48 protein-coding genes and 1 pseudogene (1 of these 49 cut by a window edge) are annotated in these 56,455 nt (G+C 73.9%); 21 read left to right on the forward strand and 28 right to left on the reverse strand.

Features of this window, described 5'->3' with window-relative positions:
* Positions 1–789 precede the first annotated feature (789 nt).
* Positions 790–2,355 carry an alkaline phosphatase D family protein gene (locus ACFVFR_RS26465; protein ID WP_383706056.1) on the forward strand — a complete coding sequence of 522 codons (1,566 nt, stop codon included), beginning with the start codon at positions 790–792 and terminating at the stop codon, positions 2,353–2,355.
* 2 nt (positions 2,356–2,357) lie between these two features.
* A complete protein-coding gene (locus tag ACFVFR_RS26470) occupies positions 2,358–3,236 on the forward strand; it encodes a polysaccharide lyase family protein (RefSeq protein ID WP_383706058.1) in 879 nt (292 codons plus the stop codon).
* Between the two features lie 122 nt (positions 3,237–3,358).
* Here the strand turns inward: ACFVFR_RS26470 and ACFVFR_RS26475 are convergent, their stop codons facing one another.
* Entirely contained in the window at positions 3,359–3,946 is a 588-nt protein-coding gene (locus ACFVFR_RS26475; protein WP_383706060.1) for a dihydrofolate reductase family protein, read from the reverse strand.
* Between the two features lie 70 nt (positions 3,947–4,016).
* Between ACFVFR_RS26475 and ACFVFR_RS26480 the strand changes: the two genes are divergently transcribed.
* The gene (locus ACFVFR_RS26480) at positions 4,017–4,592 is read left to right on the forward strand and encodes a TetR/AcrR family transcriptional regulator (RefSeq protein ID WP_383706062.1); all 576 of its coding nucleotides are present in this window, start codon (positions 4,017–4,019) and stop codon (positions 4,590–4,592) included.
* A gap of 24 nt (positions 4,593–4,616) precedes the next feature.
* On the opposite strand, the gene ACFVFR_RS26485 is transcribed toward ACFVFR_RS26480, so the two are convergent.
* Entirely contained in the window at positions 4,617–5,699 is a 1,083-nt protein-coding gene (locus ACFVFR_RS26485; protein WP_383706064.1) for a sugar phosphate nucleotidyltransferase, read from the reverse strand.
* Between the two features lie 133 nt (positions 5,700–5,832).
* Positions 5,833–7,455: an N-acetylmuramoyl-L-alanine amidase gene (locus tag ACFVFR_RS26490; RefSeq protein ID WP_383706066.1), complete on the reverse strand. Its 1,623-nt coding sequence runs from the start codon at positions 7,453–7,455 to the stop codon at positions 5,833–5,835.
* A 136-nt stretch (positions 7,456–7,591) separates the two neighbouring features.
* Between ACFVFR_RS26490 and ACFVFR_RS26495 the strand changes: the two genes are divergently transcribed.
* The 4 genes from ACFVFR_RS26495 to ACFVFR_RS26510 all read left to right on the forward strand — a co-directional run bounded on the left by ACFVFR_RS26495 (position 7,592) and on the right by ACFVFR_RS26510 (position 13,760).
* Complete coding sequence (locus tag ACFVFR_RS26495; RefSeq protein WP_383706068.1) at positions 7,592–8,362, forward strand: TIGR03089 family protein; 771 nt, start codon at positions 7,592–7,594, stop codon at positions 8,360–8,362.
* Between the two features lie 258 nt (positions 8,363–8,620).
* Positions 8,621–9,835 carry an LCP family protein gene (locus tag ACFVFR_RS26500; protein ID WP_383706070.1) on the forward strand — a complete coding sequence of 405 codons (1,215 nt, stop codon included), beginning with the start codon at positions 8,621–8,623 and terminating at the stop codon, positions 9,833–9,835.
* Between the two features lie 219 nt (positions 9,836–10,054).
* Positions 10,055–11,797, forward strand: coding sequence for an LCP family protein (locus ACFVFR_RS26505; RefSeq protein WP_383706072.1), 1,743 nt, complete (start codon positions 10,055–10,057; stop codon positions 11,795–11,797).
* Between the two features lie 58 nt (positions 11,798–11,855).
* Complete coding sequence (locus ACFVFR_RS26510; protein ID WP_383706074.1) at positions 11,856–13,760, forward strand: LCP family protein; 1,905 nt, start codon at positions 11,856–11,858, stop codon at positions 13,758–13,760.
* 40 nt (positions 13,761–13,800) lie between these two features.
* Here the strand turns inward: ACFVFR_RS26510 and ACFVFR_RS26515 are convergent, their stop codons facing one another.
* From ACFVFR_RS26515 to ACFVFR_RS26525, 3 genes and pseudogenes are all read right to left on the reverse strand, one after another.
* Positions 13,801–14,172: a response regulator transcription factor gene (locus ACFVFR_RS26515; RefSeq protein ID WP_383706154.1), complete on the reverse strand. Its 372-nt coding sequence runs from the start codon at positions 14,170–14,172 to the stop codon at positions 13,801–13,803.
* A gap of 24 nt (positions 14,173–14,196) precedes the next feature.
* A pseudogene (locus ACFVFR_RS26520) lies at positions 14,197–14,550 on the reverse strand (response regulator transcription factor); the annotation flags it as partial.
* Positions 14,547–15,647, reverse strand: coding sequence for a sensor histidine kinase (locus ACFVFR_RS26525; protein WP_383706076.1), 1,101 nt, complete (start codon positions 15,645–15,647; stop codon positions 14,547–14,549). The gene ACFVFR_RS26525 and the pseudogene ACFVFR_RS26520, both read right to left, overlap by 4 nt.
* A gap of 177 nt (positions 15,648–15,824) precedes the next feature.
* Between ACFVFR_RS26525 and ACFVFR_RS26530 the strand changes: the two genes are divergently transcribed.
* Both ACFVFR_RS26530 and ACFVFR_RS26535 read left to right on the forward strand, forming a co-directional pair.
* Positions 15,825–16,493, forward strand: a complete 669-nt coding sequence (locus ACFVFR_RS26530; RefSeq protein ID WP_383706078.1) for a hypothetical protein — start codon at positions 15,825–15,827, stop codon at positions 16,491–16,493.
* The gene (locus ACFVFR_RS26535) at positions 16,486–17,028 is read left to right on the forward strand and encodes a hypothetical protein (protein WP_383706080.1); all 543 of its coding nucleotides are present in this window, start codon (positions 16,486–16,488) and stop codon (positions 17,026–17,028) included. Before ACFVFR_RS26530 ends, ACFVFR_RS26535 begins: the two co-directional genes overlap by 8 nt.
* Positions 17,029–17,235: 207 nt before the next feature.
* Here ACFVFR_RS26535 and ACFVFR_RS26540 read toward each other — a convergent pair whose 3' ends face one another.
* Positions 17,236–18,264, reverse strand: coding sequence for a glycosyltransferase family 2 protein (locus ACFVFR_RS26540; RefSeq protein WP_383706082.1), 1,029 nt, complete (start codon positions 18,262–18,264; stop codon positions 17,236–17,238).
* A 294-nt stretch (positions 18,265–18,558) separates the two neighbouring features.
* Here ACFVFR_RS26540 and ACFVFR_RS26545 point away from each other — a divergent pair, with 294 nt between their 5' ends.
* Together ACFVFR_RS26545 and ACFVFR_RS26550 are read left to right on the forward strand one after the other, a co-directional pair.
* A complete protein-coding gene (locus tag ACFVFR_RS26545) occupies positions 18,559–20,052 on the forward strand; it encodes an LCP family protein (RefSeq protein ID WP_383706084.1) in 1,494 nt (497 codons plus the stop codon).
* Between the two features lie 192 nt (positions 20,053–20,244).
* Complete coding sequence (locus ACFVFR_RS26550) at positions 20,245–20,487, forward strand: hypothetical protein (protein ID WP_383706086.1); 243 nt, start codon at positions 20,245–20,247, stop codon at positions 20,485–20,487.
* A 100-nt stretch (positions 20,488–20,587) separates the two neighbouring features.
* Here the strand turns inward: ACFVFR_RS26550 and ACFVFR_RS26555 are convergent, their stop codons facing one another.
* Positions 20,588–21,124, reverse strand: a complete 537-nt coding sequence (locus ACFVFR_RS26555; protein ID WP_383706088.1) for an acyl-CoA thioesterase — start codon at positions 21,122–21,124, stop codon at positions 20,588–20,590.
* A gap of 107 nt (positions 21,125–21,231) precedes the next feature.
* Between ACFVFR_RS26555 and ACFVFR_RS26560 the strand changes: the two genes are divergently transcribed.
* Both ACFVFR_RS26560 and ACFVFR_RS26565 read left to right on the forward strand, forming a co-directional pair.
* Positions 21,232–22,575: an LCP family protein gene (locus tag ACFVFR_RS26560; RefSeq protein ID WP_383706090.1), complete on the forward strand. Its 1,344-nt coding sequence runs from the start codon at positions 21,232–21,234 to the stop codon at positions 22,573–22,575.
* A gap of 357 nt (positions 22,576–22,932) precedes the next feature.
* The gene (locus ACFVFR_RS26565; RefSeq protein WP_383706092.1) at positions 22,933–23,121 is read left to right on the forward strand and encodes an antitoxin; all 189 of its coding nucleotides are present in this window, start codon (positions 22,933–22,935) and stop codon (positions 23,119–23,121) included.
* Positions 23,122–24,065: 944 nt separating this feature from the next.
* On the opposite strand, the gene ACFVFR_RS26570 is transcribed toward ACFVFR_RS26565, so the two are convergent.
* Entirely contained in the window at positions 24,066–25,187 is a 1,122-nt protein-coding gene (locus ACFVFR_RS26570) for an acyl-CoA dehydrogenase family protein (RefSeq protein WP_383706156.1), read from the reverse strand.
* A gap of 255 nt (positions 25,188–25,442) precedes the next feature.
* On the opposite strand from ACFVFR_RS26570, the gene ACFVFR_RS26575 reads away from it, so the two are divergent.
* Positions 25,443–26,783: a UDP-glucose dehydrogenase family protein gene (locus tag ACFVFR_RS26575; protein ID WP_383706094.1), complete on the forward strand. Its 1,341-nt coding sequence runs from the start codon at positions 25,443–25,445 to the stop codon at positions 26,781–26,783.
* Positions 26,784–27,352: 569 nt separating this feature from the next.
* Here the strand turns inward: ACFVFR_RS26575 and ACFVFR_RS26580 are convergent.
* The 7 genes from ACFVFR_RS26580 to ACFVFR_RS26610 form a co-directional block, all read right to left on the reverse strand.
* The gene (locus tag ACFVFR_RS26580; RefSeq protein ID WP_383706096.1) at positions 27,353–28,030 is read right to left on the reverse strand and encodes a response regulator; all 678 of its coding nucleotides are present in this window, start codon (positions 28,028–28,030) and stop codon (positions 27,353–27,355) included.
* The gene (locus ACFVFR_RS26585) at positions 28,027–29,874 is read right to left on the reverse strand and encodes a sensor histidine kinase (protein ID WP_383706098.1); all 1,848 of its coding nucleotides are present in this window, start codon (positions 29,872–29,874) and stop codon (positions 28,027–28,029) included. Before ACFVFR_RS26585 ends, ACFVFR_RS26580 begins: the two co-directional genes overlap by 4 nt.
* 250 nt (positions 29,875–30,124) lie before the next feature.
* Positions 30,125–30,964: an ABC transporter permease gene (locus ACFVFR_RS26590; RefSeq protein ID WP_383706100.1), complete on the reverse strand. Its 840-nt coding sequence runs from the start codon at positions 30,962–30,964 to the stop codon at positions 30,125–30,127.
* Positions 30,961–31,977 (reverse strand): ATP-binding cassette domain-containing protein, encoded by a 1,017-nt coding sequence (locus tag ACFVFR_RS26595; protein ID WP_383706102.1) that lies wholly within the window; start codon positions 31,975–31,977, stop codon positions 30,961–30,963. The genes ACFVFR_RS26590 and ACFVFR_RS26595 overlap by 4 nt, the downstream gene beginning before the upstream one ends.
* Before the next feature lie 312 nt (positions 31,978–32,289).
* Positions 32,290–32,823, reverse strand: coding sequence for a polyketide cyclase (locus ACFVFR_RS26600; protein ID WP_383706104.1), 534 nt, complete (start codon positions 32,821–32,823; stop codon positions 32,290–32,292).
* Between the two features lie 269 nt (positions 32,824–33,092).
* A complete protein-coding gene (locus tag ACFVFR_RS26605; RefSeq protein WP_383706106.1) occupies positions 33,093–33,614 on the reverse strand; it encodes a hypothetical protein in 522 nt (173 codons plus the stop codon).
* Positions 33,611–34,006: a hypothetical protein gene (locus ACFVFR_RS26610; RefSeq protein ID WP_383706108.1), complete on the reverse strand. Its 396-nt coding sequence runs from the start codon at positions 34,004–34,006 to the stop codon at positions 33,611–33,613. Before ACFVFR_RS26610 ends, ACFVFR_RS26605 begins: the two co-directional genes overlap by 4 nt.
* A gap of 317 nt (positions 34,007–34,323) precedes the next feature.
* Between ACFVFR_RS26610 and ACFVFR_RS26615 the strand changes: the two genes are divergently transcribed.
* Positions 34,324–35,058, forward strand: a complete 735-nt coding sequence (locus tag ACFVFR_RS26615; RefSeq protein ID WP_383706110.1) for an XRE family transcriptional regulator — start codon at positions 34,324–34,326, stop codon at positions 35,056–35,058.
* A gap of 90 nt (positions 35,059–35,148) precedes the next feature.
* Complete coding sequence (locus ACFVFR_RS26620; protein WP_383706112.1) at positions 35,149–36,351, forward strand: helix-turn-helix domain-containing protein; 1,203 nt, start codon at positions 35,149–35,151, stop codon at positions 36,349–36,351.
* Positions 36,352–36,481: 130 nt separating this feature from the next.
* Here the strand turns inward: ACFVFR_RS26620 and ACFVFR_RS26625 are convergent, their stop codons facing one another.
* The 3 genes from ACFVFR_RS26625 to ACFVFR_RS26635 form a co-directional block, all read right to left on the reverse strand.
* The gene (locus ACFVFR_RS26625) at positions 36,482–37,687 is read right to left on the reverse strand and encodes a dipeptidase (RefSeq protein ID WP_383706158.1); all 1,206 of its coding nucleotides are present in this window, start codon (positions 37,685–37,687) and stop codon (positions 36,482–36,484) included.
* A gap of 570 nt (positions 37,688–38,257) precedes the next feature.
* Entirely contained in the window at positions 38,258–38,782 is a 525-nt protein-coding gene (gene purE / locus ACFVFR_RS26630; protein ID WP_383706114.1) for a 5-(carboxyamino)imidazole ribonucleotide mutase, read from the reverse strand.
* On the reverse strand, positions 38,779–39,927 hold the full coding sequence (locus tag ACFVFR_RS26635) for a 5-(carboxyamino)imidazole ribonucleotide synthase (protein ID WP_383706116.1): 1,149 nt from the start codon (positions 39,925–39,927) through the stop codon (positions 38,779–38,781). Before ACFVFR_RS26635 ends, purE begins: the two co-directional genes overlap by 4 nt.
* A gap of 170 nt (positions 39,928–40,097) precedes the next feature.
* Between ACFVFR_RS26635 and ACFVFR_RS26640 the strand changes: the two genes are divergently transcribed.
* On the forward strand, positions 40,098–40,616 hold the full coding sequence (locus tag ACFVFR_RS26640; protein ID WP_383706118.1) for a GtrA family protein: 519 nt from the start codon (positions 40,098–40,100) through the stop codon (positions 40,614–40,616).
* An 86-nt stretch (positions 40,617–40,702) separates the two neighbouring features.
* Here the strand turns inward: ACFVFR_RS26640 and ACFVFR_RS26645 are convergent, their stop codons facing one another.
* On the reverse strand, positions 40,703–41,956 hold the full coding sequence (locus ACFVFR_RS26645) for an ATP-binding protein (RefSeq protein ID WP_383706120.1): 1,254 nt from the start codon (positions 41,954–41,956) through the stop codon (positions 40,703–40,705).
* A 71-nt stretch (positions 41,957–42,027) separates the two neighbouring features.
* Positions 42,028–42,708, reverse strand: coding sequence for a response regulator transcription factor (locus ACFVFR_RS26650; protein WP_383706122.1), 681 nt, complete (start codon positions 42,706–42,708; stop codon positions 42,028–42,030).
* A gap of 902 nt (positions 42,709–43,610) precedes the next feature.
* Between ACFVFR_RS26650 and ACFVFR_RS26655 the strand changes: the two genes are divergently transcribed.
* On the forward strand, positions 43,611–45,146 hold the full coding sequence (locus tag ACFVFR_RS26655) for a peptide MFS transporter (protein WP_383706124.1): 1,536 nt from the start codon (positions 43,611–43,613) through the stop codon (positions 45,144–45,146).
* 706 nt (positions 45,147–45,852) lie between these two features.
* On the opposite strand, the gene ACFVFR_RS26660 is transcribed toward ACFVFR_RS26655, so the two are convergent.
* Entirely contained in the window at positions 45,853–46,338 is a 486-nt protein-coding gene (locus ACFVFR_RS26660) for an ATP-binding protein (RefSeq protein ID WP_383706126.1), read from the reverse strand.
* A gap of 172 nt (positions 46,339–46,510) precedes the next feature.
* Positions 46,511–46,879, reverse strand: coding sequence for an STAS domain-containing protein (locus ACFVFR_RS26665; protein WP_383706128.1), 369 nt, complete (start codon positions 46,877–46,879; stop codon positions 46,511–46,513).
* Between the two features lie 252 nt (positions 46,880–47,131).
* Between ACFVFR_RS26665 and ACFVFR_RS26670 the strand changes: the two genes are divergently transcribed.
* Positions 47,132–48,079 (forward strand): RNA polymerase sigma factor SigF, encoded by a 948-nt coding sequence (locus ACFVFR_RS26670; protein WP_383706130.1) that lies wholly within the window; start codon positions 47,132–47,134, stop codon positions 48,077–48,079.
* 195 nt (positions 48,080–48,274) lie between these two features.
* Here ACFVFR_RS26670 and ACFVFR_RS26675 read toward each other — a convergent pair whose 3' ends face one another.
* Positions 48,275–48,967 carry a TetR/AcrR family transcriptional regulator gene (locus tag ACFVFR_RS26675; RefSeq protein ID WP_383706132.1) on the reverse strand — a complete coding sequence of 231 codons (693 nt, stop codon included), beginning with the start codon at positions 48,965–48,967 and terminating at the stop codon, positions 48,275–48,277.
* Positions 48,968–49,090: 123 nt separating this feature from the next.
* Here ACFVFR_RS26675 and ACFVFR_RS26680 point away from each other — a divergent pair, with 123 nt between their 5' ends.
* Positions 49,091–50,104, forward strand: a complete 1,014-nt coding sequence (locus tag ACFVFR_RS26680; RefSeq protein WP_383706134.1) for a zinc-binding dehydrogenase — start codon at positions 49,091–49,093, stop codon at positions 50,102–50,104.
* 720 nt (positions 50,105–50,824) lie between these two features.
* On the opposite strand, the gene ACFVFR_RS26685 is transcribed toward ACFVFR_RS26680, so the two are convergent.
* Entirely contained in the window at positions 50,825–51,445 is a 621-nt protein-coding gene (locus ACFVFR_RS26685; protein WP_383706136.1) for a TetR/AcrR family transcriptional regulator, read from the reverse strand.
* A 217-nt stretch (positions 51,446–51,662) separates the two neighbouring features.
* On the opposite strand from ACFVFR_RS26685, the gene ACFVFR_RS26690 reads away from it, so the two are divergent.
* Complete coding sequence (locus ACFVFR_RS26690) at positions 51,663–52,079, forward strand: DUF1348 family protein (RefSeq protein ID WP_383706138.1); 417 nt, start codon at positions 51,663–51,665, stop codon at positions 52,077–52,079.
* 120 nt (positions 52,080–52,199) lie between these two features.
* Here ACFVFR_RS26690 and ACFVFR_RS26695 read toward each other — a convergent pair whose 3' ends face one another.
* The 3 genes from ACFVFR_RS26695 to ACFVFR_RS26705 all read right to left on the reverse strand — a co-directional run.
* Positions 52,200–53,651, reverse strand: a complete 1,452-nt coding sequence (locus ACFVFR_RS26695; protein WP_383706140.1) for a methyltransferase — start codon at positions 53,649–53,651, stop codon at positions 52,200–52,202.
* Between the two features lie 315 nt (positions 53,652–53,966).
* On the reverse strand, positions 53,967–55,211 hold the full coding sequence (gene hutI / locus ACFVFR_RS26700; RefSeq protein WP_383706142.1) for an imidazolonepropionase: 1,245 nt from the start codon (positions 55,209–55,211) through the stop codon (positions 53,967–53,969).
* A gap of 17 nt (positions 55,212–55,228) precedes the next feature.
* Positions 55,229–56,455, reverse strand: partial view of a formimidoylglutamate deiminase gene (locus ACFVFR_RS26705; RefSeq protein WP_383706144.1) — the 3' portion only. It continues 288 nt past the right edge of the window; 1,227 of the gene's 1,515 nt are visible here — the last part of the coding sequence; its start codon lies off the right edge, out of view — the gene reads right to left on this strand; its stop codon occupies positions 55,229–55,231.

Consider the following 56,455-nt stretch of genomic DNA (forward strand, 5'->3'; position numbering starts at 1 on the left):
CGCCCTGCCGGCGAGGCAGCCCATGCCCACCTGGCCGCAACAAGCGACCCGCACCCACAGGACCACGCGAGGCGGCTCGCGCCCTGCGCGGTGAGACAGCCCATGCCCACCTGACCACAGCAAGCGACCCACACCCGCAGGACCACGTAAGGCACTCGCGCCCTACAGGGTGAGGCAGACCATGCCCACCTGGCCACAGCAAGCGACCCGCACCCACCAGGCCGGACGAGGCGACCCGCGCCCTGCCGGCGAGGCAGCCCATGCCCACCTGGCCGCAACAAGCGACCCGCACCCACAGGACCACGCGAGGCGGCTCGCGCCCTGCGCGGTGAGGCAGCCCGTGCCCACCTGACCACAGCAAGCGACCCACACCCGCAGGACCACGCGAGGCGGCTCGCGCCCTGCGCGGTGAGGCAGCCCGTGCCCACCTGACCACAGCAAGCGACCCGCACCCGCGGGGCCGCGTGAGGCACTCGCGCCCTGCGCAGTGAGGCAGCCCATGCCCACCTGGCCACAGCAAGCGGCTCGCGCCCACCAGGCCGGACGAGGTGACCCGCGCCCTGCCGGCGAGGTGTGCGCGCCCTTCCGATGGAGTGGGGCATTGGTAGCGGCCCGTGCCCGCCGGGCCGGGTGGGGTGGGCTCGCGCCCGCGTGGGGGGTGGTGCGCGGACGCGCCACCGCACGGGGGAACGTCCTGTTCCCGTTCGCGGGGCGTCGCCTGGGCGCCGCTCGCTGGCCACTCCCGGAGCTGAGGATCGGCCCGGTCTTCACAACGCCTGGGAGGGACACATGAGTTCTGCACCACCATCGTCCGTGGGTCTGGATCGGCGCTCGTTCCTCCAGGTGGCCGGTGTCAGCGTCGGCGCCCTGCTCGCCGGGGCCGGGCTGGCCGGGCAGGCGGAGGCGGCGGGTGGTGCCCCACGGCTGCGCGACGAGCCGTTCCGCCTCGGGGTGGCCAGCGGGGAGCCGGCCGCGGACGGCATCGTGCTGTGGACCCGGCTCGCGCCGGACCCGCTGGCCGACGACGGGCACGGCGGCATGCCCCGCGCGGGCTACGCCGTGCGCTGGCAGGTCGCCGAGGACGAGCGGTTCCGTCGCGTCGCCCGCTCGGGCACCGCGCTGGCCCTGCCGGAGCTGGGGCACTCCGTCCACCCGCAGGTGCGCGGGCTGCGGCCGGGGCGTCAGTACTACTACCGGTTCCAGGCCCAGGGCCACACCAGCCCCGTCGGCCGCTTCCGCACCGCGCCCCACGCCCGCTCGGGCGGCGCGTTCACCTTCGCCACCGCCTCCTGCCAGGCGTGGTACCACGGCCACTTCTCCGCGTACCGCGACCTGGTCGCCCAGGACCCCGACGTGGTGTTCTTCCTCGGCGACTACATCTACGAGTACGGCATCACCGCCGCCAACATGTGGCGCGCCGCCCCACTGCCCGGGTCCCGGCACGAGCAGGAGACCAGCACACTGGCCGACTACCGGGTGCGGTACGCCCTGTTCAAGAGCGATCCCGACCTCCAGGCGGCGCACGCGGCGGCGCCCTGGATTCTCACCCCGGACGACCACGAGGTGCAGAACGACTACTCCGACGCGACCTCCTACTACGGCCTGAGCAGGGAGGACTTCCTGCTGCGCCGGGCGGTGGCGTACCGCGCGTACTACGAGAACTGCCCGCTGCCGCCCCTCTCCCTGGCCCACGGCCCCAACGCCCAGCTCCACCGCCGGCTGCGCTACGGCAGCCTGGCCACCCTGCACGTGCTCGACGGCCGCCAGCACCGTGGCGACAAGCCGGCCAGTGTGAAGGAGCAGTACGCGCCGGAGCGTTCGATGCTGGGGGCCGCCCAGGAGCGGTGGCTCTACCGTGGTCTGCGCACCGCCGACACCCGCTGGAACCTGCTGCTCCAGCAGGTCGGCCTGGTCAAGGTGACGGAGAACCGCGTCGACCAGTGGGACGGGTTCCCGGCCGCGCGGCAGCGGCTGCTCGACGTGCTCGGCGAGCGGGGCGTGGCACCCTCCGTCGTCTTCACCGGTGACTGCCACCGCTCGATCGCGGGCGATCTGCTCGCCGACTTCGCCAACCCCGAGTCCGCCGTGGTCAGCAGCGAGTTCCTGGGCACCTCGATCGCCTCCGACGGGGACGGGGCGGCGAGCGACGACTACGCCAAGGACTGGCTGCAGCATCCGTGGATGTCGTTCTACGACGGCCGGCGCGGCTATGTCCTGGGCGAGGCCGCGCGGGACGCGGTGAGCGTCGAGTACCGCGCCGTCCCCTACGTCCGCGCCGACAACCAGGCCGGCGGCTTCGCGCTCGACCGGTTCCGGGTCGAGCACGGCCGTCCCGGCATGCGAAAGGTGAGCTGATCATGACCGACCCGACCACGACGACCGCGACCCTCGGTGCCGTGGGCCACGCCCCCGGCACCGTCTCGGGGCTGACCGCCACCGGCGGGCTCGCCACCGTCGAGTTGGCCTGGCGCCCCTACCGTGGCCAGCTCGTGGACCACTACGAGGTGTACGTCTCCGAGCGCGCCGGCCGGGGTGGGAACCTGCCCGGTTCGGCGACCCTGCTGGGGCGCACCGTCTACCCGCACCTCACCCACCGGGTCGGCCCCGAGCCGCTCACCCGGCACTACTCCGTGACCGCCGTCGTCGCCTCCGGCGCGCGGACGCGGCCCGCGCGCGCCGTGTCGGGCGTCAACGAGCGCTCCGTGGCGGCGGGCCGGGCGGTCGCCCGGGTGGGCGACTTCGACCACAAGGGGCTGGAGTTCGCGCTGTCGCCGGACCAGAGCGCGCGCTACCGGGCCACGTTCCCCACCGGCGTCGACTACCGGTACGGGACCTCCACGCCGGGCCGTGACTGGCCCTATCTGCACCCGGGTCCCAACGACTCCTGGGCCGGCCGCAAGGAGCACACCTTCGCGCTCCGCTTCGCGCTGGACGCGGCGCCACGGGAGGACCTGGGCTTCGCGCTGTGGCTGATCGACGCGCACGCCTCCAGCGCGGGCACCGCCGAACTGACCCTGAACGACCGCCCGGTGCGCACCCTGGAGTTCCGGGGCGGCGCCACCCGTGGCTCCCTGGAGGGCGACGCCACCCGTCCGGGCAGCGTGCTGAAGCCCTCGTACTACGAGTTCCCGCTGGCCGCCGGGCTGTTCACGGCCGGCGAGAACGTGCTGCGACTGCGCAAGACCAGCGGGTCCTGGATCGCGTACGACGCGCTGGGGGTCTTCGCCGCCACGTGAGTCCCCGACATCCCGGGCGCCCCGGCCCGTCACCGTACGCGGTGCCGGCCGGGGCGTTCGCGTGTGCCGGCCGGGGCGTTCGCGTGTGGCGGGCGGGCGGCGGGGCCCGGGGCCGGGCGGGTTCAGCGGCGGGTGAACCACGTGACCGTGACCTCGTTGGCGAACGACGTACGGTCGCTGACGCGGAAGGGGGTGGGGCCGAACTCCCCCGCGATCACCGGCACGCCCGCGCCGGCGACCACCGGGTAGCTCTTGAGGACCAGTTCGTCGATCTCGGGCAGCAGCGCGCCCGCGAGCCGGCCGCCGCCGCACAGCCAGATGTCGCCGCCCGCCGCCCGCTTGAGGTCGCGGACCAGGCCGAGCGGGTCGTCGGCGACGACGGTCACCCCGGGGGCGGGCGCGGCGGCGAGCGTGCTGGAGACGACGTACTGCCGCAGGTGCGCGTACGGGCTGGGGAACCCGGCGTCCAGGGCTGGGCGGTAGGTGCCGAGGCCCATCAGCACGGTGTCGAAGCGCGCGTTCGGGACGTCGGTGAGGCCGTGGTCGGCGCGTAGGAAGGTGGGGACGGTCTCCGGGTAGCGCGCGTTCATCCACGCGGTGTACTCGGCGGCCTGCGCCGCCTCGCCCCGTGGGTAGAAGTCGTACTCTCCGCCGGGGCCGGCGATGTAGCCGTCGAGGGTGACGGCGACGTAGTAGACGAGCTTTCGCATTCAGATAACTCCAGGCGTAGTACTCTGCTTGAGGTGGCGTGAACGTAGTACTACAAATGGAGTGGTGTCAATGGTGCGCAGGAACGACGAGCGGCGGGCGAGCCTGGTCGACGCGGCGATCGAGGTGCTGGCCGCCGAGGGCGCGCGGGGGCTGACCTTCCGGGCGGTGGACACCCGGGCGGCGGTCCCCGCCGGCACGGCCTCCAACTACTTCGCCCACCGCGACGACCTGCTCACCCAGGCCGGCGCCCGGGTCTACGAGCGGCTCCAGCCCGACGAGGCGACGATCGCCCGACAGCGCGCGAGCGGGCGCGGCCGGACGGCGTACGCGGAGCTGATGCGCGAACTGGTCGAGCGCGTCAGCGACTTCCGGCCCGGCTACCTGGCACTCCTCGAACTACGCCTGGAGGCCACCCGCCGGCCGGCGCTGCGCGCGGTGCTCACCGAACGGGTGCGGGCGGACCTGGCGGCCAACGTGGCCTACCACGAGGAGTCCGGGCTGCCGGGCGACGCGACCGCGGTGCGCCTGCTCTACCTGGCGCTCAACTGGCTCATCGTCGAGCAGCTCACCCTGCCGGACGTGCTCTCCCCCGCCGAGCGGGAGCGGCTCGTCACCGCCGCCGTCGAGCGCGTCGTGACGGAGTAGGGCGGCCGACGGGGAGCGCGGGCGCTACTGGTCGGAGGAGAAGCGCACCGCGCCCGCCGGGATGGCCGCGTCGCACCACACGCGCACGCCCGCGCGCAGTTCGTTGTCGGCGCCCACGCTCGCGCCGTCGCCGACGACCGCCTCGTCCAGGACCGTCCGGTCACCGATCCGGGCGCCCGCACCGATCAGCGAGTCCCGCACTCGCACGTCCTCGCCGACGACCGCGCCGGCCAGCACGGTGCTGCCCTCGATCCGCGCGCCGGGGCCGATCTCGGCCCCCGAACCGACCACGGTCCCGCCGGTGAGCTTCGCGTCGGCGGCCACCCGCGCCCCCGGCAGCACCAGCCGCTCCCCGCGCCGGCCGGGCAGGGCCGGCGAGGGGGCGCGGCCGAGCACGAGGTCGGCCGAGCCACGGACGAACGCCCGCGGGGTGCCCAGGTCCAGCCAGTACGTGGAGTCCACCAGGCCCTGCAGGTGCGCGCCGGCGGCGAGCAGCCCGGGGAAGGTCTCGCGCTCCACGGAGACCGGCCGCCCGGCCGGTATCGCGTCGATCACCGAGCGGTTGAAGACGTAGGCGCCCGCGTTGATCTGGTCGGTGACGATCTCCTCGGCGGTCTGCGGCTTCTCCAGGAAAGCCGTGACCCGCCCGGTCGCGTCGGTGGGCACCAGGCCGTACGCGCGCGGGTCGGCCACCCGGGTCAGGTGCAGCGAGACGTCGGCGCCGGTGTGCCGGTGGGTGGCGACCAGGGCGTTGATGTCGAGCCCGGTGAGGATGTCGCCGTTGAAGATCAGCACCGGGTCGTCCGGGCCCGAGCGCAGGTGGGAGGCGACGTTGCGGATGGCCCCGCCGGTGCCCAGCGGCTCGCGCTCGGTGACGTACTCCAGGTGCAGCCCCAGCGCGGAGCCGTCGCCGAAGTAGGGCTCGAAGACCTCGGCCAGGTAGGAGGTGGCGAGCACGACGTGTTCGACCCCCGCCGCGCGGGCGCGGGCGAGCTGGTGGGTGAGGAAGGGCACGCCCGCCGCCGGGACCATGGGCTTGGGCGTGTGGACCGTCAGCGGGCGCAGCCGGGTGCCCTTGCCACCGACCAGGAGGATCGCTTCTGTCACCTTGGCGTCTCTGCTTCCTGCGGGGCGTGGCTCACGGGCTGGCGCACCCCCCGGGCGCGTGGCCCGGAGGGTGGTCGGCCAGTGTATGCAGCCGGTGGGGGTCCGGTTCGCCCCGGTCAGCGTGGTCCAGCGGTCACCGCCCCTGGAGCTGGGCGGCGACGCTGCGGGCCGCGCCGAGCCTGCGGTAGAGCTGGGTGCCGGGGCAGTCGGTGGTGAAGCCGTCCCGGTGTCCGGAGATCACGTTGAGCCGCACCGTGACGCCCTTGCGGTACTTGTTGCTGCCGCCGGAGACCAGGTACGTGCTGGCGCTCGGGTCGCGGCCGTGTAGGCCCAGCTTCCACGCGGTGAGCCGGGCCACGGCGCGCACCGCCGCGCGCGGGGGCGTGGAGCGGGAGTAGGTGCCGAGGACCGCGATGCCGGTGCTGTTCGAGTTGAAGCCGAGGGTGTGGGCGCCGAGCACGGGCTTGCCGGGACCGCCGGCGCGGCCCTCGTAGATGTTGCCGCACTTGTCGACGAGGAAGTTGTAGCCCAGGTCCCGCCAGCCGCTGCTCTTCACGTGGTAGCGGTAGATGCCACGGATCACCGCGGGCGCCTGCGCGCAGCGGTAGTTGTTGCCGGTGGCGCTGTGGTGCACGAAGGCCGCCTTGACGGTCTTGGTGTAGCCGAGTCGGCGCTCGCGCAGCCGCTCGTCGGCGCTCCAGCCCTTGCGTAGGACGATGCGCGGCCGGGGCGCGAGGTAGCGGCGCTTCCAGGTGCGCCGCGCGTCCACCTCCGCCGCGCTCTCCTGGGGCAGGACGAGGTCGGCGGCGACGGCGCGGGTCTGGTCGAGCACCAGGTGATCGGTGCCCGTCTCGACCCAGGTCTGGCCGTCCACGGCCGCCTCGGCCCCGGACCCCTCGGCGTCCCCGGGCGCGCGCTCGGCCGGCGGCTCCCCGGCCTCGCGGTCGGCCTGGTCCGCCTGATCTGTCTGGTCGGTCTGATCCGGCTGGTCGGTCTGGTCCGAGCGGTCGGGATGGTCCGCGCGGCCGACCCCGGTGGCGGGCTCGGTCGGGCCCGCCGACTTGGCGGTGTCCGTCGTCGGCGGGTCGCCCGGGTCCACCAGTTCCAGGCGCAGCCCGGCGGGCAGGCGCCCGGCCGGCGCGGCGCCCTCGGCCCCGGGGTGGGCGTGCCGGTGGTCGGCGGCGGGGCGGCGCGCGGAGCGTGTCGTGTCCCCGGCCGGGTCCGCCGGGTCCCCGGTGGTGGCCGACGCGTCGTCGCCGGGGTGGCTCGCGGGGGCCTGGGGCTGGACGCGGACCCGCACCCCGTCCGAGTCGCCGACCCACAGCGGGGCGGTGGCGCCGCGCACCGTTCCCGCGCTCCGGTCGGCCCCGCCGAGGTCGGGGGCGTCGCCGCCGTGCGTCTCGACGTCCTGCCAGCCCGACCAACGGCCGGTGCCGGTGGCCCGGGTACGTACCTGGACGCGGCCGGACAACTCGGCCCGCGCGTCGTCCCAGACGACGCCGACCAGGGAGAAGGGCCGCACGTCGCGCGCCTGGACGCCGTACTCGGGCTCCGCGTTCGCGCGGCCCTGGCTCGCCGCGGGCCGGGCCAGCGGGGACAGCGGGAGCGACTGGGTACTGCCGGGCAGGGCCGCGCGCGGGGGCGCGGCGTGGGGGACGACTCGGGGGGCCGCTATGGCCCCCGGGCCGCCGGTGAGCGGGAGTGCCAGGGCGGCCGTGCACGCGACGCCGACCGCGGAAGCTAGGTATGCACGCATACCGAAATGCTGAACATCGCGGACATATCTGTCTATTCGGGCCATGCCGGACGGTTGACGAAGACGCTCGCCACCGTCCCCGGGGCCGCCCCGGGTTGACTGCCCGCCAGGGCGCCCGACGCGTACCCTTGCGCCGATGAACGCCACCGATCGCACCCCCGCCGACCTGCTGCGATCCGCGCTCGCCGCGGACCCGGCGCGTCCCCTTGTGACCTTCTACGACGACGCCACGGGCGAGCGCGTCGAACTCTCCGTGGCCACCTTCGCCAATTGGGTGGCGAAGACCGCCAACCTGCTCCAGGGCGACCTCGGCGCCGAACCCGGCGACCGCCTCGCGCTGCTGCTGCCCGCGCACTGGCAGAGCGCGGTGTGGCTGCTGGCCTGCTCCTCCACCGGCGTCGTCGCCGAACTCGGCGGCGACCCGGCCGCCGCCGACCTGGTGGTCAGCGGCCCGGAGACGCTGGACGCGGCACGCGCCTGCTCCGGGGAGCGCGTCGCGCTGAGCCTGCGCCCGCTGGGCGTGCGCTTCCCGCAGCCGCCGCCGGGGTTCATCGACTACGCGGTGGAAGTACCGGCGCAGGGCGACCGGTTCGCCCCCTTCGCGCCCGTGGACCCGACCGCGCCCGCGCTGGTGGTCGGCGCGGGCGGCCCGGGGCTCTCCGGGACCGAGGTCGTCGAGCGGGCGCGGGCCGACGCCGCGCGGCGCGAGCTCGCGCCCGGCGCGCGGCTGCTGTCCGGGCTCTCCTACGACACCTGGGAGGGCCTGTCAGCCGGGCTGCTGGCACCGCTGGCCGCCGGCGGCTCCGTCGTCCTGTGCCGCAACCTGGACCGGCTTTCCCCCGCCGAGGTGGACCAGCGCCGGGCGGCCGAGCGCGTGACGGCCCTGGTCACCGAGGAGACGGGCTGACCCGTCGCGGAGGCCGGTCCCGGCGCCAGCCATCCGCCGGCCCGGCGCCGGCCGCGCACCGCCGCTGACCTGGCCCGCCGCCCGCGCGGTACCCCGGACGGCGCACCCGGGGGCCGGACAGCGGGCCGGGGCGGGCCGGGCGGGCGATGATCGTCGTGACGCACCACGACGCGCGGGTCCGCCGCGTGCGCCCCGTGCGCGGCGGACCGCGCGCCGTGGGCTCCGCGGGGTCAAGGCCCGCGGGGGAAGGACCCCGACGTGACGGACAGCCTCACTGGTCCGGGCGCAGACCCGGACGCGGACCCGCCGCCGCCCGCACCGCGCCGGCGGCGCTGGTTGCGCTGGACGGCGGTGATCGCCGCCTGTCTGGTGCTGCTCGTGGCCGGTGCGGGCTGGGTGCTCTACGAGCGGCTGAACGGCAACATCACCACCGACGACGACACGGCCGAACTGCTGCGCAAGTACGAGGCGGAGCGGCCGACGGTGCTGGTCAAGGGCGCCCAGAACATCCTGCTCATCGGCAGCGACGACCGGCGCGGACGCAACGGCCGCTACGGCCGCGACCTGGGCACCCAGCGCTCGGACACCGCGATCGTGCTGCACCTGTCGCGCAAGCGGGACCGCGCCACGGCGGTCAGCATCCCGCGCGACCTGATGGTCCCCATCCCGCACTGCGAGCGGCCCGGCGGCAAGCGGCAGAAGGCGGTGTTCGGCCAGTTCAACTACGCCTTCGAGAAGGCGGGGGCCGCCTGCGCGATCCGTACCGTCGAGCGGCTCACCGGCGTGCGGATCGACCACCACATGATCGTGGACTTCGACGGCTTCAAGCGGCTGGTGAACGCGGTGGGCGGGGTCGAGGTGTGCCTGACCGCCCCGATGCGGGACGCGAAGGCGCGGGTGGACCTGCCCGCCGGGCGCCAGACGCTGGACGGCGAACGGGCGCTGGGCTTCGTCCGCGCCCGGTACGCCCTGGGCAACGGCAGCGACACCCAGCGCATCGCGCGACAGCAGGCGTTCCTGAGCTCCCTGGTGCGCAAGGTGCGGGGCAACGGGGTCCTGCTCAACCCGACCAAGCTCTACCCGGTGCTCGACGCGGCCACCTCGGCGCTGACCACGGACCCGGGGCTGAACTCGTTGCGAGATCTGTACAACCTGGTGCGTGGCGTACGGGACATTCCCTCGGACAAGGTCGATTTCCTCACCGTTCCGCGCCGCGCCTACCGACACAACGCGGCGCGCGACGAGCTCGTACAGCCCGCCGCCGACCTCCTCTTCGCCCGACTACGAGAGGACCGCCCGGTGACGTCCGGGCAAAGCACAGCCGAAGCGGCCGACGAGGTCGCCGACAACACTGGCGGAAAAAACGGCACAAAGGGCGATAAGGCGACCAGGAAGGCGGCCCGGGAGGCTCGCTCCGTCACCCTCCCCGGAGTCGCGCCGACCGCACGTGGGCTGTGTGAGAAGAGACGGTGAAAAACCCCGCCCGGTCCTGTCACGGCGCCGAAGGGATGGGGCAAATTGCCCAGTTGTAGGGACGGGCGAACGGGCACCGGCGTCGCTGCCGCATGAAGTGGGCGGATAGTGTGAGCGCTCCGGAGCGCTGGACCAGGCTTTTCCGCGCCCTGCACCAGACGAATGACCGCGCGCCGAGGGGGAGGCGCCGCGTGGCACCGATGGAGGACACAGGCGACCGTGGACGCGCAAGGCCGTGGGCAGGCGGGCGAATTCGATCCCGCTGATCAGTGGGTGTTCAATCCGGACACCGGCAGCTACGAGCTGCGACTGCACCCCGCCGAGGACAGCCAGGAGCCTCCCGCGCCCGCACCCGGCGGCAGAGCCGCGGCCCGGGAGGCCGCCCGCCGCCGTGCCGTCCCCGAGCAGCGCGGGCGCCGGGCCGCGCAGCGCGGCCGGGAGACGCGGGGGGCCCAGGAGGCCAAGGAGAAGCCGGGCGGCGCCACCGTGCCGCAGCAGTCCGGGCCCGTCAGCCGCCGCAAACCCAAACCGAAGAAGTCCAAGACCAAGAAGGTCCTCATCTGGGGCGGCGGGACGATGGCGTTCCTGCTGGTGGGCGGCTCGGTCGCGGCGTACCTCATCTACCAGCACCTCAACGGCAACATCAAGAAGGTCGACGTCGGCGAGAACAACCCCGCCGTCATCGACGGGCCCGTCAACATATTGGTGATCGGCACCGACACGCGTGCCGGCAAGGGCAACGGGAGCTACGGCGACAAGGACAGCGTGGGCCACGCGGACACCACGATCCTCTTCCACGTCTCCGAGGACCGCTCGAACGCCACCGCGCTGAGCATCCCGCGCGACCTGATCACCGACGTTCCCGACTGCACGGTCAAGCAGGACGACGGCACCCGCAAGGCCATTCCCGGCAAGAGCCAGGTGCGGTTCAACACCAGCCTCGGCCAGGACGGGCGCGACCCCGGCTGCACCTGGAACACCGTCGAGAAGCTGACCGGCCTTGAGGTGGACCACTTCATGATGGCCGACTTCAACGCGGTCAAGACGCTGTCCTCGGCCGTCGGCGGCGTCGAGGTGTGTCTGGCCCGCGACATCGACGACCCGAAGTCGAAGCTGAAGCTCGACGCGGGACGCCACACGATCCAGGGCGAGGAGGCGCTCGCCTTCGTCCGCACCCGCCACGGCGTGGGCTTCGAGAGCGACCTGGACCGCATCAAGCTCCAGCAGCAGTTCCTGAGTTCGATGATCCGCGAGATGAAGTCGGGCGGCACCTTCTCCAACCCGAAGAAGATGTGGAAGCTGAGCAACGCCGCCACCGACGCCCTCACGGTCGACACCGGCATCGGCAACGTGAAGAAGCTGATGGATCTCGGCAAGGACCTGAGCAAGGTCAACATCAAGAACATCACCTTCGTGACCGTTCCGGTCTTCGACAACACCGACCGGGTGACCGTGCTGCTGGACAAGCCCAAGGCGGAGCCGCTGTTCTCGATGATCCAGGAGGACGTGTCACTCACCGAGGTCAAGAAGAAGGAAAAGGCGGCCAAGGGCGAGGAAGCCGCGCGGCTGAAGGGAACCAAGGCCGATCCCGCGAACGTTCGGGTGAAGGTGCTGAACGGCAGCGGCAAGCTGGGGGCAGCGCAGGAGACGGTGACGTGGATGCAGAACGACGAGGGGATAATTCACAGCACCAACGGCCAGAACGCACCGTCCGACATCAAGAAGACCACCTTGGAGTACGCGCCCAACCAGGCCGACCAGGCCCGACGGCTCGCCGCCAGCATGGGTCTGCCGGGGTCCGCGCTCAAGCCGGGCACCGTGGAGGCCGACCCGATGGCGGAGATGACGTTGACCCTGGGCGCGGACTACAAGGGCAAGGGCGTTCCGATCACCGCCCCGCGCAAGGCACCGGAAGGTGTCCAGCGCATCGGGGCGGACGATAAGAACGTCTGCGCGAAGTAATCTGCGATTGCGCCCGCCCCATCAGGCCGGCACCACGACCGAGTAACGGGGAGGCCCCATGCGGCACGGCGGTACGCGAGGGGGGCGATCGAGACGACGCGTCCCAGAGGCCGGCGAACTCGGCTGGGACGACAGCCTGTACGAGGGCGGCGCCGCGCCGGCCGACCCCGAGGCCGGAGCCGGCCGCGCCGAGACGCCGGTGGTGCCCGGCGCGCGCTCGGCCCGTGGCGGCGGCGCTCGTGGCCAGGGAGGTTCCGGCACGCGACGCGGCGGGCGACGCGCGCGGGGCGCCGGCCCGGCGGCCACCGCCACCCCGGCCGTGGCCGGTGGCGGCGACGACACCGAGCGTGAGGGCGGCGGCTTCGAGGGCGGCGGCGTACCGGCGCCGCGATCCGGTGGCTCCCGCCGCGCGGGCAGCCGGCGGCGGGTGCGGGAGCGGGGCAAGGGCCGGCGGATACTGCTGTGGACCGCGGGCGGACTGGCGCTGGTCATCCTCGGCACGGCCGGCGCCGGCTACCTCTACTACCAGCACCTGAACGGCAACATAAGGAAGGACACCCTCAACCTCGGCGAGAACCGGCTGGACCGCAGCGCGCCCAACGCCGACGGCCAGACCCCGCTGAACATCCTGCTGCTGGGCTCCGACAGCCGGAACACCGAGGCCAACCTGAAGCTCGGCGGCTCGCGCGCGGACGCCGACCGCAAGCCGCTGGCCGACGTGCAGATGCTGGTCCACGTCTCCGCCGACCGCAGCAACATGTCGGTGGTCAGCGTGCCCCGCGACACCCGGGTGACCATCCCCAAGTGCATCGACGACGACGGCACGGTCTACCCGGAGTCGGACCGCAACATCATCAACTCCAGCCTCCAGAACGGCGGCCCCGGCTGCACCGTCGCCACCTGGGAGGCGCTGGCCGGAGTGCCGATCGACCACTTCATGATGATCGACTTCGCGGGCGTGGTGGACATGGCCGACGCGGTGGGCGGCGTGCCGGTCTGCGTGGACAACAACGTCAGGGACCCCGACTCCGGCCTGCGCCTGGAGAAGGGCGAACACGACATCAAGGGCAAGCAGGCCCTCCAGTGGCTGCGCACCCGGCACGGCTTCGAGGACGGCAGCGACATCGGCCGGGCCAAGGCCCAGCACATGTACATGAACGCGATGGTCCGCGAACTCCAGTCCGGCACCAAGCTGACCGACCCGGGCAAGCTGATGGACCTGGCCGAGTCCGCGACCAAGGCGCTCAAGGTGGACCCGGGCCTTGGGACCGTCAAGAAGCTGTACGACCTGGGCAACGACCTCAAGCGGGTGCCGACCAAGCGCATCACCATGACGACGATGCCGTGGGTTCCGGACCCGCGCAGCCAGGCGCACGTCGTCCCCAAGCCGGGCGACGCGGACAAGATCTTCGAGCTGATCCGCAACGACATCGCGCTGGACGGCAAGGACAAGAAGAAGCTGCCGAAGAAGACCACCGAGCCCACCGAGCCCGCCGCCCCCAAGGGTGAGATCGCCGTCGCCGTCCAGAACGGCACCGGCAGCCCCTCGCTGGCCCCCGTGCCGCAGCGCGCCTCGGTCATCGCGGACGCCCTGATCGCGAACGGCTTCCAGCAGGCCATCGCGGACGTGACGCCCAAGCCGCAGGCCACCACGACGGTGACGTACGCGACCGCCGAACAGCGGGCGAACGCGCTGGCCGTGGCCTCCTCGCTCGGCCTGCCCAAGAGCGCCGTCCAGCTCTCCGCCGGCCTGCCGCAGGTGACGGTGGTCGTCGGCGCGGACTGGCGGGAGGGGACGACGTACCCGAAGCCGGCCGGTGGCGGCGGTACGGACTCGGGCGCCGGCCAGGGCACCGACGGCGAGCGGCGCGACGAGGAGACCAAGGCGCCGGACAGCGCGAACCCGCTCAACGGTGACGACAAGAGCGCGTGTATGAAGGTCAACCCGGTCTACGCGTTCTGACCGACGCGGCCCCCGGACTCGGCCCCGACCCGTGCGAGCGTCAGGCGGGGTCGGGTCCGGGCGGGGCGGTGGAGCCGGCGCGTGGACCGGTGGCGGGGTCCGGCTGGACCTGGTCCTGTCGGGCGCCGCCGGCCAGACCGTGTTCCCAGGCCCAGGCGGCGATGCCGACCCGGTTGCGGGCCCCCAGCTTGGCCTGCGCGTTGGCGATGTGGGTCTTGGCGGTGCCCGCCGTGATGAAGAGCCGCGCGCCGATCTCGGCGTTGGTCAGTCCCTCCGCGACCAACCGGACGATCTCCCGTTCCCGGCCGGTCAGCGGCGAGGTCCCGGCGGTGACGGCCGGGGCGGGCGCCGGGGTCAGCGTACGGAGCAGCCGGACCGTGATCTGCGGGCTGATGAGGAGGTCGCCGGCCATCGCGGCCCGTACCCCCTCGATCAGCAGCCCGGGGCCCGAGCGCTTGAGCAGGAACCCACAGGCGCCGTCGCGCAGCGCCGTACGGACGTAGTCGTCGTGGTCGAAGGTGGTCACGACCAGGACGCGCAGCGGGTCGGGTACGCCGGGGCCGGCGAGGCGGCGGGTGACCTCCAGACCGTCCAGGCCCGGCATGCGGATGTCCGCGAGGACCAGGTCGGGCCGGAGGGCGCGGGCAAGTTCGACGGCGGTGAGTCCGTCCGCCGCCTCGCCGACCACGCTCATGTCGGGCTGGGAGTCCAGGATCAGGCGGAAGCCGCTACGGACGTCGTCCTGGTCGTCGGCGAGCAGGACGCGGGTCGGGGCGGGGGGCTGGGTCACGGGTTCTCCTGGGTGGGCGCGGCCGGCAGGACGGCGGTGAGCCGCCAGCCGCCGTCGCCGTGCGGGCCCGCGGCGAGCGTTCCACCGAGGGCCTGGGCGTGTTCGGTCAGGGCGGGGAGGCCGAGGCCGCCCCGGGTGGCGCGGCGGTGGGACGGGGCGGCGCGGGTGCCGCGCTCGTTGGTGACCTGGACCCGCACGCCGGCGGGCGTGGTCAGCAGCGCGACGGTGGCGCGCGGGGCGTCGGGCGCGTGCCGCCGGATGTTGGTCAGCGCCTCGACGACGATGCGGTACGCGGCGGCGCCGGCCTCGCGGGAGAGCTCGTCGACGACCCGCTCGGGCAGGTCCAGGCGCGCCTCGGTGGCCCCCGCCGCGCTGAAGTCGGCGACCAGGGTGGGCAGGTGGGACACCCCGGGCAGCGGCTCGGTGGCGGCCTCGGCGCCGTGCAGCATCCGTACCGTGCGGTCCATCGCGGCCAGAGCGCTCAGCCCCGCCTTCTCGATGCGCTCCAGGGCGAGCACCGCGTGGGCGGGGTCGGTGGCCGCGACGAACCGGGCCGCCTGGGCCTGGACGACGATGCCGCTGATGTCGTGGGCGACGAAGTCGTGCAGGTCGCGCGAGAGACACAGGCGCTGGGCCCGGCGGGCCTCGGCCACCGCGCGCCGACGCCGCGCCTCCTGACGTCGGGGGTAGCCGCCGCCGGCCACCGCGCCGGCCACCGGCAACAGCCAGAAGGCGGCGGCGCCGACGCCCTCCAGGAGGGAGGCGCCCGCGACCAGCGGCACGGGCCACAGCGCCACCGCGAGGGCGGTCGGTGGGAGGGCCAGGGCGAGTTCGCGCCGGGGCGACCAGCGGGTGAGCGCCGTCAGCAGGAGCAGCAGCACGCCGGCCTCCGCCAGCTTCACGTGGGCCTGGATGTCGCCGGCCGGCACGGCGAAGCTGGTGGCCAGCGAGAGGGCCGCGCAGGCCGTGGTGGGCCAGGCCAGTCGGGCCCGGTTCCGCCGCACCACGGCCAGGGGGCGGGCGAACGCCCAGGTCAGGGTGGACACGGCGGCGAGTGGCGGCAGCGCCGCGACGGCCAGGCCGATGGATTTCCACATGACGGAGAGCGTACGGGCGCCCGGTGCGGCCGGCCTCTGCCGATCGGCGGAGGCGGGCCGGGTGCCGGGGCGATCTCTGTGCCGATCGGCGGATGGGAACGAGGGGGCGCCCGGGGCGAGGCTTGAGCCGTTCGACCGAGACGGCGTCAAACGCCCCCGAAGTCTGGAGAGTTCCCCATGCGCAACGCAGCGATCGGCAGCGCGGCGGCCCTCGCCGTCCTGGCCGGCCTGGTGGCCGCCGGCCCGACCCCGGCCGTCGCCCGGTCGGCCACGGAGAAGGTGTCGGCGACGGCGGCCGGCGCCCCGAAGTCGGCGAGGACCGCGAGCGTTGACGGCTCGGCGCGCGTCTTCTACGTCGAGTCGCCCGACGACGACATCCGCTTCACCGTCCACGCCCGGCAGCGGCCGTTCACTCTCACGACGGCACCCCGCGACCCGCGCGGCATGGCGACCGACGCCGTGGGCACGCTGCGGATCAGGCACACGACGCGGGACGGGTCCGTCGGGTGGGCCACGGCGGAGGTGGACTGCCTGGTCACCAGCGGTCGGACGGCGACACTGACCGCGGTCGTGACGGAGTCCAACGCCGAGGAGGTCGGCGCCCGGCTCGGCGTCAGCGTCCAGCAGGGGACGGGGGGCGCGCCGGACCGACTCGGCTTCTCCTGGGGCGTGGTCAACGTCGACCCGGGCCACGTGGACGACCAGGGGCGGCTCCTCCAGCCACAGGCCGGTTCGTGCATGGCGCCCGCGCCGTTCACGACCGTGGTCAGGGGCGGCTTCACGGTGCGGCACGCCGAGATCCGGAAGAACCCCGGGCGCGTCCAGGGGGCGGACCGCCGTGGCTGACACGCTGACCGCGCCCGCGCCCGTACGGCTCGCGCCCCGGGTCCCCGGCTCCGTCCGGCTGGCGGCGCACGCCGCCGCCCTGACCCTGGTGCCCTCCGGGTTGTGGCGCGTGGGCGTCGCCCTCGGCATGGACTCCGGGTTCTCCGAGGGGCCCCTGGGCCCCGGGCGCTTCCCCAGCGGGGTCTCCCTGTACCTGATCGGCCTCAGCCTGTGCGCCGAGGTGCTCGGGCTGCTCACACTGGGCCTGGTGCACCGGTGGGGCGAGGAGGTGCCGCGCTGGGTGCCGCTGCTGGGTGGCCGGCGGATTCCCGTCCTGGTGGCGGTGGTTCCGGCCGCCACCGGCGCGGCGCTCGTCACCTACATCACCGTCGCGGGCGCCCTGGAGTGGAACGGCCCGCAGGCCATGGGCGCCCCCGAGTCGCCCGACGGCGGCCACTACTGGCTGATGACCCTGTGCTACCTGCCCCTGCTGGCCTGGGGGCCGCTGCTCGCCCTGGTCACGGTGGCCTACTACCGCCGCCGGCGCCGGGGGTGAGCGGGGCGCCGCTCGCGCCACGCTCCCGGGGCAGGTGGCCCGCGCGCACGGGTCCGCCCCGCCCCCGGCGAGCGCTTCGGGTGGGGTCGCACGGGCCACCGCGTACGCCGAAGGGCACGGTCGCGGCGGACGGGGTGCGCCGGTGCGCGCCGGTGGCCGGCTGGCTGTTACGCGCCGGTGGTGGCACGGCCGGGGGCGTACGGGCGCTCAGGCCCCCGGGCCGCTGGGGGCGACCGGGGAGCGGCGGCTGGCGATGACCTTGCGGGCCAGCGACGGGGGGCTGGTGAGGAAGCCCCAGCCCCAGGACATGTGCATGGTGACCAGCGCCAGCGGAACGCGCAGCCGGGCGCCGACCGGCAGCCCCCTGCCCGCCGGGACGGAGCCCACCACGATCGCCGCGAGGTAGCCGCCGGGGACGACCAGGCCCCACGGGGTGAGCGTGAGGCCGACGGCCAGGCCCGCGGCGATGGCCACCAGGGCGGCCGGTGGGGCGAGGTAGCGCGGGTTGATCGAGCCCCGGTGGTAGCGGGCGACCACGTGCCGCCAGCGGCCGTAGTCCCGGTACTGCCTGGCCAGCGCCCGCACGCTCGGCCGGGGCCGGTAGGAGACCTTCAGCTCGGGCGAGAACCAGATCAGCCCGCCGGCCGCGCGGATGCGGAAGTTCAGCTCCCAGTCCTGGGCGCGAACGAACTCCTCGTTGTACCCGCCCTGTCGCTCCAGCGCCGCGCGGCGGAAGACGCCCAGGTAGACGGTCTCGGCCGGGGCCGCGTCGCCGCCGGTGTGGAAGGCCGCGTCGCCGACGCCGATCCTGGCGGTCATGGCCGCGGCGACGGCGTGTTCCCAGTCGTTCTCGCCCTCGGCGTGCATGACGCCGCCCACGTTCTGCGCGCCGGTCTCCTCCAGCAGCCGCACCGCGGTGGCGATGTAGTGCGGCGAGAGCATGCCGTGCCCGTCGACGCGGACCACCACCGGGTGCCGGGACGCCTTGATCGCCGCGTTCAGCGCGGCGGGTGTGCGGCCGGTGGGGTTGGGCACCGTGCGCACCCGGGGGTCCGCGCGCACGAGCTCGGCGGCGATCTCCTCCGTACGGTCCGAGGACGGGCCGACGGCGATCACCACCTCCAGCTCGCCGGCGTACTCCTGCTCCAGGATGTGCCGGACGGAAGCGCGCAGATGACGCTCCTCGTTGAGCACCGGCATGATCACGGATACGGCCGGGGGCTGTGGCTCGGACATCCTGCCTCGTGGGTACGGGGGTCGCCGCTCAGGTGACTGCGGGTAGTGCGGGCCACGGTACCGCCAGCGGGGGACACGGCGGCGCACCGGGCGAGTGGCCGCCGGCGCGACGCCCGGCGTGGGGTCAGCGGTCGCTCATCGTATGGACTTACGATGTCCACTTCGCCACATTAGAGCCGCTTTGCTGGATTTACCGCCGTCCCGTTCGCCACTCCTCCCCCACACCACCCGGCTCCTCCTACGCGTCCACCCCGCGTGCCCGCCCACCCCAGCCCGTCGCGGAGGTCTCCCCCAGTGACCCAACCGGCCCGCTCTCCCCAGCCGCCCCGCCCGCGCCGACCGCGCGCGCCCCGTGGATCGGCCGCCCCGCCCCCGGCGGCTCCCCGCTCGACGTCGGCGGGCGGGGGGCGGCCCCGCTGGGGGCGGCGCGTGGCCGTCGGCGCCGCGGCGACGGTGCTGGTCACCGGCGGCGTCGGGCACGCGGTGGTGACCGGCCTGGAGAACGGCATCCAGCGGGTCGACCCCTTCGGGGCGCTCGACCAGCGCCCCTCCCCCGGCGACGGCACGAACTTCCTGATCGCCGGCACCGACCGCCGCGAGGCGCTCTCGGCCCAGGAGCGGGCCGCGTACCGGCTCGGCGGCGAGCCCTGCAACTGCACCGACACCCTGATGCTGGTCCACCTCTCGGACCGGCGGGACCGCGCCAGCGTCATCAGCCTGCCGCGCGACTCGTACGCCGAGATCCCCGCCTACCGCGATCCGGCGACCGGCACCCTCCGCCGCACCCACCCGCAGAAGATCAACGCGGCGTACGCGGAGGGCGGTCCGAGCCTGACCGTGCGCACCGTCGAGCACATGACCGGCGTCCACGTCGACCACTACCTGGAGGTCGACTTCGCCAGCTTCATGCGGACCGTGGACGTGCTGGGCGGCGTCGAGGTGTGCACCGTGCGACCGCTAAGGGACCGCTACACCGGGCTCGACCTGGCCGCCGGGCGGCACACGCTGAGCGGCGGCCAGGCGCTGCAGTACGTGCGCTCCCGGCACGTGGACGGCGCCGCCGACCTGGGCCGCATGCAGCGCCAGCAGCGGTTCCTGGCCGCCCTCGTCGACAAGGCCACCACCAGCGGCGTCCTGCTCAACCCGGTCAGGTTCACCAAGGTGGCCTCCTCGCTGCTCGGCTCGGTACGGGCCGACCGGCAGCTGAGCACCGCCACGCTGGTGGAGCTCGGCAAGGCCATGCGCGGCTTCTCGCCCGCCTCGTCCGAGTTCGCCTCGGTGCCCGTCGGCGACGTCAGCTACCCGGTGCCGGGCGTGGGCTCGACCGTGCGGTGGAACGAGGCGCGGGCCGACAAGCTCTTCGAGGCCGTCCGCGAGGACCGCCCGCTGACCCCGCACCGCCCACGGCGGACCCGGGCCACGGCGGTCGAGGTCGACCCGGCGCGGATCCGGGTCCAGGTCGTCAACGGCACCGACCGCACGGGCCTGGGCGCCCGGACCGACCGCGCGCTGCGCGCGACCGGCTTCGCCACCACCGGCGTGGCCAGCAACGCGCGCACCACCGACGCCACCCACACCGTGATCAGCCACGACCCCCGGTGGGACGACTCGGCCCGCTCCCTGGCCACGGCCCTGCCCGGCGCCACCCTGCGCGCCGTACGCGGCCAGGGCCCGGTCCTACGCGTCACGCTGGGCACCGAACACCGCGGCGTCCGTCCGGTACGCCCGGACCACCCGAGCACCGACGGCGGCACGGCGGTCAAGGGCGACGAGGTGAACTGCTCCTAGCGAGACCAGCGGGCGGCCGGACGAGCTGGCGGACTGGCCGGCTGGCGGACGGGCGAGCGGCCGGACGGGGGCGCGCTCTGACCGTTGGCCCGGCGCCCGACGGGCGGCAGTATGACGGGGAACGCCGGCGCGCGGGGGTGCGCCGCGACGACGGTCCGCCCCGTGGGGACGGGGCGGCGGGGGGAGGACGACGTGAGGGTACGAGGACTCGGCGCGGCGGCGACCGTGGCGGCCGTGGGCGCGTTGCTCGTGGGCTGCGCGCGGGCGGACCGCAGCGAACTGGTCACGTGGACCGACGAGCACGGTCGGGCCTGCACCGGCGTGGTCGTCATCGACGCGGAGGACAACGACCGCGAGATGACCAGCCTCGACTGCGACTACGCCCCGGCCGGCAGGGAGCCGGGACGCACCACGACGACGCCGGTGCCGCGCTGACGCCGACGCCGCCCGTGGCGGAGCGGGACGGGTGGGGTTGGGTGGAGCGGGGTGGAACAGGGCGGGGTGGGACGCCGGACAGGGGGCGAGGTGGGCGACGTCACTCGGCCGGGCGCTGCTCGCGCAGCTCCCGGATGGCGCGGCGACGGGCGAGTCGGTGGGTGCGCCGGATCTGCGCCTCCTGGAAGCGGCGCGCGTTGCGCTCCGAGTCCGGGATCACCGGCGGCACGCTCCGCGGCTTGCCCTCCTCGTCGACGGCGGCGAACACCAGATAGGCGCTGCCGACCTGGGTGGCGGGCGTGGACTCGTTCCAGCGCTCGGCCATCACGCGGACGCCGATCTCCATGGACGTACGGCCCGTCCAGTTGCACTGCGCGTGGACGTGGACGAGGTCACCCACCCGGACCGGTGAGAGGAACGCCATCTCGTCCATGGACGCCGTCACGGCGGGGCCGCCCGAGTGTCGGCCGGCCACCGCCCCGGCCGCGTCGTCGACGAGCTTCATGATCACGCCGCCGTGCACGGACCCGAGGAGATTGGTGTCCGCCGCCGTCATGATGTGCGACAGCGTGGTGCGCGAAGCCGCTGTCGGCTTGCCCGGTATCGCTGCCTCCGTGGCCTGGGCCTGAATGGTCATGTCCTCCACCTTATGCGCCCCCCGGAATGCATCAGCTCTGCAACAGCCACGCCCCAAGACCGCACCCGGACTGTGAGCTGGCTGGTATGAGCGGGCAAACTTCGGCTATGAGCAATTGGCCCGAGGGGTGGACCAGCGACGGCGATCGGGGGCGCAGCGGCGGCGCCGGCCGCGGCCCCGCACCCGATATCGCCCGTTCCATGCCGCATGTCCGCCGCGAGCCGGCCGGCAGCGGCCCACAGGGAGAGCCGCCGCTGCCGCCCGGAATGTCGCCGCGTGCCGCGGTTCCGCCGCAGCAGCAGCCCTCCGGCTACGACGGCGCGCACGCCGACGGCGGCCACGACGACGGATACAACACCGGCCAGGTCTACGGCGCCGGGCGCGGCCCGCTCCCCGGCGACCAGGGCCGTGGCGGCCAGCCGCCGCACGGCGCGCCCCCCGGGCCTCCCGGCCCGCCCCGGGCCCGCCCGAACTGGCGCAAGCGGATCACCATCGGCGTCATCAGCGTCCTGGCGTTCCTCCTCGTCGTCTCCGTCGGCACGTACTTCTGGGCCGACTCCAAGCTCAAGCGCGACGTCGACCTGGGCGCGGTGGAGGACCGGCCGGGCGGCGGCAGCGGCACCAACTACCTGATCGTGGGTTCCGACAGCCGCGAGGGCATGTCCGACCAGGAGAAGAAGGACCTGCACACCGGCTCCGCCGACGGCAAGCGCACGGACTCGATGATGATCCTGCACGTCGGCGACAACGGGAACACCATGGTCAGCCTGCCGCGCGACTCCTGGGTGACCATCCCGGCGTTCACCGGCTCCGAGTCCGGCAAGCGCATCCCGGAGCAGCAGCAGAAGCTGAACGCCGCGTTCTCCATCCAGGGCCCCGAGCTGCTGGTCCGCACGATCGAGTACAACACCGGCCTCAAGATCGACCACTACGCCGAGATCGGCTTCGGCGGCTTCGCGAAGATCGTGGACGCGGTCGGCGGCGTCGAGATGGACATCCCGCGCGACATCAAGGACAAGAAGTCCGGCTCCGACTTCAAGAAGGGCAAGCAGACGCTGGACGGCCAGCAGGCGCTGGCCTTCGTCCGCAACCGGTACGAGGCCGGCAGCGACCTGGAGCGCACCAAGAACCAGCAGAAGTTCCTCTCGACGCTGGCCTCACAGGCCGCCACGCCCAGCACCATCCTCAACCCGTTCCGTCTGTACCCGACGATGAGCGCCGGCCTCGACTCACTCATCGTCGACAAGGACATGAGCCTGTGGAAGCTGCGCTCCATGTTCTGGGCGATGAAGGGCGTGACCGGCGGCGACGGCAAGCAGATGAACATGCCCGTCGCCAACCCCGGCTACAGCACCTCCAAGGGCTCCGCCGTGCTGTGGGACATGCCGCAGGTCAAGAAGCTGATGGAGCAGTTGAGGAACGACGAGAAGGTCACCGTCACGACGAAGTGAGCACCCGGCCGGGCCCGGCCCGCCGATGACGGCGCGCGGGCCCCACCGACCGGCGGGACACCCGTGGTGACCCCGGCGGCCAGCGGTGCCAGGCGTGGGGCCCCCCCCCCGGGGGGGGGGGCCCCCCCCCGGCCCCCCGGGCGGGCGCCCCCCCCGGCGGGGGCCCCCCCGGCCTCTGTGTGCGCCCGGGGTGGCCCCCGACGTGGGGGGCCGGCCCCCACGCCCGTTCCCGCGAGCGGTACGCCCAGACGGGTGCGACCCCGCGACGGCGGGCGCGGCCTCGGGTGCGGATGCGGGCCCGGCCCGGCTCGGAGATGCTGGTGGCAGGAGCAGAGCCGGATCGGCAAGGAGGACGCCATGTCCATGCTCGACAAGCTGAAGAGCATGCTCAAGGGACACGAGGGCCAAGCCCGGAAGGGCGTCGACAAGGCCGGCGACGCCGTCAACCGCAAGACGGGCGGCAAGCACAGCGACCAGATCGACTCGGCCAAACAGCGCCTGGACGACCAACTGGGCGGCCGGGGCCCCAACGACTCCGACCGCTGACCGACCGCCCATCGAGCGGGGAGCGGCGTCCACCCAGGCATGACGGGTACGACGCCGTGGCTGGCCCAGGGCTGCCCCTGCGGGGCACGGCTTTCCTGGGGCCTTCCCCTACGCGGTCGCGGCTGGCCCGGCGCATTCCCACGCGGGTCGTGGCCGGCCGGGGGCCTTCCCTACGGGTCCCGGTCTGGTCGTCTTCCCGCGCGGGTCATGGCTGGACGGGGGCATTCCCCCGTAGGTCGTAGCTGGCCCGGGGCCTTCCCTGCGGGTCGTGACGCGACGGGCCGGGGGTTTTTCACGCGGGGCGCGACCGTCCTGGGGTCTCCCCCTGCGCGGTCGCGGCTGGCCCGGCGCGTTCCCGCGCGGGTCGTGGCCGGCCGGGGGCCTTCCCTACGGGTCGCGGTCTGGTCGTCTTCCCGCGCGGGTCACGGCTGGACGGGAGGCGTTTCCCCGTAGGTCGTAGCTGGCCCGGGGCCTTCCCTGCGGGTCGTGACGTGACAGGCCGGGGGTTTCCCACGCGGGGCGCGACCGTCCTGGGGCCTTCCCCTGCGCGGTCGCGGCTGGCCCGGCGCGTTCCCGCGCGGGTCGTAGCCGGCCGGGGGCCATTCCACGCCGTTCGGGCTGTCTGACCGGGGCCGCCTCGCCCGGGTGAGGTCGCCTGACCAGAGTCGCCCCGCCTCGTCGGTCCAGGTCGCCCGACCCTCGCGCCCCACCCCGCTCGGGACAGGACCACCTGGTCAGGGCCGCTACACGCGACACGGCCCCGGCCCGTAGCGGGGTCGGGAGCCGTGCGGGCGGCGACGGGGGCCCGACCCCGGCGGGGCCGGGACGGGCCGAGACCGGGCCGAGGTCAGAGGCGGGGCCGAGACCGGGCCGGGGCCGAGACGGGTTCAAGGCCAGCGGCGGGGGCGGCCCGGGTGGCGCGCCCCGCGCCAGCGGCGTTCGGGCTACGGCAGGTTCCTGGCCATGACGATCCGCTGGACCTGATTCGTGCCTTCGTAAATCTGCGTGATCTTCGCGTCACGCATCATGCGCTCCACCGGGTAGTCACGGGTGTACCCGTAGCCGCCGAGGAGCTGGACCGCGTCGGTGGTGATCTCCATGGCGGCGTCGGAGGCGTAGCACTTGGCGGCGGCGCCGTAGAAGGTCAGGTCCTCGTCGGGGCCGCCGGCGGAGACGCGCTCGGACTTGGCCGCCGCCGCGTACGTGAGCTGCCGCGCGGCCTCCAGCTTCATGGCCATGTCGGCCAGCATGAACTGCACGCCCTGGAAGTCGCCGATCGGCTTGCCGAACTGCTTGCGCTCCCTGACGTAGCCCTTGGCGTAGTCCAGGGCGCCCTGGGCGATACCGAGGGCCTGGGCGGCGATGGTGATGCGGGTGTGGTCCAGGGTCTTCATCGCGGTGGCGAAGCCCGTACCCTCCGCGCCGATCAGCCGGTCGGCGGGGATGCGGACGTTGTCGAAGTAGACCTCGCGGGTGGGCGAGCCCTTGATGCCGAGCTTCTTCTCCGGGGCGCCGAAGGAGACACCCTCGTCGCCCTTCTCGACGACGAACGCCGAGATGCCCTTGGAGCGCTTCTCCGGGTCGGTGACGGCCATGACCGTGTAGTAGTCGGAGACGCCGGCGTTGGTGATCCAGCGCTTCACGCCGTTCAGGACGTAGAAGTCGCCCTCGCGCACCGCCTTGGTCTTCATGCCCGCCGCGTCCGAGCCCGCGTCCGGCTCGGAGAGGCAGTACGAGAACATCGCGTCACCCTTGGCCAGCGGGCCCAGGTACTTCTTCTTCAGCTCCTCGGAGCCGGAGAGGATCACCGGGAGCGAGCCGAGCTTGTTCACGGCGGGGATCAGCGAGGAGGAGGCGCAGACGCGGGCCACCTCCTCGATGACGATCACGGTGGCGAGGGCGTCGGCCCCGGCGCCGCCGAAGGACTCGGGGACGTGCACGGCGTGCAGGTCGTTGGAGACCAGCGCGTCCAGTGCCTCCTGCGGGAAGCGGGCCTCTTCGTCGACCGCGGCCGCGAACGGCGCGATCTTGGCTTCGGCGAGGGCGCGCACCGACTCGCGGAGCATGTCGTGCTCCTCGGCCGGGCGGTAGAGGTCGAATCCGACAGTGTTCTTCTCCGCGGAGGCCACGGTGTCCTCACTCCCTGAGTGTGCGTACCCGAGCGTTAATAACCGTTAAGTAACCCAATCCTAGGGGTGCGGCCCAAGGCGGGGGTACGTGAGTTAGATGACAGCGGCTCACGTGCCCAGATGAGGCCCCGACTATGCTCGGCCCACGCGACCCGGCCCTTCCTCACCACCTTTCGCCTCATGGAGCACCGCATGGCCCCAAAGATCACTGTGATCGGCACCGGATACCTCGGTGCCACCCACGCCGCGGCCATGGCCGAGCTCGGGTTCGACGTCCTGGGGCTCGATATCGTCCCGGAGAAGGTCGAACTGCTCTCCTCCGGCCGGGTGCCGATGTACGAGCCGGGGCTTGAGGACCTGCTGCGGCGGCACGTCGCCGGGATCGACGGCTCGACCGGGCGGCTGCGCTTCACCACCTCCTACGAGGAGGTCGCCGACTTCGGTGACGTGCACTTCGTCTGCGTCAACACCCCGCAGAAGCAGGGCGAGTACGCGTGCGACATGCGGTACGTGGACAGCGCCTTCGAGTCGCTCGCGCCGCTGCTGCGCCGCCCGGCGCTGGTGGTCGGCAAGTCCACGGTGCCGGTGGGCAGCGCGAGCCGGCTGGCCGCGCGGCTGCGCGAGCTGGCGCCGGTGGGTGAGGACGCCGAGCTGGCGTGGAACCCGGAGTTCCTACGCGAGGGCTTCGCCGTCCAGGACACCCTGCACCCGGACCGGATCGTCGCCGGCATCACCAGCGAGCGGGCCGAGAAGGTGCTCCGCGAGGTGTACGCGACGCCGCTGGCCGACGGCACGCCGTTCGTGGTGACCGACTTCCCGACCGCCGAGCTCGTCAAGACCGCCGCGAACTCCTTCCTGGCCACCAAGATCTCCTTCATCAACGCCATGGCCGAGGTGTGCGAGGCCGCCGACGGCGACGTGGTGAAGCTGGCCGAGGCGATCGGCTACGACGAGCGGATCGGGAAGAAGTTCCTGCGCGCCGGCATCGGCTTCGGCGGCGGCTGTCTGCCCAAGGACATCCGGGCGTTCATGGCGCGCGCCGGCGAACTCGGCGCCGACCAGGCGCTGACGTTCCTCCGCGAGGTCGACTCGATCAACATGCGCCGCCGGGGCCACATGGTCGAACTGGCCCGCGAGGCGGTCGGCGGCTCCTTCCTCGGCAAGCGGGTCGCGGTGCTGGGCGCGGCCTTCAAGCCGGACTCCGACGACGTACGGGACTCCCCCGCGCTCAACGTGGCCGGCCAGATCCACCTCCAGGGCGCACAGGTCACCGTCTTCGACCCGAAGGCCATGGACAACGCGCGCGCCCTCTTCCCCACCCTGGGGTACGCGCCCAGCGCGCTGGAGGCGGTACGCGGGGCGCATGTGGTGCTGCATCTGACGGAGTGGCGCGAGTTCCGCGACCTGGACCCGGAGGAGCTGGGCGCCGTCGTCGACGACCGCCGCGTCCTGGACGGCCGCAACGCGCTCGACCCCGACGTCTGGCGCCAGGCCGACTGGACCTACCGCGCGCTGGGCCGCCCCCGACTCTGACCCCCACGCCTCCCGCCGGAGAGCCCTCGCCCTGCCCCCGGACTCTCGGACCCGGGCACTCCTCCGGCTGGGGACTCTCTGCTGACTCGGGGGCCCTCTTCTGTGTCGGAGGCCGGGGGCCATCGTGGTTCGGCGGCCCTTCCGGGCCCGGGAGCGGGGACTCTTCTGGCCTGAGCCCCTCCTGGCCTGCGGGTCGGCGAACCTCTCGGCCTGGGCGCGTGAGCTCCGGCTGGTCCGGGCCTGGTCCACCGGGGCCGGGGCTTGTCGGATCGCTGCCCGTCGGGCCACGGTCCGCCCGGGGCCGGGGCCGGGGCCGGGGGCCTGGGCCGGGGGCCTGGGCCGGGGCCCGGCTCTTCGGAGCGCGGTCGTCGGCTCCCGGACCCGGCTCTTCGGGACATGGCTGTCGGGGCCCAACTCCTCACAGCCGGCCGGGGGGCGCGCCTCCCTGTCCCCGAGTGACGTGCCGGGCCGCTGCTCCGACCAACCGGGGGTGCGGGGCGCACAGGGCGCGGGGTGCGGGTGCGCCGGTGAACCAGGGGGTCGCGGTGGTCACGGCGCGGGCCCGTCGTTCACGGCGCCGGGCGGACCAGGCGGGTGTCGTACGCCAGGATGACCGCCTGGACGCGGTCGCGGGCGCCGGTCTTGGCCAGGATGCGGTTGATGTGCGTCTTGACCGTGGACTCCGCGAGCCCCAGGCGGACGCTGATCTCGGCGTTGGACCAGCCCTTGCCGACCACCGTGAGAATCTCCCGCTCCCGTTCGGTGAGCGCGGCCAGTCGCGGGTCCAGTCCCACGGGCTCGCCGGTGTCCGCGCCCGGGGCCGGCAGTTGGTCCGCGTACGCGTCGAGCAGGCGACGGGTCACGCTCGGCGCGACCACGGCGTCACCGCTGGCCACCGCGCGAATGCCGGCCAACAGCTCCTCCGGCTGGGCGTCCTTGACCAGGAAGCCGCTGGCCCCCGCCCGCAGGCCGGCGTACGCGTACTCGTCGAGGTCGAACGTGGTCAGGATCAGCACCCGACTGCGGTCGCCGGAGGCGACGATGCGACGGGTGGCCTCCAGGCCGTCCAGGCCCGGCATCCGGACGTCCATCAGGACGACGTCGGGGCGCAGCTCGGCGGTCTTGCGGACGGCTGCGGTGCCGTTGTCCGCCTCGCCGAGCACGGACACGTCGTCCTGGCTCTCCAGCAACATGCGGAACCCGAGCCGCTGCAACGGCTGGTCGTCCACGATCAGGATGGTCGTCACGGCCCGCCCTCCACTCCACGCCCGCTCCCGCCGGCCTCGCCCCCCACACCTTCACCACGCGACACGGCCCCGCCCCGACCAGCGCCCCCACCCTCCGCGCCCTCACCGGCACCCCCGCCACGAGCGACACCCGCCTTCCGAGCGGCGTCCTCGCCGTAGCCGGTACGCCGGCCCCGCACGGCACCTCCGCCCTGGGCGACACCTCCGTCCTGGGCGGTGGGCCCGTCCCGGGCGTCGCCCTCATCCCGGGCGGTACGCCTGCCCCGGGCAGCGCCCTCGTTCTGGGCGTCGCCCTCGTCCCGGTCGGTGCGCCCGTCCTGCGCGGTACGCCCGCTCCGCACAGCGCCGGGGCCCGCCCCTCGCCCTCCGGGCTCCTCCCGCACGGTGGGCGCGGTCAGCGCGTTCCGCGTGGCCAGCGCGGTCGCTGGGGTCCGCGCGTCCGGCGCGGGCGGCGCGTCCCGCGCGGGCGGCCTGGTGAGCGCGTCGTCACGCGAGCTGGTCCCGGGGCCTCGGGGCGTGCTGCCGGGGGTGGGGAGTTCCAGGCGTACGCCCCAGCCGCCGCCCGGGCGGGGGCCTGTCGCGACGGTGCCGTCGTAGAGCGCGGCTCGCTCGCGCATGCCGCGCAGGCCCCGACCGTGACGGTCGGCGGGGTGCTGGTCGCCGGGGTCGCCGGCGGTGTGCGGGAACGGGAACGGTGTCGGGTCCGGGTGGCCGCGCCGCGCGGCGCCCCGTATCGCGCCCGTGTCGGTGACGGCGACGGACAGCGCGTGCGGCGCGTGGGTCACCTCCACGGTGGCCGTGGCTCGTGGGCCGGCGTGCTTGAGGGTGTTGGTCAGGGCCTCCTGCACGACGCGGTACACGGTCAGTTCGCGGCCGGGTGAGCCCGCCGTGGGCGTACCGCACTCGGTCAGGCGTACCGTCAGGCCCGCCGCCCGCACCCGTTCGACGAGGCCGCCGAGGTCGGCGAGCGTGGGCTGCGGGCCCAGCTCGGGGTCGACCCGCGCGTCCGGACGGTCGTCGCGCAGCACGCCCAGCAGTCTGCGGAGCTCGTCCAGCGCCTGCCGGCTGGTGGTGCCGATCGCCTCCAGCGCCTGGGCCGCGCGCTCGGGGCTCTTGCGCGCGGCGTACGAGCCGCCGTCGGCGAGGCTGGTGATGACCGAGAGGTTGTGGCCGATGATGTCGTGCATCTCGCGGGCGATACGGGTGCGTTCGGCGGCGGTGGCGAGCTGGGCCTGCTGGTCGCGTTCGACCTCAAGCTGTCGGGCCCGCTCCACGAGCGAGGCCGTGTACGCGCGGCGGCTGCGGACCACGATGCCGAGCAGGGCCGCCACCAGGCTGGCCGTGACGGTGGAGAGGAACGCCTGTGTCCAGTCGCCGCTGGGCCAGCGCGTCGCGCTCAGCGCGGCCTGGGCGACGGTCAGCGCGCCGGCGATCGTCAGGGCTCGGCTCGGCAGCCGCAGCGCGATGTGGAACAGCACCATCAACTGCCCCAGCTGGCCGACCTGGAGCCGCGTACCCACCCACGCGTCCACCAGGCCGATCGCCGTCATGGCGTAGAACGCGGCCAGCGGGCGTCTGCGGTGCCACAGCAGCGACAGGACGAAGCCCGCCGCCATGACCGCCACCAGCGCGACCGGCACCGTGCCCGAGTGGGCGATCCGCCGCCAGTTGCCGCCGCCCACGTCCACGCAGGCCCCGAGGGCGAAGATCGACGTCAGAAACAGGTCCCAGGCCACCGGGTAGCGCGCGTCGAGATCGCGCGCCCGCCGCGCGACCCCGTGCGCCAGTCGGATCGGATACGGGCCGCTCGGCGTCCACGCCGGAGCCTCTCCCCCCGCACTCATCCCCGCGTCCCCCTTCTCGTCGTTCGCTCCTCGTCGGTCGCCTCCGCACCGGTCCGCCGGCGGCCCACGCCGCCCCGCCGGGCCCCACCGGGCCGCCCGGCGCTGGTGGTCTGGGCGTCACTCGTACGGGCCCATCCTCTCTTCCGCGCGTCGCCCGCCCGCCGCCTTGGGACGACGCGCGGCGGCGCCCACCGCACGGGGTCGGCCGGTGCCCGGGGCCGGCGAGTGTACGGGCATCCGGACGCCCGGCTCATACGTCCCGGCGCCGCAACAGCAGGGCCGCCGCCGCCAGCGTGGCCGCCACCCAGCAGCACAGGGCGAGCAGGGCGGCGCCCGGGGCCAGCAGGTCCGGGTTGTGGTGCACGGTCGTCAGGGCCTGCGCGGCCTGGCTCGGCATGCAGGCGACGATGTCGCCCACCGCACCGTACGGCAACAGTCCGACCACCTCGGGCAGGACGAGCACCGCGCCGATGTACGCGCCGATCGCTCCCGGGATGCTGCGCAGCAGCGCGCCCAGGCCCAGGCACAACAGGCCCTGGAGCGCGATGCCCACAGCCGCGCCGGCTATCGCGCGGGCCACGCCCGGGTCGCCGATACCGGCTTCCATGTCCGTTCCCGACAGGAAGACCTGGGCGAGGGGGAAGGTCGCGAAGACGGTCACCAGCGTGATCACGAGGGCCACGCCACCGAAGACGGCCGTCTTGGCCCACAGCACGGGCAGTCGGCGTGGCACGGCGGTCAGGGTGGCCCGGATCATCCCCGACGCGTACTCCCCGGCGGTGACCAGCACGCCGAGCACGGCGATGGTGAGCTGCCCGAACTGTGTGCCGAGCAGGGTGAACTCGACGGGTTCGATGTCGTCGTCGCCGCTGCCCGTCTCGTACGTACCGGCGACGATCGCGCCGAGGGCGACGGTGACCAGCAGGGTGGCGGCGAGCGCGATCCAGGTCGAGCGCAGCGACCACAGCTTGGACCACTCCGAGCGGAGCACGCGTGGCCAGGTGACGCGGTAGTCGGGGCTGGGGTCCGCGCTGTCGTGCGGGGCGGCGGGCCGGGGCGGGGCGACGAGGTCGCCGGAGGAGGCGCTCACGCGGCGGCTCCCCGCGAGGCGTCGGTTCCGTGCGGGCCGGTGGCGCCCGGTGGGGCCGTGGCACCCGGCGGGGCCGTGGCGGGTGGAATCCCCTGACGGTCGGTGGACTCGGCGTGCGCGGCGTACTCCACCGCGTCCCGCGTCAGCTCCATGAACGCCTCCTCCAACGACGCGCGTCGCGGGGTGAGTTCGAAGACGGGGATGGCGTGCGTCGCCGCGACGCGTCCGATGCGCTCCCCGTCGGCTCCGGTGACGCGCAGCGTGTCCGGGCCGTGGTCGGCGATGTGCACGCCGGGACCCGCGAGAAGCGCGCGCAGGCGGTCCGTCTCCGGCGAGACGACCGTGACCTCCCCGACCCCCGCGTCCTGGACGAACTGTCGCATCGTGGTGTCGGCCAGCAACCGACCCCGACCGATGATGATCAGGTGCTCCGCCGTGAGGGCCATCTCGCTCATCAGGTGTGACGAGACGAAGACCGTACGGCCCTCGGCCGCGAGGGACTTGAGCAGGTTACGTATCCACAGCACGCCTTCCGGGTCGAGTCCGTTGACCGGCTCGTCGAGGATGACCGTGGCCGGGTCGGCCAGCAGCGCGGCGGCGATGCCCAGCCGCTGCCCCATGCCCAGGCTGAAGCCCTTGACCCGCCGGTCGGCCACCTCACCGAGCCCCACCCGGTCGATGACGGCGGTCACCTGGCGGCGCGGGATGCCGTGGGTGTGCGCGAGTGCCGTGAGGTGTCCGCGAGCCGAGCGCCCGGGGTGGATCGAGCGGGCCTCCAGGAGCGCGCCGGCCGCCCGCAGGGGCGCGCGGTGGCCGACGTAGGCGCACTCGCCGATGGTGGCCCGGCCGCTGGTGGGGGCGTCCAGGCCGAGCAGCATCCGCATCGTGGTGGACTTGCCGGCGCCGTTGGGGCCGAGGAACCCGGTCACCGTGCCCGGCCGCACGGTGAAGGTCAGATCTCGCACGACGGTCTTCTCGCCGTACCGTTTGGTGAGCCCGTAAGCCCTGATCATCGCCGCACTTCCGATCGTCCTGTCCACCTCGCCCGCTGGCCTCGCCGTGAGCGTCGGTGGTGTCCTGACACGCGCACGGGGCTCCGCCCTGCCGCGCGGGCCCGCACCTCCTGCGGCCCACATCTGACGGTAGGCATCGGGCGCCTCGCGACCGTCAGCCCACGGTTGGCCGCCGATGGAAGTGGCGTAGTACCGGGGTACGACGGGACCCTGAGAAGCGACAGGGCGGCAGGGCCAGGCGCCGGCACGGAGTGCCGGAACAGGCGCTGGCCGGAGCGGGCGCCGACCGGGCAGCCGCTCAACCCGGCGATGTCACTCGCTGACGGCGATCGCGGCCAGGTGCTGGAGCGAGTGGGACAGGTGGTCCAGGCCGAACAGGGGGAACGCGAGGTACTCCCGGATGGACGGCGGCACCGCCGTCCAGTCGTAGGTGAGCGTCACCTCCGTCCCGGAGGGGCCGAGGGGCACAAGGTCGTACCGCCAGAACCAGCCCCCGAACGTCACCTGGCCGTCCTCCCCCTCCTCTCCCGTCAACCAGCCGATGGCGCGCGGCGCTTCGTGGACGTGGACCTTGTTGGCCACCTGGTAGTCCCCGTCAGGGTGGTTGGCGTGGTACATGCCCATCCGGAAGATCTGTCCGACCTCGGTCAGCGGTGCCGGGTCGACGGGTTTCCGCACCCAGCCGGTGCCGTCGATCGCGGCGTGCGTCGCCGGGTCCGCCAGCACGGCGAACACCCGCTCGGCGGGCGCGGCGACCCTCAGGCTGACGCTCACGTACTCCCGGTCTTCCGGCCGGCTCGTCTCCCGCTCCTTCTCCTGGTCCACGGCGTACACGCTCCTTGTCATCCCGCCCGCTCCCGGTCTCGCGCGGCTACGGAACCCGCCGCGCCACCTGTCAACGAGGGACCCCGCGCCCACGCGTCGCGCGGGCGCGGCCCGACACCGGGGCGCGTGTGGGCGCGCCGCGGGCGGCGGGCGCGGGCGGGGAAACCCCGCGAGCCGGGAGCACTCCTGGCGGTACGCGATGGGTTCGCACGCGATGTGGCTCGCCGTGAGCGTAGGGGGCGGCTCTGACGCCGGCCGGCGCCAGCCGCCGAGGCGAGCCCGGCACCAGGTCACCAGACGGGGCCCCCACCAGGCACGTCCCCGCCCCGCCGCACGATGAACGCCGGGATCGCCGCGACCGCGGCCCCGAGCGCGGCGGCCAACGCCACCTCACCGACGACCGCGGCGGTACCGGCCCAACGCCGGCGATGGACACCGTGTCGGTGTGCGTGCCGGCAGGCATGGTCGCGGGGGCAGCGGGTCGCGGGGGCCACGGACACGTCGTCGTCGGTGACCCAGCCGCCGTCGGCGATGATCGTCAGTTCCTCCGGCTCGCTCCCCACCAGTGGTTGTTGGTCGACGGCCAGGACGCGGTGCGCGTTCGGCGGTGTCAGGCCGAGCGCGTCGGAGACGCGGCCCGCGGCGGCGGTGACGTGCTCGCCGGGCCGTAGCAGCACGCTCGGTACCTGCCAGGGCCCGCCACCGTCACGCACCTGCAGCACGTGCGGCCAGCCCGCCGCCAGGTCGCCTGGGCGCGCGGGATCGCGTGGTCGCCACACCAGCAGGGTCACCCGCACCTGTCGCCCGGTCACGAGACACCGCCCGCGCTCCGGCGCAGCGCCGCCAGGTCCAGGCCGCACTCCTCGGGGGCCCTGCCGTCGGTGGTCATGACGCCGGCCGTGTCCGCCCCGTCCGACCAGAAGAACGCGCCCGCTCCCGCCAGCGCGTCCAGCGCGAGCCGCGCGCGGCGGGCGTTGGGCCGCAGGTCACCACGGTCCAGCCCACCCGGATCGAACAGGCTCAGCTCGTACGCGTACTGAAAGTCCCGGTCCGTCACGGGCACCCAGCCCGCGTCCGGGCCAGCCGCCCCCGGACCAGCGAGGAAGAACCGCAACACACAGCCCCGCACGGTCCGTACGGCGTGCTCCCCGGTCAACACGGCCTCTCGCGGGCCGAGGCCGGGCGGGATGGCAGGGCTCGACACGGCGGGCGCACGCCCCCCGACGCGAGCGCGGGGCGGCTGTTCACCCGACGCCCGTCGACGGACTTTCGTGGTCCTGGTGTGCTTCACCGTGAGGCTCGTTTCTGGCAGATACTTCCGGCGCTGGCGAACAGCGCGCGCGTGCGGCACTCCACGACCACTCCGGCGCGATCACTATCCGCCATCGGACGATCACCAGAATTGCTCACTCCTCGGACGTCGCGCCCCCGATAGCGAGACGTCCGCGACAGCCCCAACTACCGTACGAGAAAGCCCAGAAGTCCATGGGGGATCTATTGAATACTGCCTTGCAGGGCGCTGTGGACCGCAAGAACCTGTCAGCTCGCCAACTGGCCACGCGGATCGGTGTCACCCCGAAGACCGTGGAACGATGGATCGCGAACGACGCCCTCGTTCCTCATGCGAGAAACGCCACCGATACCTGCCGTGTGCTGGGGGTTGAACGAAGCATGTTGTGGCCCACCGCCGTGCGGAGCGCCGTGAAAACGGGTTCTGACCGAGAAGTCGTCGCCGTCTACCCGTACCGTTCCGCGTGCCCTTCCACCACCTGGGCAGAGTTGATTTCCCGAGCGCGCGAGGAAATCACGTTCGCCGGGTTCACGAACTACTTCCTCTGGACCCAGCAGCCCCAGTTCGCGCGCACCATCACGGAGAAGGCGCGTTCCGGCTGCCGTGTGCGCTTCCTGCTGGGAGACCCGGACAGCGTCACGACCCGGCAGCGGGAGGCGGTGGAGAACAACGCGCTCAGTGTCTCGGCGCGTATCGGAGTCACGCTCGCCGAGCTGGCAAAACTGGCGGACAGTGGCGTCGAGGCGCGCTTCAGCAGCGCGGCCGACGCCCCGTCACACATCGCCCTGAGCGTCTTCCGTTTCGACGACGAGGCACTCGTCACGCCCCACCTCGCCACGGGGGCCGGCCACGACTCTCCCCTTCTTCATCTACGCCGCCACGCGACAGAGGGCATGTTCGACCGCTTCTGCCAGCACCACGTGGAACAGGTCTGGGAGCGCGGCCGGGTGACACCGGGCGACTGAACGCGTTCTGGTGGTCGCGGAAAGCGCCGCCCCGCATTCGCCGGGCGGGGGCCGGGTCTGGCACCGCCCGGGCACGGGGACACTCTCCCCATGACCCGCACCACGGCGGAGAACCCGCCGACGCCCGGAGAGAACATCGCCGTACTCCGCAAGGCGCGAGGCATAGGGCAGGCCAAGCTCGCGAAGCACAGCGGGTTTACGGTGAGCTATCTCAGCAAGGTCGAAACCGGCCTGCGCCCCGCGACTCCCCAGTTCGTGACGGCCGTCGCGGCTGCGCTCCGCGTGACGACGGCCCGGGTGTACGGACAGCCGTTCGCGGACACGTCGCAGCAGGCCGAGGGGCTCGACGCACTGCGCGCGGCCGTTCGCCGTCACACGCTGCCCCGGGAGGACGCGCTGCCGCCCGGAGCCCTGCTCAGCGCCGTGCGCGAGGCGGTCGATCTGCGGGCCCAGGCGCGCTACCTGGACCTGCTGGCGTTGCTGCCCACGCTGCTGGGCAAGGTCACTGCCAGCGCGTTCGAGGCGCCCGGCGACGCGACGGCCTGGGCTCAGGTGGCGGACCTGTACGGATGCGCCTACGGCGTTGCCCACCGGCTCGGGCAGGCCGACCTCGCCGACATGATCGTCTCCCGGCAGATGTGGGCCGCCCGCCAGACGTGGGCACCGGATGCCGAGGCCGCCGCGGCGTGGAACGAGGCCGGGACGTACCAGAGCGCCGGACAGTACGACGACGGTCTGGCGATCATCGAGCGGGCCATCAGCGGCTACGAACGGGCGACGCGCACCCTGGGGACCACGCCCGAGCGGCTGGTCTCCCTCGGCTCGTTGCACCTGCGGGGCGTCGTGCTGGCGTCGCGGTACCGGGACCTCGCGGCCACCCGGGTGCACGTCACCAAGGCCAAGGCGCTGGCCGAACAACTACCCAGGGACGTACTGGCACACAACCTGACATTCGGGCCGGGCAACGTCGCCCTCTACGAGTTGGCCGCGCAGATCGAACTGGACAGACCGGCCGACGCCGTGCGGATGGCGACGCCCCTGCTGAGGACACCGCCGGCTGGCCTGCGCCCCACGCGGGTGGGGCGGCTGGCCATCGACGCCGCCCGCGCCCACCTGGCGGTACGCGAATACGAGGAGGCCGAGCGGGCGCTGGCGCAGGCGTTCACCGTGGCCCCGGAAATGGCGTCGGTCCATCCGATGAGCCGTGAGGTGATCCGCGTCCTCTTCGTCCTCAACCAGCGGGCGCGGCCGGGCCTGTTGAGGATGGCACGCGAGGTCGGTCTGACGGCCTGATCGTCGCGCGACCTCCCCGGGTGACCACCGACCGGGAAGACCGACGGCCGCGGGCTCTGCTCCCGGCCACTCCAACGCCCCGCACGACTGGCCGCCCCCGCCAGGTGCGCCGGTCCTCAGGCCGGGTCGGTCACCCCGTCGCCCCGTCGAGCGCCGCGAACGTCGCGATGGAAGGGCCCCTGCGGGTGCGGATGTCGCGGGCGGTCTCCTCGGCTGCGCGGAGCACGCGGACCGCGTTCTGCCAGGTCAGCTTGGCGAGGTCGGCCTCCGACCAGCCGCGGTCGAGGAGTTCGGCTATGAGGGTGGGGTAGCCGGAGACGTCGGCCAGGTCGGCGGGGGTGAAGGCGACGCCGTCGTAGTCGCCGCCGATGCCCAGGTGGTCGATGCCGGCGACCTCGCGCATGTGGTCCAGGTGGTCGGCGACCGTCTTGGCGGTGGCCAGCGGGCGCGGGTTCGCCGCCTCGAACGCGCGCTGGACGCGCAGGCCCTCGGCCGAGGTGTCCAGCGGGTGGAGGCCGTTGGCGCGCATGTTGGCGTCGGCGGCCAGGGTCCACTCGATGGCCTCGGGCAGGATGAACTTCGGTACGAACGTCACCATCGCGACGCCGCCGTTGGCGGGCAGGCGCTCCAGTACGTCGTCGGGGATGTTGCGGACGTGGTCGCAGACGGCCCGTGCCGAGGAGTGCGAGAAGAGGACCGGGGCCTCACTGGTACGCAGTGCGTCCCGCATGGTGGTGGGTGCCACGTGGGAGAGGTCGACGAGCATGCCCAGGCGGTTCATCTCGCGCACGACCTCGTGGCCGAAGGGGCTGAGCCCGCCCACGCCGGGGTCGTCGGTGGCCGAGTCGGCCCAGGGCACGTTGTCGTTGTGCGTCAGGGTCATGTACCGCACACCCAGTTCGTACAGCGCGCGCAGCGTGCCCAGCGAACAGTCGATGGAGTGGCCGCCCTCGGCGCCCATCAGGGAGGCGATGCGGCCCTCGGCGCGGGCGGTCTCCATGTCGTCGGCGGTGAGCGCGAGGCGCAGATCGTCGGGGTAGCGGTCGACGAAGCGGCGTACCACGTCGATCTGCTCCAGGGTCGCGCTGACCGCCGTGTCCCCGGCGTAGTCGGAGCGTACGAACACCGACCAGAACTGGGCGCCGAGACCGCCGGCCCGCATCCGGGGTATGTCGGTGTGCTGGTGGGCGCTCAGGTCACTGGCGAGGTCGCGCTCGTCGAGGTCGTAGCCGACCTGGCGCAACGCCCAGGGCAGGTCGTTGTGACCGTCGACCACCGGGTGCGCGGCGAGCAGTTCGTGGGCGCGGGCCAGCAGGTCCGGGGCGGGGGCGACCACGGCCGGCCCCGAGTCCGACTGCCGCCCGTCGTTGACGCCTTCACGTGACACGGCCACTCACATCCCCATCGTCGCTGTAGCTGGCGTTGACATCGTTTCCGCGGGTGCTGGGTACCCCGCCGTAGTCGCACGTTAAACGAAGGGTCGCACCCCGGCCAACGCGGAGCTCGGCGTTCCGCAGCGGGCCCGGAGGCGGCGTTCGGGGGCGGATCGTCGGCCGGACCGGGGGCGGTGTCGCGCGGCTGGTGGGACGGGAACGGCGACGCGGGGCCGGTGGTGCGGAGGGGATCACGCGCGGGCAGTGGCGCGAAGGCCGGCGGCGCGCGGACGGGCCCCCGCCCCCGTCGGCCGCCTTGTGCGGTCGGGCGGCCCTGCCGCCACGGCAGCCCGCCGGCCACCCGGTGCCGCCGCCCCACGTCGGCTGGCGGCGACGCGGCCGCCGAGGGCGACGGTGCCCGGCACAGCGGCACCCGAGGGCCCCGTACGCGACAGCGAGGACCCGCGGGGCCCGGCGCTGGCGGCGCCACGCCCGCGCGTGGCGGCACGACCACCCGGCGGCGGAGACCGCCGCTACTTGCCGAAGCCGAAGCCGCCGGAGCCCTCGACGCGGGCGCGCAGGCGCTTGCCCTTGTCGGTGGCCTGCTCGTTCAGCTCTTCCTGGAACTGCCGCATGCGCGCGAGCAGGTCCGGGTCGTGCGCGGCGAGCACGCGGGCCGCGAGCAGGCCCGCGTTGCGCGCGCCGCCGACGGAGACCGTGGCCACCGGGACGCCGGCCGGCATCTGCACGATGGACAGCAGCGAGTCCATGCCGTCCAGGTACTTCAGCGGCACCGGTACGCCGATGACCGGCAGCGGCGTGACGGAGGCCAGCATGCCCGGCAGGTGGGCCGCGCCGCCCGCGCCGGCGATGATCGCCTTCAGGCCACGGTCGGCCGCTCGCTCCCCGTACGCGATCATCTCGCGCGGCATGCGGTGCGCGGAGACGACGTCGACCTCGTATCCGATCTCGAACTCGTCCAGGGCCTTGGCCGCGGCTTCCATGACGGGCCAGTCGGAGTCGGACCCCATGACGATCCCAATGAGCGGCGAAGTCATTCTGTGATCGTTCCTCGCAGGTAACCGGCGGCATGGCTCGCGCGCTCGCGCACGTCGGCCAGGTCGTCGCCGTAGGTATTGACGTGACCGACCTTGCGGCCGGGCTTCACATCCTTACCGTACATATGGATCTTCAGACCAGGGTCGCGCGCCATGCAGTGCAGATACGCCCCGTACATGTCGGGGTAGTCGCCGCCGAGGACGTTGGCCATCACGGTCCACCGGGCGCGCGGGCGCGGGTCGCCCAGCGGCAGGTCGAGCACGGCGCGCACGTGGTTGGCGAACTGCGAGGTGACGGCACCGTCCTGGGTCCAGTGGCCGGAGTTGTGCGGGCGCATCGCCAGCTCGTTGACCAGCACCGCCGGGCCGTCGGGGCCGGTCACCTCGAAGAGTTCGACGGCCAGGTGGCCGGTGACGTCCAGCTCCTCGGCGATCCTCAGGGCGAGCTGCTGGGCGTGGGTGGAGAGCGCCGGGTCCAGCTCCGGGGCGGGGGCGATCACCGTGTCGCAGACGCCGTCCACCTGGATCGACTCGACCACCGGGTAGGCCACGGCCTGGCCGTGCGGGGAGCGCACCACGTTGGCCGCCAGCTCGCGCACGAAGGGGACCTTCTCCTCGGCCAGCACCGGCACGCCCGCGCGGAACGGCTCGGCCGCCTCGGCCTCGCTCCGGGCGATCCACACGCCCTTGCCGTCGTAGCCGCCGCGCACCGTCTTCAGGACGACGGGGAAGCCCTCGCCCTCGGCGGCGAAGCGGGCGACGTCGGCGGGGTCGGCGACGATCCGGTGCCGTGGGCACGGGACGCCGATGGCCTCCAGCCGGGCGCGCATCACCCCCTTGTCCTGGGCGTGCACCAGCGCCTCCGGGCCGGGCCGCACCGGGATGCCATCGGCTTCCAGGGCGCGCAGGTGCTCGGTCGGCACGTGCTCGTGATCGAAGGTGATCACATCGCACCCTTGTGCGAAGCTACGAAGGGTGTCGAGATCGCGGTAGTCACCGACGACCACCTCGCCGACGACCTGCGCCGCGGAGTCCGTCGGGGTGTCGCTGAGGAGCTTGAACCTGACGCCGAGGGGGATGCCCGCCTCGTGCGTCATACGTGCGAGCTGGCCGCCGCCGACCATGCCAATTACGGGGAACGTCACCCACCCAGGGTAGCCGTACCAGGCGGAGACCCCCGTTGACGCTGGTAGGAACCTCCAAGGCCGGCCCGGTCGGTGATCCGCGATATCTGGACGCGGCCCCGGCGACGGCTGGTTAGCATGAAGCAGATGGAGTAATGCCGGCAACCGCGATACGGAGTATGACGATCACTATGAGTGAACGGCGCGTGCTGCGTACGCGGCTGGAACTGCTGACGCGCGAGGTCGCCAAGTTCGGGGCGGTGGGCGGTGCGGGCCTGCTCGTCAATCTCGCGGTGTTCAACCTGGTCCGGCACCTGACCGAGCTGCCCGTGGTGCGCGCGAGCGTCCTGGCGACCGTGGTCGCCATCGCCTTCAACTACGTGGGCTTCCGGTACTTCACCTACCGGGACCGCGACAAGAGCGGCCGGGGCAAGGAGATGACCCTCTTCCTGCTCTTCAGCGCCATCGGCCTGGTCATCGAGAACGGCGTGCTCTACACGGCGACGTACGGCTTCGACTGGGACACCCCGCTCCAGAGCAACGTCTTCAAGTTCCTCGGCATCGGCATCGCGACCCTCTTCCGCTTCTGGTCGTACCGCACCTGGGTCTTCCGCGCGCTGCCCGCCCGCGAGGCGGTGCAGACGGCCGAGTCGTTCCTCACCACCACGCCGGAGCAGCGCGAGCGCGCCCAGACCGCCCGCGCCAAGTAACACCCCCCGCCCCGGCATCCGCGCACCTCCCGTACGCACCGGCCCCGACGCCCGTCGCACGCGTCGGTGGTCGCCGCCGCCCCCGCTCACCCCTCGTGCGCGGCCTCGGCCTCGCGGCTGAGGAACAGGGCGAAGATCGGCGGCTGCTGCTGGAGGAGTTCCAGCCGGCCGCCGTCCGCCTCGGCCAGGTCGCGGGCGACGGCGAGGCCCAGTCCGGTGGAGTTGCGCCCGCTGACGGTGCGCTCGAAGACGCGGGCACCCAGGTCGGCGGGGACGCCCGGCCCCTCGTCGGAGACCTCGACCACCGCCTGGTTGCCGGTGACGCGGATGCGCAGGGCGACCGTGCCGCCGCCGTGCATCAACGAGTTCTCGATGAGCGTGGCCAGCACCTGGGCCACCGCGCCCGGCGTGCCGACCGCCCGCAGCCCCTTCTTGCCGGAGCGGACGATGGCCCGGCCCTCGCTGCGGTAGGCCGGACGCCACTCCTCGATCTGCTGCTTGACGACCTCGTCCAGGTCGAAGGCGACGGCGGAGCCCGAGCGCGGGTCGCGCGAGTTGGTCAGCAGCCGCTGCACGACGTCGGTCAGCCGCTCCACCTGCGTCAGCGCGATCGTCGCCTCCTCCTTGACCGTCTCCGGCTCGTCGGTGAGCGTGATCTCCTCCAGCCGCATGGACAGCGCGGTCAGCGGCGTCCGCAACTGGTGCGAGGCGTCGGCGGCCAGGCGCCGCTCGGCGGTCAGCATCCGCGCGATGCGCTCCGCGCTGCCGTCCAGCACGTCGGCGACCCGGTCCAGCTCGGGCACCCCGTACCGGCGGTGCCGGGGGCGCGGATCGCCCGAGCCCAGCCGCTCGGCGGTCTCGGCCAGGTCGGTCAGGGGCGCCACCAGCCGGTGCGCCTGCCGGACGGCCAGGATCACGGCCGCCGCGATGGCCAGCAGCGCCACCGCCAGGATGATCAGCAGGGTGCGGCCGATCTCGCGGCCCACGGTGCCGTGCGACTCCTCGACCCGGACGGTCACGCCCTGCGCGCCGTGCTCCTCGGCCGCGATGACGCCGCCCGAGGGGCGGTCGCCGATCTCCAGCGGGGCGGCCCGGCGGGGCAGGGTGATCCGGGCGTAGCGGTCGGTGGTGATCTGTTCGCTGAGCACCTTGGGGGTGACGGCCTCGCCGCCGATGAGCCGCCCGTCGACGATGCTGAGCAGCCGCAGGGCCTCGGACTCGACGCTCTCCTGCGCGCTGTTCTCGATGGTGCGGGTCTCCACGATGACCAGGGAGACGCCGAAGACGGCGATGACGACGAGCACCACCGCGAGCGTGGAGTTGATCAGACGGCGACGCATGGGCCCACGACCGTGTTCGGATCGGTGTTCGGTTCAGTTCTCTTCGGTCTTCGACAGGCTCGTCACGGCCGCTAGTTCTTCTCGAAGCGGAAGCCCACGCCGCGCACCGTGGCGATGTAGCGCGGGTTGGCGGCGTCGTCGCCCAGCTTCTTGCGCAGCCACGAGATGTGCATGTCGAGCGTCTTGGTCGAGGACCACCAGGTGGTGTCCCAGACCTCGCGCATGAGCTGGTCGCGCGTGACGACGCGGCCCGCGTCGCGGACCAGGACCCGCAGCAGGTCGAACTCCTTGGCGGTGAGCTGGAGCTCCTCGTCGCCCATCCAGGCCCGGTGCGACTCGACGTCGATCCGCACCCCGTGGGTGGCCGGCTGGGGCTGCTGGGCCTCGACGGCGCCCCGACGCAGCAGGGCCCGCACGCGGGCCAGCAGTTCGGCGAGACGAAAGGGCTTGGTGACGTAGTCGTCGGCGCCGGCGTCCAGGCCGACAACGGTGTCCACCTCGTCGGCGCGGGCGGTGAGCACCAGTACGGGGAAGCCATGGCCCTCGTTACGCAGCCGCCGACAGACCTCCAGGCCGTCCATGCCCGGCAGGCCGAGGTCGAGGACGAGCAGATCGACGCCGCCTTGCAGCCCCGCGTCCAGCGCGGTGGGTCCGTCCTGGCGCACCTCGACCTCGTACCCCTCGCGGCGCAGAGCGCGGGCGAGCGGCTCCGAGATGGACGCGTCATCCTCGGCGAGCAGTACTCGGGTCATGCGGGAATGGTAGTCCGCGACCGGCCAGGAGGGGGCCGGGCCTGCGACTTCATCTCGCCGGATGCCTCGGCGCGCACCGGCCGCGACGCCGCGACGCCCGGGGCGCGAGCGCGTGCCGCGCCGGGTGGGGCACGGCGGTCACGGGGCCGGGCCCGTCGACCGGGGGCGCCGTTCCCCGGGGGCGCGGACCCCGCGCGAGGGTCACGCCCTCCCGCCCGGTCACGCTCGGTGGCGCCGGCGGCTGAGGGGCGCGCGCCCGTATCGCTCACATCACGTTCACAGCACGTTCGCACCTCGTTCGCGATCACTCGACACCCCGGGACCGCGGGGGCGCGCGGCCGACCGCGCCTTTCGCGCCGATTCCTCCACGCGGCGGCGGCCCTTCCGAGGCCTCAACCACCCGTCGGTCGGAGCCCGTTGTCCCGCTGACCTGACACGGGGCATTCAGGGCGGAGTACACCGCTATCAGGCCACCGTGAGCGGGTGCCGAGATCTCCTCGAACGGAAGGCGAAAAGTTGCGACTATGTGTCGTGAGTTACGTCTCATCGCCTTCCATTCGTGCCCCGCGTCTGGCGTATGGTGACGGAACGTCTGTAGCACTGCCCCGAGACCTTTGGATCGCAAGACGCGCCAAGGGTTTCTGGTGTGTGCGGGACTGGAGCCACCAGCCCTGTTCGAGCACAGTGAATGACCTGCCGGCCGGGTCCGCCGCGCGCCTCACGCGTGGAGGGCGCGGAGCCCGGCGGTGTCGCCGTCCTCTCGGTTCCCCCCCATGGGTACCGCCGCCGCGCCACGCGGTGGTGGGCGACGCGTCGTCGATGCCGGCTACCCGACCGGGCGCGTGATCTTGATTCCGGCTAGCCGTCTTGGCCTCGCGTCCCGAGCCCCCCAAGGAACATCCATGGCGTCCAGCCTGACGAAGGGCGCGGCCAAGCAGGGAAACCCTGCGGACGGCGGCAAGTCCTTCTTCGGCCACCCTCGCGGCCTGGCCACTCTCTTCATGACCGAGATGTGGGAGCGCTTCAGCTTCTACGGCATGCGGGCCCTGCTCGTCCTGTACTTGATCTCCGGTGGGCCGGACTCGAAGGACGGCAGCCAAGGCGGCGGCCTGGAGATGACGCAGACCAACGCGGTCGCGATCTACTCCGTGTACCTCGCCATGGTCTACCTGCTGGCGATGCCCGGTGGCTGGTTCGGTGACCGCGTGTGGGGGCCGCGCAAGACCGTGGCCATCGCCGCCAGCATCATCATGGCGGGCCACCTGCTGCTGGCCGTGCCCGGCCAGCTCCCGTTCTTCGGCGGCCTGGCGCTCGTCGCGTTCGGCTCCGGCCTGCTCAAGGCCAACATCTCCACGATGGTCGGCCACCTCTACGACGGGCCGGAGGACCCGCGGCGTGACGGTGGCTTCACGATCTTCTACATCGGCATCAACATCGGCGGCTTCGCGGCGCCGCTGATCATCGGCACGGTGGGCCAGGAGGTCAACTGGCACCTCGGCTTCGCCATCGCCGCGCTCGGCATGGGGCTGGGCCTGGCCCAGTTCCTGATCGGCACCCGCCACCTGAGCCCGCTCTCCAGCCAGGTGCCGACCCCGCTGAACATCGAGGAGCGCAAGAGCTGGCTCCGCAAGGGCCTGATCTGGACGGCGGTCACCGCCGCGTTCTACGCCGTGGTCACCCTGACCGGGCACTTCACGCTCAACTGGGCGCTGGTCCCGATCACCGTCGCGGGCCTGGTCATCCCGATCGCGGTACTGACGCGCATCAAGCGTGACAAGGAGCTGACCGACACCGAGCAGACCAAGGTCAGCGGCTACATCTGGTTCTTCGTCGCGGCGGCCGTCTTCTGGATGATCTTCGACCAGGGCGGTTCGACGCTGTCGGCCTTCGCCGAGACGAAGACGGCGGACAACGTCTTCGGCATCCGCTTCCCCTCGTCCTGGTTCCAGTCGGTCAACTCGGCCTGGGTCATGGCCCTCGCCCCGGTGTTCGCGTGGATGTGGCTGGCGCTGGCCCGCCGCAACAAGGAACCCAACACCACGGTGAAGTTCGCCATGGCGCTGGTCCTGACCGGTGCGTCGTTCTTCGTCTTCGTGGTCCCGATGAGCATGGCCAGCGGCGACGGTGGCACGACGGTCAGCCCCGGCTGGCTGCTGTCGATCTACATGCTCCAGACCATGGCCGAGCTGTGCCTGTCCCCGGTGGGCCTGTCGGTCACCACCAAGATGGCGCCGGAGAAGTACGCCAGCCAGATGCTCGGCGTCTGGTTCCTCGCGGTCACCGCGGGCGACTGCACCACGGGTCTGCTCTCCATCGCCGGCGTGGACCTCAGCGGCGTGGGAGTGATCACCGCGGAGGCCACCCTGGCGGTGCTCGCCGGTATCGCCATCTGGATGTACCGCAAGAAGGTCGTCCAGATGATGGGTGACGTCCGCTGACATCCACCCCGCTCGGCCCGCCCCCGGCCGACCGAGCACCCTGACGCACCACCTCACCGAGGGCCCCGACGCACCCGCGCCGGGGCCCTCGGCCGTTCCCGCCACCCGAGCGCCGGGGGGTGCGCCGGGCGGTACGCGGGGCGGTGCGCGGCGCCCCTGTCCACGGCAGGTCGTGGGGGCGCGGGGCGGGGCGGGGGGTGGCGTACGCGGCGTCGGCCCGGCGGAGGTGGGGCGGGGCGGGCGACGCGGAAGCCGGCGGGGGCGACGACGCGTACAGGGGGTTCGGGCCGCTCCGGGGCCGGGAACGCGGGCGGGGCCCCAGACACGCAGCGCGGAGGCCCCGGAGGCCCCGGGGGGCGCGGCGGACGCGGAAGCCGGGCGTACGGCGCGTCGGGCCAGCGGACGCGCCGGCGGGGCGGTTCAGCGCGTCAGGGCCGGGACGTCGCGTAGGGGGCCATGGGAGGCGGCTCGGGGCGCGCGGGGCGGGGCGGCGAGCCCCCGGGGGGCCGAGGGGGCGCGCACGGGGGGAGTGGCGCGCACGGGGCGGTGTGGCCGGCCCGGTGGGGCGGGTCGGGGCGCGGGCGGCGTTGGGCCGCGCGCCGGAGCGGGGCCGGCGTGCGGGGTGGGACACGGGGGCGGTCGGCGGCGGGCGGAGGCCCGGTGGACGTGGGGGGCGCGCTGCGGCGGAGTGGGCGAAACGGGCGGGTCAGCCTGGCGCGGCGAGTTCCGCCCAGACCGTTTTTCCGGCACCGTCAGCGTTCCGTATGACACCCCAGTCGAGGCAGAGGCGCTGCACGATGAACATGCCATGGCCACCAGGACGGCCGGCGCGGTGCGGGGTGCGCGGGGCGGGTGTGCCCGCGCCCCGGTCCCGCACCTCGAGCCGCAGCGACTTGGCGTCGCAGCTCACCCGGAGTTCCTCCGGCCCCTCGGCGTGCAGGCACGCGTTGGTGACCAGCTCCGAGACGACCAGCAACACGTCCTCGGCGGCGGCCCGCTGGTCGGCGGTCGCGGCGGGCAGCCAGCCCCAGTCGCGCAGCGCCTCCCGCGCGAAGTCGCGGGCCCGCGGCACGGCACCACTGGCGTCTATCAGGGCGAGTCGGCGGATCTGTCCGTTCAACGGGCGGGCCGGAGCAGTGGCACCAGCCTCCGGGCCGCGGTCGCCCGGCGAGTACGGCCGCGCGGTGCTCATCAGCGCTTCACCTCACCGATTCACCGAATCAAGGACAGGGACTACCTGTCACATCGAGCAGATTTAGCTGTCTCCTGCCCGGGTGCGGCGTGAGAACACCCACTTATTCGCCCCGGGCTTGTGTGACTCAGGTAACGCACGCATGAAGCGCACGCAACACACCGGTCCCGCCTCACTCGACGAGCGCGGCATCCAGCGTGTCGTGCACCGTGAAGACGGCCTCGGCACCCGTGATCTCGAAGACCCGGGCAACCACGGGGAGCATGCCCGCCAGGTGGACCCCACCCCCGGCCGCCTCGGCCTTGAGCCGCGCCCCGAGGAGCACGTTCAGGCCGGTGGAGTCGCAGAACTCCAACCGCGAGCAGTCCACGACCAGTCGCGACCGCCCGTCGGTGACGCACTGTTCCAGTGGCTCGCGGAGCAGCTCGGCGGTGTGGTGATCGAGCTCACCCGCCGGTGTCACTACCGCGCTCGCCCCCTGGTGTCGTACCTCGACTCGCAGTCGGCCTCTGCTCGTGCTGCCGACCATCCCGCGGTCCATGCACGCACCTCTTCTGGCGTCTCGTGGCTTTCGATTACGCGCCTCGAACCCTACGCCTTCGATACGGCGTGCGGTAGCCGAACAACTGGCATATATCACCAAATACGGACAACACGCACTTGCCACTTCCGGGTCAATGCGGGTAGGCGTAGTAGGACACACCCGAACACGGCCCGGCTTTGGAGGCGCCGCTCACCGCAGCACGACGATATGGCTTCGGCAGCCACATGCCGAGAATGATGGAGGACTCCCATGTCACCCCGGCTCGACGAACCGCGCACCGAACACCATCGGGCCCCCGCCTCGTCGACACCCTCGCCCCAGCGGGCCGAGCTCGCTCCGGCCACGGACGAACCGTCAGGCACGGCGCCGGAAGACCCGGCGTTCGCCGGTCACTTCGACGGCCTGCCCGAGATTCCGCCCTTCGACGAGGTCGGACCGGTCGACGCGAGGGCCCTGTCCAAGACCCTCTTCGAGCGCCTCGAGTCGCTTGAGGAAGGCACGCACGAGTACGCGTACGTACGCAACACCCTGGTCGAACTGAATCTGGCGCTCGTCAAGTTCGCCGCCTCCCGGTTCCGCTCCCGCAGCGAGCCGATGGAGGACATCGTCCAGGTCGGCACCATCGGCCTGATCAAGGCCATCGACCGCTTCGAGCTCAGCCGAGGCGTCGAGTTCCCCACCTTCGCGATGCCGACCATCATCGGCGAGATCAAGCGCTTCTTCCGGGACACGAGCTGGTCGGTGCGCGTCCCGCGACGCCTGCAGGAACTGCGGCTCGACCTGGCCAAGGCCGGCGACGAGCTCGCGCAGAAGCTCGACCGCGCGCCCACCGTGAGCGAACTCGCGACGCGCCTGGACATCAGCAACGAAGAGGTCATCGAGGGCATGGCCGCGAGCAACGCGTACACCGCGAGCTCGCTGGACGCCCAACCGGAAGAGGACGACAGCGAGGGCGCCCTCGCCGACCGCATCGGCTACGAGGACCACGGACTTGAGGGCATCGAGTACGTCGAGTCGCTGAAGCCGCTGATCGCCGAACTCCCGCCGCGCGACCGCAAGATCCTCTCCCTGCGGTTCGTGGCGAACATGACACAGTCGGAGATCGGCGAGGAGCTCGGCATCTCCCAGATGCACGTCTCCCGCCTGCTCTCCCGCACGCTGACCAAGCTCCGCAAGGGCTTGATGCTGGAGGAGTAGCGGCACCGCCGCACACGACGGCGCGCCGGCCACCGTCGGCCGCGCCCCGGAAGCAGGGCCCATCCCGCGCCACGACACGGGAGGGGCCCTGCTCCGTCGTACGGGCCCGGCCCCACCCGCCGCCGGCCCCCGCTTCCCCGGTCTCCGAGGAGGCCGGCCGGTGTGCGCGTACGCCCGACAGCGCGGCGCGCGCGTCTAGGGGCGGACGAGGGCGGCCACACCGGGCAGCGCGTCGAAGGCCGTACGGACGTGGGCCCGCAGGGCCTCCCGCCGCCTCTCGCTCCCGACCGCCGCCCCGTCGTCGTTCGCGGCCGACCACTCCCGGAGCGCGCTGTGCCACGCGGCGACCATCAGGTCCAGCAGCAGGCGCGCGTGCAGCTCGCTGACCTCGCGGCCTTCGGGGAGCCGGCCGAGAACCGCGTGCACCACCGCGTCCGTCACCTCGGCACAGTGCTGGAGGCTGTGCGCGGTCAGGGCGGGTGTGCGGTCGGCGAGGGCGCGGCTGGTCAGAAACCGGTCCTCCCAGCCGTCGGACATGTCCGCGATGGCGTCGATCAGCGCGTCCTCGTACGCGTCCAGCAGCGGACCCGTGAGACGGGCGGCCTCGATCCGGTCCCGGTAGGCGGCCCACAACTCCTTCTCGGGCGCCAGGGCGACGTCCTCCTTCGAGGAGAAGGCACGGAAGAACGTGCGCTTGGAGACCTCCACCTCGTCCACGAGCTGATCGAGCGTGGTGTCCGCGAACCCCCGTTCGGTGAACAGCCGCAGCGCCGACTCCACCAGCGCCTGCCGGGTGCGCAGCTTCTTGCGCTCGCGCAGCGGGAGCCGCCGTGCGGGGTCGGGCGGGGTGGCGTGGGGGGCGTCGGAGTCGGCGGCTGCGGCGGTCATGCGGGAAGTCTACCCAGCCCATCGCGCCGAAGAGGCAAGAGCCCCTTGCAGGCTTATGCCACTCAGTGGCACTATCTCGCTGCCGGGGCGTCGGCCCCGGACGAACGAGGAAGCGAGTGAGCCATGCGCGCATGGACGATCGACCACGGCGCCCCGGGCGGGCTGCGCCTGACGACGGCCCCCGACCCGACGCCGAACCCCGGGCAGGCCCTGGTCCAGGTGACGGCGTTCTCCCTGAACCGGGGCGAAGTGGACGCCGTCATACCGGAGGGCGCGGCGGGCGCGGTGCCCGGCTGGGACGCGGCGGGCACCGTCGTACGGGCCGCCGCCGACGGCTCGGGCCCGGCCGTCGGCGCCCGGGTGGTGACCCTCGCCGACGGTGGCGCGTGGGCGGAGCTGCGGGCCGTGGACACCGAGCTCATCGGCGCGGTCCCCGACGGCGTGGACCTGGCGGCGGCGAGCACCCTGCCGGTGGCCGCCGGATCGGCGCTGCGCGCGCTGCGCCGGATGGGCGCCGTGCTGGGCCGCCGCGTCCTGGTCACCGGCGCGGGGGGCGGCGTGGGGCGGTTCGCCGTCCAGCTCGCGGCCCTGGGTGGCGCCCATGTCGTGGCGACCACCAGCACTCCGGCGCACGTCGAGGCGCTGCGCGCGCTGGGCGCCGCCGAGGTCTGGCTCACCGGGCCGACGACCGGCGACCGGGGCACGGCCGAGGGGCCGCCGGCGGGTGCCGACGGCGTCAGCGACCCGGGCGGGGAGGCGGGCCTGGTGCCCAGCGGACCGGTGCACGGGGCGATCGAGGTGGTGGGCGGCGATCAACTCGTGGCCGCCTACGCGGCGCTGGGGGCACACGGCACGCTGGTCTCGGTGGGCCACTCGGCCGGCACCGGCGAGTCCTTCCCGCTCGGCGCGTTCCTCGCCACCGAGGGCCGCCACGACCGCGCGCTCACCACCTTCTACCTGCTCCAGGACGCGGCGCGCCTCGGCGAGGACCTGACCTGGCTCAGCCACCTGCTCGCCCGGGGCGCCCTGGACCCGCAGATCGCCTGGCGCGGCGAGTGGACCCGCGTCCCCGAGGCCGCGCGGGCACTCGCGGACCGCCGCGTCCCGGGCAAGGCGGTCCTGGAGCTGCCGGCCTAGCGGGGGCCCGGCTCCGACGGGGACCGGGCTGGCGGAGCCCGGCCCCCGTCGGAGCGCCTTGACTCGCCACCCGCGTGGGGCCGTTGGCGCGCGGGTTGGCGGGCGCGGGTGGGTGGCTGCCGGCGCGTGGTGGGTGGGGGCGTGGGGGGTATGGGCGTGGGCCGCGACTTCCGGCACGTGAGGGATGGGCGTGGAGGGGGCTGGCGCGTCGCGGAGGGAACACGGCACGCGGGAGCGTGGGCGCGCGGGCATGGGCGCGCGGCTGCCGACACGTGGCGAGGTGAGGCGTGGTGGTGCTGATGCGTCGTGGGCGGGGTGCGGGCGCGGACACGCGGTGACCGGCGCGTGGTGAGTGAGGCGCGGGCGGCGGGCGTGGACGTGCGAGCGCCGGCACGCGGTGGGCGGTGTGGGCGTGCGACTGCCGGCCGTGACGCGGGTGCGTGGGCCCGGTGGCCGTGGGGGCTCAGGGGGCGCGCCGCGTTGGCGGCTGGCGCGTGGCGCCCTGGCGGGGCGCGGGGTGGGTGCGGCATCACCGGTACGCGGCTGGCGGCGCGCGGTGGTCGACACCAGACGGTCAGGGCCTCGGGACGGGCTGACTCAGGGCGGGGCCGGCGCCCCTGGGGGCGAGCGCGGCGGCGCGCCCGCGACGGATGCCGGGGGCCGAGGCGCGCGCGGGCTCTCCGGGAGGCGCGGGCTCTCCGGGGCGGCGGGGTGGGTGGCTTACGGGGTGGTGGCGCCCGCTTCTCCGGGGGTGGTCGGGTCGGTGACGCCGGCCGCGTCCAGCAGGGTGCGGGCCGCCGCGCGGGCCTGGCGGGCCGGGGCCGGGGAGCCGGTGAGGGCGGCCGTGGTGGTGGCGCCCTCGGCGAGCAGGGCGAGTTGGTCGGCCAGCGGTCCGGGGGCCGCCGCGCCCGTGGCGGCGGTGAGTTCGCCCAGGTAGGCGCGTACCGCCGCCTTGTGGGCGCGCGCCGCCTCGGCGACGGTCGGCGAGGTGCCGCCCAGTTCGGCGAAGCAGTTGACGAAGGCGCACCCCCGGAAGTCCGGCTCGGCGAACCACTGGTGCAGCCAGTCGAAGACCGCCAGCAGCCGCTCGCGGGGAGTGGGCCGGGCGTCGGCGTAGTGGACGAGCGCCGCGCGCCAGGCGTGGTCCCGGCGCCGCAGGAACTCCTCCACGAGCCGGTCCTTGGCGGGGAAGAGCTGGTAGAGCCGCTTGAGCGACACGCCGGAGGCGGCGCGTACGGCGTCCATGCCGACCGCCCGCACGCCACGGGCGTAGAACAGCTCCTCGGCCGCGTCCAGCACGTGCGCCCGCGCCCGCTCCTCGGCCGTCGTCCCCACCGTCATCCCCGAACCCACCTCGCCTCTCGCGCGCCGGACGACGCCCGCCGCCGTACGCCCCGCCCGTCGGCACGGTTGCCACTTGCGCGGAGAACGGGCGTTCTCATACGGTACCCGGCAGCGACGGAGAACGCTCGTTCTCCACAGGGTGGGCGGTGAGTCCGCCCCGGCGCGCCCGCGCCCCCGGGCACCACCGGCCCGGGGTACGACGAAGGAGAGCGACATGTCCGTACGGCCACCGCTGCCGCCGTTCACCGAGGAGTCCGCGCGCGAGAAGGTCCGGGCGGCGCAGGACGCCTGGAACTCGCGCGACCCCGAGCGGGTCGCGCTGGCGTACACCGAGGACAGCGAGTGGCGGAACCGGGACGTCTTCCTGCGCGGGCGCGCCGAGATCCGCGCCTTCCTGCGCGAGAAGTGGCGGCGCGAGCTCGACTACCGGTTGCGCAAGGAGCTGTGGTCCTACACCGGCGACCGCATCTCGGCCCGCTTCACCTACGAGTGGCACGACGCGACCGGGCAGTGGTGGCGCAGCTACGGCAACGAGCAGTGGGAGTTCGCCGCGAACGGCCTCATGCGGCGGCGCTACGCGAGCATCAACGATCTGGCCATCGCCGAACGCGACCGCCAGCTCACCGGCTGACGGCTCACCGGCTGACGGCTCGCTGACTGACGGCTCGCTGACTGACGGCTCGCTGACCAGCGGCCCACCCACCGACGGTTCACCGACCGGCCGACCGGCCGCCCCCGGACGGCGGCGGGGTCAGACCGGCTCGGCCTCGGATATCGCGGCCAGACGCCACAGCGAGGTCGTCTCGGCCGCGCGTGCCGTGTGCAACGGGTCGGTCGGATCAGTGGCGCGGCGGTGTCGGGGGCGGGTGTCCAGGCGGTCGACCACCCGCAGGCCGGCCGCCGCGACGAGCCGCCTCAGCTCGTCGCGGGAGCGCAGCCCGAGGTGTTCGGCGAGGTCGGAGAGGATCAGCCAGCCCTCGCCGCCGGGCGCGAGGTGGGCGGCCAGGCCGTCGAGGAAGCCGCGCAGCATGCGACTGTCCGGGTCGTACACCGCGTACTCGACCGGCGAGGCGGGCTTGGCCGGCACCCAGGGCGGGTTGCACACGACCAGCGGAGCCCGGCCGGGCGGGAAGAGGTCGGCGGCGACCACCTCGACGCGCTCGGCGACCGCCAGGCGGGCGGCGTTCTCGCGCGCGCAGGCCAGGGCGCGCGGGTCCTGGTCGGTGGCCACCACGCGGCGCACGCCACGGCGGGCGAGCAGCGCGGCCAGCACTCCGGTGCCGGTGCCGATGTCGAAGGCCAGCCCGTCCGCGCCGGGGGGCAGCGGCGCCTGGGCCACCAGGTCCACGTACTCGCCCCGGACCGGCGAGAACACCCCGTAGTACGCGTGCACGCGCTCGCCGCCGAGCGCCGGGATCGGCACCCCCTTGCGCCGCCACTCGTGCGCGCCGACGAGGCCGAGCAGCTCGCGCAGCGAGATCACCGCGGGCTCGCCCGCCCCGTCCTCGCCCCACGCCTCCCGGCACGCCGCGCCGACCTCCGGGGCGCGACGCAGCGGCACCCGGGGGCCGGCGTCCACGTCGTCCCCGGGTTCGAGGGGGACGAGCAGCATGCCCAGCAGTCGGGCCCGCTGCGCCTGCGCCTTGCGGTGCAGGTGGAAGGCGCGGGCCGGCGTGTCGTCGGGCGCGGCGCCGGTGGCCTGGGCGTCGCCGGCGGCCGGGGCCGCCCGGCCGCGCCGCTTGCGGGGTGGGCGCTTGCGGTCGACGCGGCGGGCCAGGGCCTGGAGGAGTTGACGCGCGTTGTGGTAGTCGCCGCGCCACAGCACCGCCGTGCCCTCGCACACCAGCTTGTACGCGGCGTCGGCGGTCAGCCGGTCGTCGCCGACCGCCACCCGCCTGGGCACGGGTGCCCCGCTCTCGGAGCGCCAGCGCGCCTCGTACGCCACCTCGCCCTCGCTCCAGACGAGCCGCGGGTGGTCCGCGTCGCCAGCGGCGGGGCTCGCCTGGCGGGCGGGTGTCTCCTGGGGGGCGGGCGCCTTGTCCGTGCTCGCCGCATCGCCGCTGGTGGACGCCGCGCGCGCCGGGGACGCGGCCTCCGGGTGGGCCTGGTCAGCCACGGCGCCGGGCGGCGCGGGGCTGGCGGCCGACGGGGCGGGCCCGGGGTCGCCGTGGGCGATGGTGCGGCGCGGGTCGGGGGTGTGCATCTCTTCCAGCTTCGCGGGGTGACGGGCGCGCGGCGAGGGGCCGACGCGCTGGGGACACCTTCCCACGGGCCACTGACAACGGCCGCCGGGGCGGGCCCCGGACCCCGGTGAGCTGGGCGTTCTCATCCGGTGGGCTGGCCCGCTCGGCGGACTGACCCGCTCGGCGAACTGGCCCCAAGCGGGCTGTCCCAGGGCGGCGGCGGCCTCCTCGGCGGCGCCTGGCTGGGGCGTGCGCCGGCGTCGGCGCGCGGCCCGGGGCCTGCCGACCGGGCCGGGCGCGCGCCGATCGGCGCCTGCCGGCCGGAGTCGGTCGGCTCAGACGCGCTGGCCGGCTCGCCAGACGGCCGTCACCAGGGGGACGCCGGGCCGGTAGGCGAGGTGGACCGGGGACGGCGCGTCGAGCAGGGCCAGGTCCGCGCGTGAGCCGGGACGCAGGTAGCCGACGTCGTCGCGGCGCAGCGCGCGGGCGCCGCCGGCCGTCGCCGACCAGAGCGCCTCGTCGGGCGTCATGCCCATGTCGCGGACGGCCAGGGCGATGCAGAACGGCATGGAACTGGTGAAGGACGAGCCCGGGTTGCAGTCCGTGGACAGCGCGACGGTGGCGCCGGCGTCGAGCAGCGGGCGCGCGTCCGGCCAGCGGGCGCGGGTGGAGAACTCGGCGCCCGGCAGCAGCGTGGCGACGGTGTCGCTGTTGGCCAGGGCGTCGATGTCGGCGTCGGTGAGGTGGGTGCAGTGGTCGGCGGAGGCGGCGTCGAGCTCGACGGCGAGCTGCACGCCGGGCCCGTACGAGAGCTGGTTGGCGTGTACCCGGGGGGTCAGTCCGCGCCGCTTGCCGGCGGTGAGGATGGCGTGGGCCTGGTCGCGGTCGAAGGCGCCCCGCTCGCAGAAGACGTCCACCCAACGGGCGTGCGGGGCGCAGGCGTCCAGCATCGGGCCGGTGACCAGGTCCACGTAGCCCGCGGGGTCCTCGGCGTACTCGGGGGCGACGATGTGCGCGCCGAGGAAGGTGGTCTCCTCGGTGTGGGTGGCGGCGATGCGCAGCGCGCGGGCCTCGTCGTGCGGGGTGAGGCCGTAGCCGGACTTGGTCTCCAGCGTCGTGGTGCCCTGCCGGGCGGCCTCGCGCAGGTAGCGCAGCAAGTTGGCTTCGAGCTGCTCGTCGCTGGCCGCGCGGGTGGCGGCGACGGTGGTACGGATACCGCCCGCCGTATACGGCCGGCCTGACATGCGCGCGCTGAACTCGGCGGTGCGGTCGCCGGCGAACACGAGGTGCGAGTGGGAGTCGACGAAGCCCGGAATGGCGGCCTGACCTGCGGCGTCGAGGTGATTGTCAGTGGCGGGTGCTTTCCTTGTCGCACCGACCCAGACGACGCGGTCGCCGTCGATGACGAGCGCCGCGTCCTGGATCAGGCCGAGGGGGCCTTCGCCGAGGGAGGGGTCGTTGGTGACGAGGCTGCTGATGTGGGTGATGGCCGTCGTCGTGCCGGCGTGGTGGGTGCCGGCGCCACGGGTGGCGTCGGCGGCGGGCCGGCCGGTGGGGGTGGCGGGGGTGCTGGGGGTCATCGCGGGGGTGTTCTCCTTCAGCCGAGCACGGCTGCGACGGACTGGGCGAGTGCGGTGGGCACGTCGGGCAGCAGGGCGTGCGTCCCGTCTCGGACGATATGGCGACCGCCGACGATCGTGTGCCGGACATCCGCGCCCGACGCGGCGAATACGGCGGTTTCCACACCGAGGGAGGCCGGCGGGCCGGCCGTGCGCACCGAGTCCAGCGCGAGCGTGGTGAAGTCGGCGAGCGTGCCGGGCGCGATGCGGCCGGCGTCGTCCCAGCCCAGCGCCGCGTGACCGGTGGCGGTCGCGGCGTGCAGCAGCTCGGCCGCCGTCCAGTGGCCACGGGCCCGGGTGCGGAGCCGCTCGTTGAGCTCCATCGCGCGCGCCTCTTCGAACAGGTCGATCACGGCGTGGCTGTCGCTGCCCAGGGAGAGCGGCGAGCCGGACTCCTGGAGGGCCACGGCCGGGCCGATGCCGTCGGCGAGGTCGCGTTCGGTGGTGGGGCACATGCACACGCCGGTGCGGGCGCCGCCCAGCAGGGCGATGTCGGCGTCGGTCAGGTGGGTGGCGTGGACGGCGACGGCGCGGGGACCGAGCGCGCCGTGTTCGGCGAGCAGTTGGGTGGGCGTGCGGCCGTGCGCGGCCAGGCAGGCGTCGTTCTCGGCGGTCTGCTCGGACAGGTGGACGTGGAGGGGGGTGTCGCGTGCGCCCGCCCACTGGGCGACGGTGGCGAGCTGGTCGGCCGGTACGGCGCGGACGGAGTGGATGGCCGCCCCGATCCGGGCGTGCTCGGAGGCGGTGAGCGCGCTCGCCCGCTCGGCCCAGGCGTCGGCCGAGCCGTCGCTGAAGCGCAGTTGCGGACGGGTGGGGGGCTGGCCGAAGCCGGCGGAGAGGTAGGCGGTGTCCAGGAGGGTGATGCGTAGTCCGGCGTCGGCGGCTGCCGCGAGGACGGCCTGCCCCATGGCGTTGGGGTCCTGGTAGCGGGCGCCGCCCGGGGCGTGGTGCAGGTAGTGGAACTCGCCGACGCAGGTGATGCCGGCCAGCGCCATCTCGGCGTAGGTGGCCCGCGCCAGCGCGTAGTAGCTGTCCGGGGTGAGCCGTTCGGCCACGCCGTACATCACCTCGCGCCAGGTCCAGAACGAGTCCGGGGCGCGCCCGCCGGGCCGGCCGGCGCCGCCGGGCGCGGCCTGCTCGGCGGGGCTGACCTGGGCGGCGCCGCGTAGTGCGCGGTGGAAGGCGTGGCTGTGCGCGTTGGCCAG

It is taken from the genome of Streptomyces sp. NPDC057702 (assembly GCF_042799315.1).
Lineage (GTDB): Bacteria > Actinomycetota > Actinomycetes > Streptomycetales > Streptomycetaceae > Streptomyces.

Bases quoted from the DNA above. Each gene is read 5' to 3' on its own strand.
- ACFVFR_RS26465 (WP_383706056.1), top strand. From the start codon at position 790: ATGAGTTCTGCACCACCATCGTCCGTGGGTCTGGATCGGCGCTCGTTC.
- ACFVFR_RS26470 (WP_383706058.1), top strand. From the start codon at position 2,358: ATGACCGACCCGACCACGACGACCGCGACCCTCGGTGCCGTGGGCCAC.
- ACFVFR_RS26475 (WP_383706060.1), bottom strand. From the start codon at position 3,946: ATGCGAAAGCTCGTCTACTACGTCGCCGTCACCCTCGACGGCTACATC.
- ACFVFR_RS26480 (WP_383706062.1), top strand. From the start codon at position 4,017: ATGGTGCGCAGGAACGACGAGCGGCGGGCGAGCCTGGTCGACGCGGCG.
- ACFVFR_RS26490 (WP_383706066.1), bottom strand. From the start codon at position 7,455: ATGCGTGCATACCTAGCTTCCGCGGTCGGCGTCGCGTGCACGGCCGCC.
- ACFVFR_RS26495 (WP_383706068.1), top strand. From the start codon at position 7,592: ATGAACGCCACCGATCGCACCCCCGCCGACCTGCTGCGATCCGCGCTC.
- ACFVFR_RS26510 (WP_383706074.1), top strand. From the start codon at position 11,856: ATGCGGCACGGCGGTACGCGAGGGGGGCGATCGAGACGACGCGTCCCA.
- ACFVFR_RS26515 (WP_383706154.1), bottom strand. From the start codon at position 14,172: ATGGCCGGCGACCTCCTCATCAGCCCGCAGATCACGGTCCGGCTGCTC.
- ACFVFR_RS26525 (WP_383706076.1), bottom strand. From the start codon at position 15,647: ATGTGGAAATCCATCGGCCTGGCCGTCGCGGCGCTGCCGCCACTCGCC.
- ACFVFR_RS26530 (WP_383706078.1), top strand. From the start codon at position 15,825: ATGCGCAACGCAGCGATCGGCAGCGCGGCGGCCCTCGCCGTCCTGGCC.
- ACFVFR_RS26540 (WP_383706082.1), bottom strand. From the start codon at position 18,264: ATGTCCGAGCCACAGCCCCCGGCCGTATCCGTGATCATGCCGGTGCTC.
- ACFVFR_RS26555 (WP_383706088.1), bottom strand. From the start codon at position 21,124: ATGACCATTCAGGCCCAGGCCACGGAGGCAGCGATACCGGGCAAGCCG.
- ACFVFR_RS26560 (WP_383706090.1), top strand. From the start codon at position 21,232: ATGAGCAATTGGCCCGAGGGGTGGACCAGCGACGGCGATCGGGGGCGC.
- ACFVFR_RS26565 (WP_383706092.1), top strand. From the start codon at position 22,933: ATGTCCATGCTCGACAAGCTGAAGAGCATGCTCAAGGGACACGAGGGC.
- ACFVFR_RS26570 (WP_383706156.1), bottom strand. From the start codon at position 25,187: ATGCTCCGCGAGTCGGTGCGCGCCCTCGCCGAAGCCAAGATCGCGCCG.
- ACFVFR_RS26575 (WP_383706094.1), top strand. From the start codon at position 25,443: ATGGCCCCAAAGATCACTGTGATCGGCACCGGATACCTCGGTGCCACC.
- ACFVFR_RS26585 (WP_383706098.1), bottom strand. From the start codon at position 29,874: ATGAGTGCGGGGGGAGAGGCTCCGGCGTGGACGCCGAGCGGCCCGTAT.
- ACFVFR_RS26595 (WP_383706102.1), bottom strand. From the start codon at position 31,977: ATGATCAGGGCTTACGGGCTCACCAAACGGTACGGCGAGAAGACCGTC.
- ACFVFR_RS26600 (WP_383706104.1), bottom strand. From the start codon at position 32,823: ATGACAAGGAGCGTGTACGCCGTGGACCAGGAGAAGGAGCGGGAGACG.
- ACFVFR_RS26620 (WP_383706112.1), top strand. From the start codon at position 35,149: ATGACCCGCACCACGGCGGAGAACCCGCCGACGCCCGGAGAGAACATC.
- purE (WP_383706114.1), bottom strand. From the start codon at position 38,782: ATGACTTCGCCGCTCATTGGGATCGTCATGGGGTCCGACTCCGACTGG.
- ACFVFR_RS26640 (WP_383706118.1), top strand. From the start codon at position 40,098: ATGAGTGAACGGCGCGTGCTGCGTACGCGGCTGGAACTGCTGACGCGC.
- ACFVFR_RS26645 (WP_383706120.1), bottom strand. From the start codon at position 41,956: ATGCGTCGCCGTCTGATCAACTCCACGCTCGCGGTGGTGCTCGTCGTC.
- ACFVFR_RS26650 (WP_383706122.1), bottom strand. From the start codon at position 42,708: ATGACCCGAGTACTGCTCGCCGAGGATGACGCGTCCATCTCGGAGCCG.
- ACFVFR_RS26655 (WP_383706124.1), top strand. From the start codon at position 43,611: ATGGCGTCCAGCCTGACGAAGGGCGCGGCCAAGCAGGGAAACCCTGCG.
- ACFVFR_RS26660 (WP_383706126.1), bottom strand. From the start codon at position 46,338: ATGAGCACCGCGCGGCCGTACTCGCCGGGCGACCGCGGCCCGGAGGCT.
- ACFVFR_RS26665 (WP_383706128.1), bottom strand. From the start codon at position 46,879: ATGGACCGCGGGATGGTCGGCAGCACGAGCAGAGGCCGACTGCGAGTC.
- ACFVFR_RS26670 (WP_383706130.1), top strand. From the start codon at position 47,132: ATGTCACCCCGGCTCGACGAACCGCGCACCGAACACCATCGGGCCCCC.
- ACFVFR_RS26675 (WP_383706132.1), bottom strand. From the start codon at position 48,967: ATGACCGCCGCAGCCGCCGACTCCGACGCCCCCCACGCCACCCCGCCC.
- ACFVFR_RS26680 (WP_383706134.1), top strand. From the start codon at position 49,091: ATGCGCGCATGGACGATCGACCACGGCGCCCCGGGCGGGCTGCGCCTG.
- ACFVFR_RS26685 (WP_383706136.1), bottom strand. From the start codon at position 51,445: ATGACGGTGGGGACGACGGCCGAGGAGCGGGCGCGGGCGCACGTGCTG.
- ACFVFR_RS26690 (WP_383706138.1), top strand. From the start codon at position 51,663: ATGTCCGTACGGCCACCGCTGCCGCCGTTCACCGAGGAGTCCGCGCGC.
- ACFVFR_RS26695 (WP_383706140.1), bottom strand. From the start codon at position 53,651: ATGCACACCCCCGACCCGCGCCGCACCATCGCCCACGGCGACCCCGGG.
- hutI (WP_383706142.1), bottom strand. From the start codon at position 55,211: ATGACCCCCAGCACCCCCGCCACCCCCACCGGCCGGCCCGCCGCCGAC.